The organism is Streptomyces sp. NPDC037401, assembly GCF_055602345.1.
This window is the reverse complement of sequence record NZ_JBVJWO010000007.1, coordinates 1-55,828: the sequence shown is the minus strand read 5'-3', so window position 1 is coordinate 55,828 and position 55,828 is coordinate 1. Positions and strand designations below refer to the sequence as shown.

Genomic DNA, 55,828 nt, shown 5'->3' with positions numbered 1-55,828 from the left:
AGGCCGTCCGGTCCGGCGAGGCCGACGAGTCCGCCGTCGACCAGGCCGTACGCAACGTCCTGCGGCTCGCCGCCCGCGTCGGCGTCCTCGACGGCGCCCCGCCCGCGGTCACCGACCTCCCGGCCCCCGTCGACGGCGAGGCACTGGCCCGCGAGATCGCCCGCCGCTCCTTCGTGCTCGTCCGCAACGAACGCGCCGCCCTGCCGCTGCGCCCGGGCGGCACCGTCGCCCTCAGCGGCGCCGCAGCCCGCGACGCGCGCGTCCTCGGCGGCGGCTCCGCCACCGTCTTCCCCGCCCGCGTCGTCTCCCCGCTCGACGGCCTCACCGCCGCCCTCCCGCCCGGCGCGCTGACCTACACAGTCGGCGCCGACCCCAGCGACGAACTCACCCCCGCCGACAAGGGCTTCGAGCTGCGCGCGACCTGCCGCGACGCCTCCGGGACCGTGCTCGGCGAGGGCACCCTGCCCACGGGGCAGGTGCAGTGGATCGGGGAGGACCTCCCGGCCGGCGCCACGTACGACACGCTGGCGAGCATCGAGGTCACCGGCACCTTCGTGCCCCGCGAGAGCGGCGAGCACGCCTTCGGCACCCGCGGCCTCGGCGCCTTCACCCTCACCGTCGGCGGCGAGCGGCTGTGGGAGGGCGTCCAGGAGATGGGCGACGAAGCCGACCCGTTCGAGGCGTTCTTCGGCGCGCCCAGCGAGCGCGGGCGCATCACCCTGGCCGCGGGCGAGCCCGTCGAGGTCTCCCTGCTCTACCGGGTCCCCGACATGTCCGCCGCCCCGCTCAAGGCGGTCACGTTCTCGCTGCTGCACCTCGGCCCGCGCCTGCCGGCCGGGGAGCTGATCGCGGAAGCCGTCGAGGCCGCCCGCGGCGCCGGCACCGCGGTCGTGGTCGTCGCCACCACCGAGCGCGTCGAGTCCGAGGGCTTCGACCGCAAGGACCTCGCCCTGCCCGGCCGCCAGGACGACCTGGTCCGGGCCGTGGCCGCCGTCAACCCGAACACCGTCGTGGTCGTCAACGCCGGATCCCCGGTGGAACTGCCCTGGCGGGACGAGGTCGCCGCCGTGCTCCTGACGTGGTTCCCCGGGCAGGAGGGCGGCGCCGCCCTCGCCGACGTCCTGCTCGGCGACGCGGAGCCCGGCGGCCGGCTGCCCACCACCTGGCCGGCCCGCCTCGCCGACGCGCCCGTCACCGACGTCACCCCGGCCGCCGGCCGCCTCGACTACCGCGAGGGCATCCACATCGGCTACCGGGCCTACGAGAAGGAGGGCGTGACCCCCGCCTACCCCTTCGGCCACGGCCTCGGCTACACCGACTGGGCCTACGAATCCCTCGAGGTCACCGGCGACGCGGCCCGCGTCCGCGTCCGCAACACCGGCGCGCGGCCCGGCCGCGAGGTGGTGCAGGTCTACCTGGCCCCTGCGGACACCGCGGGGCCCGAGCGCCCGGCCCGCTGGCTCGCGGGCTTCGCCGTGGTCGAGGCCGGGCCCGGCGAGAGCGCCGAGGCCGCGATCACCCTCCCGGCGCGGGCCTTCGAGATCTGGGACGAGGACGCGCGCGCCTGGACGCGGATCGGCGGCGCGTACGAGGTCCAGGCGGGCCGCTCGATCACCGGCACCCGGCTCACCGCCATCCTCGAGGTCTGACCGCCGAAGACCCTTCCGGACCGGACCGGGGGCGGGCCCTGACACCCGCCCCCGGTCCCACGGCGACCGCGCACCGCAGGAGACGTCCTACGCAGGCGGCCCGGCGGCCGTCACCTGCCGGTGCGCCAGCTCCGCGATCCGCGCCTGCCCGTCCTTGCCCGGGTGGAACCAGTCCCACCGGCTCAACTGGGCCGCCGTGAACGGGTACTGGAAGACCGCCCCCCCGTCATAGCGGCACAGCGGGTCCTTCCCGCACACCTCGCGCAGGACCGTGTTGTACGCGACGACCCGCGCCTGCACCGAGGCCCGGCGGGCCGCCGCCGACTTGTCCACCGCCTCCGGATCGGCCAGCATCGACGGGCAGACGCCCAGCTTCCAGATCTGCCGGCCCAGCGGGCTGCCCCGGCCCTGCTCCCACAGCCGCAGCAGGTCCGGCACGCTCGACACGTACACCTGCGTCTTCGGCAGGGCGGCGCGCAGCCGGGCGAGGCCCCGCTCGAAGTCGGCGCGGAAGTCCGCGACCGGGGTCATCGAGGCGGCCGTGGTCCGGCAGGCGTCGTTCGCCCCGGCCATCACCGTCACCAGCTCCGGGCGCTGCTCGGCGGCCTCCTCCAGCTGCGCCGGCAGGTCCGCCATCCGGGCCCCGGTGCGCGCGAAGTTCCAGCTGCGCCCGGCGGCGTTCACATCGCCGAGCAGCCGGCTGGCCAGGCTGCGCACCTGGGGGTCGTTTCCGGTCGCCCAGGAGGCCTCGGGGCAGTCCGCCAGGACCGAACACGCGTCGAATCCACGGGTGATGGAGTCACCCACAGCGGCGATGGAGGAAGGTTTCCTGTTCCATGCCGGGACCGGCTTCGCAGGGGGCCGCGCGCCGCCCTGCGCGCCCTGCTCGGCGGCGTCCACCACGCCCTCCGACGTACAGCCCGTCAGGCCCCCCACCAGGGCGAGTGCGAGTGCCGCCGCCCCGGCAAGGGCGGTGCGCGGACTGCTGTTTCGTGCGGTGCTCCGCATCCGGTGATCCCCTCCCTCGCCGCCCCGCGGTTCTCCGCGGCGTCCTGCTGAGTGAAAGCTCGGTGTTTACGTGGGTCAGGACCGACCGTACGTCACACCTGGGCCCCCGGCGCACGGTAGCTTTTTCCCGGGGCGTTTCGGCCGCCACCGCCCACCGGCACCACCCGCGGCACAATGTCAGATCGGTTCCGGTAAATTACATCACGTCACATACTGTCCGTTTTCAGGAGATTCACTCCCGATGTTGTTTACTATGGGTGACCTCGGGAGCGGCACCGGAACGAGGCCGCTGGGGAAGGCGAACCTCGTCCCACACTGGAGGTCCCGGTGACGACACGTGGAGTTCTGTACGTGCACTCCGCACCGCGCGCGCTCTGCCCGCACGTGGAATGGGCGGTAGCGGGCGTGCTCGGAGTGCGCGTGAATCTCGACTGGATCAGACAGCCCGCCTCGCCGGGCACCTGGCGAGCCGAGTTCTCCTGGCAGGCGGAGGCCGGTACGGCGTCCAAGCTCGCCTCCGCCCTGCGCGGCTGGCACCTGCTCCGCTTCGAGGTGACGGCCGAGCCCTGCGCCACCGCCGAAGGCGAGCGCTACAGCTCCACCCCCGAACTGGGCATCTTCCATGCCGTCACCGGCATGCACGGGGACATCCTGATCCCCGAGGACCGGCTGCGCGCCGCCCTGGCGCGGTCCGCCGGCGGCGAGACCGACCTCGAAGCGGAGATCGCCAAGCTGCTGGGCAAGCCGTGGGACGACGAGCTGGAACCCTTCCGGTACGCCGGGGAGGGCGCCCCCGTGCGCTGGCTGCACCAGGTCGTCTGAGACGCCTCCTTCCCCGTACCGGGTGACACGACGAAAGGGCCCGCCCGGCGGCTGCCGGGCGGGCCCCTCTCGTAGCGGGTGTATCAGGCGGTTCAGACGGTGCGGAACGCCAGCGTGACGTTGTGGCCGCCGAAGCCGAACGAGTTGTTGATCGCGGCGATCGGGCCGTCGGCGGGGAGCTTGCGCGGCTCGCCCACGACGATGTCCGCGTCGATGTCCTCGTCGAGGTTGTCGATGTTGATGGTCGGCGGGGCGAGGCGGTGGTACAGCGCCAGCACGGTCGCGACGCTCTCGATGCCGCCCGCGCCACCCAGCAGGTGACCCGTCATGGACTTGGTGGCGGAGACCGCGACGTGGTCGAGGTCGTCGCCGAGCACCTTGCGCAGCGCCTTGATCTCGGCGCTGTCACCCTGCGGGGTCGAGGTCGCGTGCGCGTTGAGGTGGACCACCTCGGACGGCTTCAGACCCGTGTTGTCGAGCAGGTTCTGCACGGCGGCGGCGACACCGCGGCCGGTCGGCTCGGGCTGCGCGATGTGGTGGCTGTCCGCGGACAGGCCCTGGCCCAGCACCTCGCAGTAGACGCGGGCGCCACGCGCGGCGGCGTGCTCGGCGGACTCGAGGACGACGACGCCCGCGCCCTCGCCGAGGACGAAGCCGTCACGGGCCTTGTCGTACGGACGCGAGGCCTTCTCGGGCTCGTCGTTGTTCTTGGACATCGCCATCATGTTGGCGAAGGCCGCGATCGGCAGCGGGTGGATGGCCGCCTCGGTACCGCCGGCGACGACCACGTCGGCACGGCCGGTACGGATCATCTCGACGGCGTAGCCGATGGCCTCGGCGCCGGACGCGCAGGCGCTGACCGGGGTGTGCACGCCCGCGCGGGCGTTCACCTCGAGGCCGACGTTCGCCGACGGGCTGTTCGGCATGAGCATGGGGACGGTGTGCGGGGAGACCCGGCGCACGCCCTTTTCCTTCAGTACGTCGTACTGGTCGAGCAGCGTGGTCACACCGCCGATGCCGGAGGCGATCACGGTGCCCAGGCGCTCGGGCGTGATGGACGCGTCCTCGCCGGCGGGGGCGGTGTAGCCGGCGTCGGCCCACGCCTCCTTGGCGGCGATCAGCGCGAACTGCGCCGACCGGTCGAGCTTGCGGGCCAGCGGGCGGGGCAGGACCTCGCTGGGGTCCACGGCGGCCTGGGCGGCGATACGGACCGGGAGGTCGGCGAAGCGCTCGCCCTCGAGGGGCCTTACCCCGGAACGGCCCGCGAGCAGGCCTTCCCAGGTCGATGCGCTGTCGCCACCCAGTGGTGTGGTTGCGCCGATACCGGTGACGACCACGGTGCGATTGGTCGGGCTCACAGGAATTCTTTCTCCACGTGTAAGAGGGTGCTGAATTGTCACGGCGCCACCGCCGGGTGGCGACAAACGCTCGTCAGGCTCAGGCCTGGTGCTTCAGGATGTACTCCGCGGCGTCGCCGACGGTCTTGAGGTTCTTGACGTCCTCGTCCGGGATCTTGACCTCGAAGCGCTCTTCGGCGGCGACGACGACCTCGACCATGGACAGCGAGTCGACGTCCAGGTCGTCGGTGAAGGACTTCTCGGTCTGAACGTCCTCGACCGGGATGCCGGCGATCTCGTTCACGATCTCCGCGAGACCTTCGATGATCTCTTCCTGGGTGGCGGCCATGTGGCGCTCCTTCGATAGCTATCTGAAAGGTGGTGCGTGGTGCTGTTCGGTGTCCGGATGATCCGGAGTGCCTAGGGGAGGGTAACGACAGTGGCGGCGTAGACGAGACCCGCCCCGAACCCGATCACGAGTGCGGTGTCGCCGCTCTTCGCCTGCCCGGTCGCCAGGAGCCGCTCCATTGCGAGCGGAATCGAGGCGGCGGAGGTGTTGCCGGTGGTTTCGACGTCCCGGGCGACCGTGACGTGCTCCGGCAGCTTCAGAGTCTTCACCATCGAGTCGATGATCCGCATGTTCGCCTGGTGCGGGATGAAGACGTCCAGGTCGTCGGCCGTGATTCCGGCCGCGTCGAGCGCCTGCTGGGCGATCTTCGCCATCTCGAAGACGGCCCAGCGGAAGACCGCCTGGCCCTCCTGCGTGATGGCCGGGAACTTCTCCGCGCTGTCCTTGCTGCGGTACTCGTCCCACGGCACGGTCTGCTTGATCGTCTCGGACTTGTCGCCCTCGGAGCCCCAGACGGTCGGGCCGATGGCCGGCTCGTCCGACGGGCCGACGATCACGGCGCCCGCGCCGTCACCGAACAGGAAGGCCGTCGCGCGGTCCTCCAGGTCGGTCAGGTCCGAGAGCCGCTCCACGCCGATGACCAGCACGTACTGCGCCGAGCCCTCGACGACCAGGCCCTTGGCCAGCGTCAGCGCGTAGCCGAAGCCCGCACAGCCGGCCGAGATGTCGAAGGCGGCGGGCTTGCCCGCGCCGATCCGGTCCGCGATCTCGGTGGCGACCGCGGGGGTCTGCTTGAAGTGCGAGACCGTCGAGACGATCACGGCCCCGATCTGATCCGCGGAGATCCCCGCGTCCGCGAGGGCCTTGCCGGACGCCTCTACGGACATCGCGGCGACGGTCTCCTCGGGGGAGGCCCAGTGCCGCGTCGCGATGCCGGAGCGCGAGCGGATCCACTCGTCCGACGAGTCGATCGTCTGGAGGATGACGTCGTTGGGCACGACGCGGGTCGGGCGGTAGCCGCCCACACCGAGGATCCGGGCGTACGGGGAACCCTGGGCAGGCTTGATCTTCGACATGCGGTGGGGCTCCTTCTCTCAGGCCGTGTGCTCGGCGACGAGCGCAGCGGCCTTCTCGAGGTCGTCCGGGGTCTTCAGCGCCAGCGTGGCGACGCCCGGCAGGGCGCGCTTGGCCAGACCCGTCAGGGTGCCGCCGGGGCAGACCTCGACGATCGCGGTGACGCCCAGCGCCTTGAAGGTCTCCATGCACAGGTCCCAGCGGACCGGGTTGGCGACCTGTCCCACCAGCCGGGCGACGACGTCGGCGCCCGTGGCGACGGCGTTGCCGTCCTTGTTGGACACGTACGTGAGGGCCGGGTCCGCGGGCTCGAGGGCCGCAGCGGCCGCTTCCAGCTTCGCGACCGCAGGGGCCATGTGGTGGGTGTGGAACGCGCCCGCGACCTTGAGGGCGACGACCTTGCGGACGCCCTCGGGCTTGTCCGCGTCCAGTGCCGCGAGCTGCTCCAGCGTGCCGGCAGCCACGATCTGGCCCGCACCGTTGATGTTCGCCGGGGTCAGCCCCAGCTTCTCCAGGTGGGGGACGGTCACGTCGGGGTCGCCGCCCAGGAGGGCGGCCATCCCGGTCTCGGTGACGGCGGCCGCTTCGGCCATCGCCAGACCGCGGGTCCGCACCAGGCGCAGCGCGTCGACGTCGTCGAGCACGCCCGCATAGGCGGCGGCGGTGAACTCACCGACGCTGTGACCCGCGACCGCGCCGAAGCTCGCCCGCGCGTCCAGCGCGGAGGCGGACAGGAGTCCGGCCGCGACCAGCAGCGGCTGCGCGATGGCGGTGTCGCGGATCTCGTCCGCGTCGGCCTTGGTGCCGTAGTGGGCAAGGTCGAGCCCGATGGCGTCGGACCACGCGGCGATGCGGTCGGCAGCACCGGGGAGGTCGAGCCAGGGAGTCAGGAAGCCGGGCGTCTGAGCGCCTTGGCCGGGAGCGACGAGTACGAGCACCCTCACACTCTCTCTTGTGGACGGTCCGCAGCGCCCGTGGGGACAGGGACGAAGAACCGTCGGGGGAATTGTTGATGTCCGACAAAAGTCTAGGGCTGGAGATCCCCATCGGCCAGACGCCCCAGGATCAGGGCGATCCGCAGCGTGAACGCCGAGCGGACATCAGAGGGTGACCACCCGGTGACGTCTGTCACACGTCGGAGCCGGTAGCGCACCGTATTGGGGTGCACGAACAGCATCCGAGCTGCGCCTTCGAGGCTGCTGGCCTGTTCCAGGTAGACACTCAGCGTTTCCAGCAGCGCAGAGCCCGCTTCTTCCAGCGGTCTGTAGATCTCCTCCACCAGCTGCTCACGTGCCGAGGGGTCTCCGGCGATCGCGCGCTCCGGCAGCAGATCGTCCGCCGAGACCGGGCGGGGCGCGTCCTGCCAGGCGGAACAGGCCTTCAGCCCGGCCGCGGCGGCCTGCGCCGACCGGGTGGCGGTCAGCAGGTCGGGCACCACCGGACCGGCCACGACGGGACCGCTCGCGAACGGCCCGATCAGGGACTTCGCCACCTGAAGCGGCTGGTCGCTGCCGCCCGCGATGACGACCAGCCGGTCGCCGAGCACGCCCGTCAGCACCTGGAGCTTCGCGTGCCGGGCGGCCCGGCGGATCGCCTCCACGGTCAGCTCGCTGTCGCCGTCCGGGGCCGTGCCCAGCACCACGCACACGTGCTCGGGAGAGTTCCAGCCGAGGGCCGCGGCCCGCGACAGGGCGCCCTCGTCGGCCTCGCCCGACAGCACGGCGTTGACCACCAGCGACTCCAGCCGCGCGTCCCAGGCGCCGCGGGCCTCCGCGGCCTGGGCGTACACCTGGGCGGTCGCGAAGGCGATCTCGCGGGCGTAGACGAGCAGCGCCTCACGCAGGATCGACTCGTCGCCGGGAGCGGCTACCTCCTCGATCGCCGCCTCCATCACCTCGATCGTGGTTCGCACCATCTCGACGGTCTGGCGCAGCGTGATGGCCCGGGTCAGCTCCCGCGGCGCCGTCCCGAACACGTCGGTCGAGATCGCCTGCGGGGTCTCGGGGTGCCGGAACCACTCGGTGAACGCGGCGATGCCGGCCTGGGCCACCAGACCGATCCACGACCGGTTCTCCGGGGGCATCGCCCGGTACCACGGCAGCATCTCGTCCATGCGGGCGATGGCGTTCGCGGCGAGGCGGCCGGACGACTTCTCCAGCCGCTTCAGGGTCGCTGCATGGGGATGGGCAGGATGCGCCGGGGCCGCGGGGGACGCCGGGGAGGGCTCACGATCTGGTTGGGGCACGGGACAAGACTGCCTTATCCGCCCGCCCGGACGGAGTGCCGGGGCTACGGTGGCTCCCATGATTGATGTGCGCCGCGGCGAGGACCGGTATCGGGGCGGGGACCGGGAGGCCGGGATCTCCACCCGGCACGCGTTCTCCTTCGGGGCCTTCTACGACCCCGAGAACCTGCGCTTCGGAGCGGTCCTCGCCTGCAACGAGGAATCCCTGGCACCCGGCGCGGGCTTCGACGAGCACCCGCACAGCCACACCGAGATCGTCACCTGGGTCGTCGAGGGCGAACTGACCCACCGCGACAGCGCCGGGCACGCCACCGTGCTGCGCGCCGGCGACGTCCAGTGGCTCAGTTCCGCGGCCGGGGTGCGGCACGCGGAGCGCAACGACGGCGAACTGCCGCTGCGCTTCGTCCAGATGTGGCTGGCGCCCGTGGAGCCCGGCGGGGAGCCGGCGTACGAGGTCGTGCGCGGCATCGCGGACGGCACGCCGTACGCCGTACCGGCCGCGGAGGCCGTGCTGCACGTACGGCGGCCCGCGGCCGGGGAGCGGGTGGCGGTGCCCGACGCCCCGCGGGTGTACGTGCACGTGGTGGGCGGTGACCTGCAGCTGGCCGGCGCACCGGAGGGGCAGCGGCTGTCCCCCGGGGACGCGGTACGGATCTCCGGCGAGCGGGGCCTGGAGATCACGGCGCTGACCCCGGGGGAGCTGCTGCTGTGGGAGCTGTCCTGAAGGGACGGGCCCCTGTTTCGGCCGGGCGGCCCTACTTCAGGTAGGCGATCCCGTCGGTGGTGATCGTCGGGCGGCCGCTGGTGGCCACCACGACGATCTTCAGCTTGTGCGTGCCGCTGGTCGCCCACGTCTTGGTGAAGAGCGCGTCCCGGTACTTGGTGGTCGCCGACTTCAGGTCGACCGTGGACACCTTCACCCCGTCGAGGTAGACGTGCGCCTGGCCGGAGGTCGTCGCCCGGGAGACGACCCACGCCACCGAGCGGCCGGTGAAGGTCCACGTCAGGCTGGCGTTGGCGGAGGCGCTGGAGAGCGAGGTGCCGCCCAGGTAGCTGGTGTTGGACCGGCTCGTCCAGGTGCCCGTCTTCGCCGCGGCGGTCTCCTGGAGGATCACCGGGGTGGCGGAGGTGGAGGCGGTCGCGGTGTTGCCCGCGACGTCCGTGGCGGTCATGGCCCAGACGCCGGCCGCACCGGACTTCGCGGTCTGCGGGCTGCTCGTGGTGGTGGCCGCGAAGGTGCCCGTGGCGGGAGCGGTGAGCCGCACGTCCTTCAGGGCGCCGGTGTCGGCGGCCTTCCACGAGAGGGTGACCGGGACCGCGGCGGTGTTCACGGTGCCGGTGCGCAGCGCCAGCGAGGGCTTGGCGGTGAACGTCGGCGCGGTGGTCTCGGCGACCACGGTCACGGCGGGGGACAGGGCGGTGCGGCCGGACTGGTGCGTGGCCTTCACCTGCACCTGGTGGCTGCCGAGGGCGAGGGTCGTGGCCGCGGAGGTGGCCGTACCGCCGACGGAGGCCACGGACTTGCCGTCGACGATGAGCTCGTTCTTCGTGATCAGCGAGGCGGGCGTGGTGGTGCTCCAGCCGACCGTGACCTTGCCCTTGGTCCAGTACTTCGAGGCCGACAGACCCGCGCCGGTCACGGACTTGACGGCGAGTCCGGCGGCCGGGCCGGCCGCCCACGCGCGGATGGCGGGCAGCTGGCCGTAGAGCAGGGTGCCCGGGCATTCGGTGGCGTAGCCGTCGCGGTGGCCGGAGATCCGGTTGAAGGTCGCGGTCTGGCCGGCCGTGAACTTGCCGTTGTTGATGGCGGCGGTCATGGGCACGGTGCCCAGCGGGTCGTGCTTGTACTGGCCGAGCTTCCACGCGGCGATGCGGGCGACCGCGGTCTTGGCGACGGCGTCGGCGTCCACCTGCGTGTAGCTGCCGATGACCGCGACGCCGGCGGTGTCGGTGTTCCAGCCCATGGTGTGCGCGCCGATGACCGGCAGGTCGATGCCGCCCTTGCGGCCCTCGAAGATCGTGCCGCACTTGTCCACGACGAAGCTGTAGCCGAGGTCCTTCCAGCCGTTCGACTTCACGTGCAGCGTGTGCAGGCCGCGCATGATCGCCGCGGAGTCGGCGCAGTTGTACGTGTTCGACTGCGCCGTGTGGTGGACGAAGACCGCCTTGACCTCCTTGCCGTAGACCGGGGCCTCGTCGTTGAGCTTCTCGTCGGCGCCCCACTGGGCGCGGCTGACGACCGGCGGCTGCGGCACGGTGGAGACCGGCGCGGTGGGCGGCGGGGACGTGGACACGCTGGGGCTGGGCGTGGCGGACGCCGACGCCGAGGCGGAGGCCGAGGCGCTCGCGCTCGGCGTGGCCGGCGGCTCGGTGGTGGCGGCCGGGGTGGGCTCGCCGGTGGCCGGGTCGGTCGCCGGGGCGGAGGCGGAAGGTTCATGCGTGGGCGTGGGCGTGGCCGCGGCGGACGCGCTCGGGTCGGCCGTCTCGGCAGCGTCCACGGAGTAGGCGGCGGGCTCTGCGCTCAGCACCCGGGAGGTGCCCGGGTCGACCATGTCGAGGCGCAGGCCGGCGGGCAGGGTGGCGCCCTTGCCGGCGACCCGGACCTCGACGCCGTCGGAGGGGCCGGTCCAGGCGGGCTCGGAGACGCCGCGCAGGCCGGGCCGGGAGGCGCCGTCGGAGAACGACTCGCCCTCGGAGCCCAGGCTCAGCCAGTCCGACCAGTCGCCGGACTTGGTGGAGCGGGTACGGACCTGGATCTCGCCGTCGACGGTGCGGGCGGGGTCGCGCCACGACACCGCGAGCATGCTGAAGGCCTTGGTGTCCTCGTCCTTGTACTCGGCGCGGTTTCCGGACACGTCCAGCGTGGCGGTGCGCACCTTGGAGACCACGGGCCCGGCGACGACGACGCCGCCGCCCGGCTGCTTGTCGTCGGTGTCGAAGACGTCGGTGCCCGTCACCCCCTGGAAGGTGAGTACCCCGATGATGCCGGCCGTGACGGTTGCGGCCGTCACCCAGATTCTGCGCGTGCGCACCGGTTGTCTCCGTGTCCCCAGAGGTGGATGAGAAACGGAATCTACCGATCGAATTGCGCCAGGCAACCGGGATGAACTGCCGGAATCCGACAGTTCATCAGCAGGTGTGATGTGATCTACATCTCAACGGCGGGCGGCGAGCTCGGCCAGGACCGCGTCCGTGAACAACGGCCAAACTTCCACGGCCCAGGGGCCGAACGCACGGTCCGTCAGCGCGACGCACGCGGCGCCCGCGTCCGGGTCCACCCACAGGAAGGTCCCGGACTGCCCGAAGTGGCCGTAGGTGCGCGGCGAGGAGTGCCGGCCGGTCCAGTGCGGGTTCTTGCCGTCGCGGATCTCCACGCCCAGGCCCCAGTCGTTGGGCGCCTGGTGGCCGTAGCCGGGCAGCACGCCCTTGAGCCCGGGATGGACGACCGAGATCGCCTCGGCGACCGTACGCGGGTCGAGCAGCCGCGGGGCCTGGAGCTCGGCGGCGAACCGCACGAGGTCGGCGACCGTCGAGACGCCGTCCTTGGCGGGCGAGCCCTCCAGGGCGGTGGCGGTCATGCCGAGCGGCTCCAGCACCGCCTGGTGCAGGTAGTCGGCGAAGGGGATGTCGGTGGCCTTGGCGATGTGGTCGCCGAGCACCTCGAAACCGGCGTTCGAGTACAGCCGGCGCTGTCCGGGCGGCGCCATCACCCGGTGCTCGTCGAAGGCGAGCCCGCTGGTGTGGGCGAGCAGGTGGCGCACGGTCGCGCCCTCGGGCCCGGCCGGCTCGTCGAGCTCGATGGCACCTTCCTCGTACGCGACGAGGGCGGCGTACGCGGCGAGCGGCTTGGTGACGGAGGCGAGCGGGAAGCGGTGGTCCACCGGGCCGTGGCTCCCGGCGAGGGTTCCGTCGGCGCGTACGACCGCCGCAGCGGCGGTCGGGGCCGGCCAGTTTTCGATGATCCGCAGGCTCTCCATGGCCCCGAGCCTACTTGCTTGGAGTGCACTCGAAGGTTCTAGCGTGTGGTCATGAGCCTGACGGAGACCCGGTACACGATCAGCGAGGTGGCGGCACGGACCGGTCTGACCCAGCACACCCTGCGCTGGTACGAGCGGATCGGGCTGATGCCCCACGTGGACCGGTCCCACTCCGGGCAGCGGCGGTTCAGCGAGGAGGACCTGGAGTGGCTCGCGTTCGTGGGCAAGCTGCGCGCCACCGGCATGCCGGTGGCGGACATGGTCCGGTACGCGGAGCTGGTCCGGGCCGGGTCGCACACCGTGGACGAGCGCCGCGAGCTGCTGGAGCGGACCCGCCGCGAGGTGCGCGCGCGCATCGACGAGCTCAACGGCACCCTCGCCGTGCTCGACTTCAAGATCGGCATCTACACCGGAAAGGCACAGCCTTGACGAACGGCAAGATCGCACAGGTGGAGCTGGGCAAGGGCGGCCCGATGGCCGGGGTCCAGGGGCTCGGCTGCATGGGCATCAGCGACTTCTACGGGGAGACGGACGAGGCAGCGGCGCGCGACACCCTCGACGCGGCGCTGGAGCTGGGCGTCACCCTCTTCGACACGGCGGACATCTACGGCCGGGGCCGCAACGAGGAATTCCTCGCGCCCTTCCTCGCCGCGCACCGCGACGAGGTCGTGCTGGCCACGAAGTTCGCCATCGAGCGCACGGACGACCCGCAGTACCGCGGCATCCGCAACGACCGCGCGTACATCCGCCAGGCCGTCGAGGGCAGCCTGCGGCGGCTCGGCACCGACACCATCGACCTCTACTACATGCACCGGCGCGACCCCGCGGTGCCGCTGGCCGAGTCGGTCGGCGCGATGGCCGAGCTGGTGGCGGAGGGGAAGGTGCGGCACCTGGGGCTGAGCGAGGTCACCGGGACCGAGCTGCGCGAGGCGCACGCCGTGCACCCGATCGCGGCCCTCCAGTCGGAGTGGTCGCTGTTCAGCCGGGACGTCGAGCTGAGTGCGGCCGGCGCGGCCGCCGAGCTGGGCGTCGCCTTCGTGCCGTACTCGCCGCTCGGGCGCGGCTTCCTGACCGGGGCCTTCGCGGACGCGGGCAAGGAGCTCTCGGCCGGGGACTTCCGGCAGTACCAGCCCCGCTTCACCGGCGACAACGCGCGGGCGAACGCCGCGCTGCTGGAGCCGGTGCGCGCCGTCGCGGCGGCGCGCGGGGCGACCGCGGCGCAGATCGCGCTGGCGTGGGTGCACCAGCGGGCGCAGGTCCACGGCCTGACCGTGGTGCCGATCCCGGGAACCCGCAAGCGCAGCCGCCTCGCCGAGAACGTGGCCGCCGCCGGGATCACGCTGAGCCCGGCGGAACTGGACCTGCTGGAGCCGATCGCCGCCTCGGTGGCCGGCGACCGCTACGCCGACATGAACTACACGTCCGCCGCCCGCGAGGTCTGAGCCTCACAGCTCGGCGAGCAGTTCTGCCTTCTTCGAGGTGAACTCCGCGTCCGTCAGCAGCCCCGCGCCGTGCAGCTCGCCCAGGTGGCGGATGCGCTCCGCGATGTCCGCCGGATCGCGCCGGGCAGTGCGGACCGCGGCCACCGGCAGGGCCGGCCCGCGGCTGCGGACGGCCCGCAGCACGGCGGCGGCGAACGGCAGTGACTCGTGCACCGTGCCGTAGCCCAGGCCGAACACCACGGCCGAGGGGTCCTGGTCCGGCGGTACGGCCCCCGCGGCCGTGCCGCCCGTACCGGGACCCTCGCGGTGCAGCAGGCGCAGGTGCCCGCCCGGGGACTCGGGGGTGCGCCACTCGACCCCGCAGAGCGCGTCGAGCCCGAAGTGCTGGTCGCCGGCCTTCCACTTGGTGCTGGTGGCGCCCGTACGGGACCAGCGCAGGGTCACCGCCGAACCGTCGAAGCAGGCCTTGGCGTCGTATCCCTTGAACTGGAGCGGGGCCTCCGGCGCCGGCTCGGCCACGGGCACCAGGAAGCGGCCCGCCGGCTCGTCGGCGTCCGGGCCCAGCGCGGAGCGCAGCGCGCCGGCGAGCCCCGTGGCGGCCGCGGCCCGGTCGGCCGGCAGCACCAGCCGGTACGGGTCGCAGATCTCCCGGAGCTGTCCGGCGGCCGCCTCCATCAGCGGATCGGCGCCGGGCCGCGGCACGGCACGCAGGACCACGGTGTCCCGTTTCCCCGGGGTGAGCGTCACTGCGGTCAACGCATCGTGCGGGATGCGCCGTTGGCCCAGCGCATTCCACAACCGCGGTGTACGGATCCCCCGTTCGAAACGGATGAGCACCGAATCCGAGTGAAACTCCCACACGGCATGATTTCCGGCCAGCACTTCACCCATGCGGCTCATCGTAAGCGGCCTCCCCGCCCCACGTCCCCCATGCTGTCGGGGGTGATTTTCCTGCATCTACGCGTGTCAGTGCGCTTGTGTGCCGGAAATTCCACGGAGACACGACCCATCCCCCTGGATACAGACGACGGAACCGTACGAACCGGTTCCGATTCGCGCGAAGTTGTCCACAGCGACGGTGCCTGGCTCGAAATAGCCCGTGTGACCGCGGGCACCCTCGGCGGACAGCCTGCGCGCCCCGAATTCCGGGGCCAGCGGGTCCGCGCCGTGCCCGACGCCGCCGACCTCCAGGTGCGGCACGCCGGCGATCCAGTCCCCGGAGTCCCGCATCGCCCAGACCCGGGCCGTGGTGCCCAGCCCCTCGGCAGAGCCGGCCCGCATCCCGGGGCTGCCCGCGACCGCCAGGTCGGTGACCCGCGGGGGCAGCCGGTCCGCGGCCACCCCGCACACCACGGATCCGTAGCTGTGGCAGAACAGCGCCACGGAGGACCGTCCGGGCAGGGCCGCGACCAGTGCGCCGAGCCGGCGGGCGCCCTCCACCGCGAGCCTGCCGGTGGCGGCGTCCATGCCGACCCCGACCGGTGCCGTGTAGTCGGCCCAGGCGATGACCGCGGTGCGCACGCCCGGCGCGGCCGCGCGCTCGGCGCCGTACAGGGATTCGGCCATCCCGACGGGCGCGGTGTAGCGGCGCGCGGTCCGCTCGAACGTCAGGACGTCGGTGTCGACACCGGGGACGATCACCGAGACCCGCTCGGCGCGGTCCAGGTCCCCGAAGACCTCGGCAACGCGGCCGCCGCCGGTCGGGTCGAAGGACAGGATCTGGCGGCCGTCGCGGAGCAGGGACGCGAAGCGGTGGGCGCGGCGGGTGGCCTCGTCGCGGTCCGCGGGGGCCAGCCGGAAGTCGTCGGCGTGGACCAGCTCGACGCTGTGGGCCTGCTCCAGCGCGCGGTGGTTGGCCCGGTAGCGCAGACCGGCAGGGGCTCCGTCGAGATTGCCGACGACCAGCGGGTACCGCTCGGTGAGCCGGGCCCGGCCGCCGGGGTCGAGGCTGCGGAAGAACCGCGCGACCACGTCGGCGGGTGCGTCCGAGGCGGGCAGCGCCCGGCCGTCGATGCGGCCCTGGTCCCAGAGCGCACGGGCCGCGGCCAGCGGGGCGCCCTCGTCCTCGGGGCGGTGCAGCGCGGTCCAGCCCGTGGTCGCGAGCATGACGAACACCACCGCCAGCGCGAGCAGAGCGCGCCAGGCGGCGGGAGCGGAGGAACGGGGCTGCGGGTGGTGCCCGTGGTCGGCGGGCCCCGCGGGATGCGCCAAGGCTGAGAAGTTCACTGGGGTTCAGCGTAGGAGACCCGCGAGCACGTCTGCACACGGGGTGACCAGCGTCACCGCCGAGTGGGGGCGTGCCACGGCGATTCTGGACAATCCACCGAACGTGCCGTCACCCTGCGTGCAGCCGGGGTGTGCGTTCAGCTGCCCGGCCGTGCGTCCGTCCGCGCCTGCCCGGCTGCGCGCCCGGGCGCTTGTGCAGGCTCCCGTGCGGGCGTTCGCCAGTCCCCGGCGAGGGCGGGGGCGAGGTGGTCGAGGTAGTCCTCGGTCAGCTGCCGGATCGCGGCCACGCTGACGTCCTCGCCCTTCCCCCACAGCTTCCCCGTTACGCGCATCACGCCGGAGAACGCCGCCACCGCCACCCGCGGCCGCGGATCGGCGTCCACGTCGAGGCCCTCGCGCTCGGCGACGAGCCGGGCGATCTCCTCCTCCAGCTCGGTGGAGCGGCGCAGGTGGACGGCGAGCAGGGCGGGCGTCGACTCGATGACCTGGTAGGTCCGCATGTGCAGGTCCACCGGGACCACGTCGGAGATGGCCTCCTCGATGGTGTCCCACGCGCCGAGCACGGCGCCGCGCAGCGCGGTGAACGGGTTCTCCTCGGCCGGCCGGGCCCGCAGCGCCGCGACGAAGTGGGACTCCACCAGGTCCTGGACCGTGAACGCGACCTCTTCCTTGTTGGCGAAGTAGCGGAAGAACGTGCGCTGCGACACGTCGACGGCCTCGGTGATCTCGTCGACGGTCGTCTCTTCGTACCCCTTGGTGGTGAACAGCACCAGGGCGGCGCGCAGCAGGGCGTCGCGGGTCCGCCGCTTCTTGCGCTCGCGCAGTCCGTCCGGTGCCGCCGCGGCCCCGGTCCGCTCGTCCGTCATCGCCAACGCAGTACCTCTCTCCGTCCTGCCAGCCCCGTGAGCGGGCTCACCTTACCGGCGCGCTGGATGGCAGCTTCTGTCTCATTGGTCCGTTTGAGAAATGTCAGCGGCTGTCACTAACCTTTCCGCATGACTCGTCAGACGATCGTCGCGGACGACGCGACCCCGAAGACCCCAGGGCCGCCGGCGCCGCCCGCCGGACTGCGCGGCCATCCGTGGTTCACCCTGTTCGCCGTGGCGATCGGCGTCATGGTGGTCACGCTCGACGGCACGATCGTGGCCGTCGCCAACCCCGCCATCCAGAAGGACCTGGGCGCCTCCCTGGCCGAGGTGCAGTGGATCACCAACGGCTACCTGCTCGCCCTCGCGGTCTCCCTGATCACCGCGGGCAAGCTCGGCGACCGCTTCGGGCACCGCCAGACCTTCCTGATCGGCATCGCCGGATTCGCCGCCTCCTCGGCCGCGATCGGCCTGTCGGACAGCGTCGAGTTCGTCATCGGCTTCCGGGTGGCGCAGGGCGTGTTCGGCGCGCTGCTGATGCCGGCCGCGCTCGGCCTGCTGCGGGCCGCCTTCCCGGCCGAGAAGCTGAACATGGCCATCGGCATCTGGGGCATGGTCATCGGCGCCTCCACCGCCGCCGGCCCGATCGTCGGCGGCCTGCTCGTCGAGCGGTTCAGCTGGCAGTCGGTCTTCTTCGTCAACGTTCCCGTCGGCCTCATAGCCCTGGTCCTGGGCGTGGTGATCCTGCTCGACCACCGTGCCGAGAACGCCCCGCGCTCCTTCGACGTGGCGGGCATCGTGCTGCTCTCCGGCGCGATGTTCCTGCTGGTCTGGTCGCTGATCAAGGCCGCCGAGTGGGGCTGGGGCGACAACCGGACCCTGCTCTTCCTCGGCGGGTCCGTGCTCTGCTTCGTGCTCTTCGCCTTCTGGGAGACCCGGGTCGCCGAGCCCCTCATCCCGCTGGGCATGTTCCGCTCGCTGCCGCTGTCCGCGGGCACCGTGCTGATGGTGCTGATGGCCTTCTCGTTCATGGGCGGGCTGTTCTTCGTCACCTTCTACCTCCAGAACGTGCACGGCATGAGCCCCGTCGACAGCGGCCTGCACCTGCTGCCGCTCACCGGCATGATGATCGTCGGCTCACCGCTGGCGGGCGCCGCCATCACCAAGGTCGGACCCCGCATCCCGCTGGTCGCCGGCATGGTCGCGACGGCCGTGGCGTGCTTCGGGATGGCCCGCCTCACCCCGGACACCGGCACGCTCACCATGTCCCTGTGGTTCGCGCTGCTCGGCCTCGGCCTGGCGCCCGTGATGGTCGGCGCCACCGAGGTCATCGTCGGCAACGCACCCCTGGAGCTCTCCGGAGTCGCCGGCGGTCTCCAGCAGGCCGCGATGCAGGTCGGCGGCAGCCTCGGCACCGCCGTGCTCGGCGCCGTCATGGCGGGCAAGGTGGCCGGCACCTTCTCCGGGAAGTGGGAGGAGGCGCAGCTGCCGCCGCTCGCCCCCGGCAACCTCGAACTCGCGGAGAAGGGCGTGCAGGTCGGCCTCGCGCCGGTGCCCGAGGGTGCCCCGGAGCCCGTCGCCCGGGCCATCGCGGGCGTCGCCCACGACACGTTCGTGTCGGGCATGGGCCTCGCCTTCACCGTTTCGGGTGTGGTGGCCGTCCTCGCGGCGGTCGTCGCCTGCTTCACCAAGCGCGGCGCGAACGCCGCCGCGGGAGCGGGCGCCGGCGGTCACATCTGAGCAGCGCCCGGGTGAGCCGCAGGCGTCAACCGCGTACGTACGACAGCCCCGCCGGGACCGCCCGGCGGGGCTGTCCCCTATCAGGGTGGAACCGCCCGGGCCCCCTTCCGCTCGGGCATCGGCGCAGGTCAGCGTGGGGTCATCGGCGATCCGCGCGGGCTCACCGGTCCACCGGACCACCCGCACGGGGCAGTCGCCGGACAAGGAGTTGACCGACATGAGCAGGAATCCCGGGCGCGGGTCCACCACCCTGGCCGCCCTCGCGCTGGCCGCCACCGCCCTCATCCCGTCCGCCGCGCACGCCGCGCCGCCGCCCCTGGGGCCATGCCACGCCGGCCAGCTGTGCCTATGGGGCCGACCGGACTTCAAGGGCGCCCGGCAGGCCCACGAGCTCAGCGGCCTGGACGTCGACAGCTGCACCCCGCTGCCCGCAGGGAAGAGCGCCGAGGCGCTCGCCAACCGCACGGGACGGCCCGTGACCACGTACCAGTCGGCGGAGTGCGCCGAGACGGGGGAGTTCCAGACCTACCCGGGCGACGGGGTCTGGCTGCCCAGGTCCCCGTACCGGATCCGTGCGTTCAAGATCTGGGAGAACTAGCCGGGCCGGCGGGAGCGGAGACGGCGGCGGAGGCCGGGGCGGCGGCGACGGCAGGGGCGTCCGGCTGGGCGGGGAGCGCGGAGGGGGCGTTCCCCGACAGCCGGGCCACCTCCGCCCGCAGCGCCCTGACCTCCCCCGCCAGGGTTTCGATCGCGGCGGTCTGGAGGCGCTCTTCCAGGCTGTCGCGCTCGAACCGGGAGATGAACCAGGCGGCGATATTGGCCGTGACCACACCGAGGAGGGCGATCCCGGAGAGCATCAGGCCCACCGCGAGCACCCGGCCCAGGCCCGTCGTCGGCGCGTGGTCGCCGTACCCGACCGTGGTCATGGTCGTGAACGACCACCACACGGCGTCGCCGAGGTTCTTGATGTTGCCGTCCGGCGCATTGCGCTCCACGCTCAGCACGGCCAGCGAGCCGAACATCAGCAGGCCGACCACCGCGCCGGCCACGTACGTCGTGAGCTTCACCTGCGGAGCCATCCGGGCCCGCCGGCCCACCAGGAGCAGGGTGGAGACCAGCCGCAGCAGCCGCAGCGGCTGGAGCAGCGGCAGCAGCACGGCGAACAGGTCCAGCCAGTGGGTGCGGACGAAGCGCCCGCGCTCCTCCGACAGGAACAGCCGTACGAGGTAGTCCAGCGCGAAGGCACCCCAGACCACCCACTCGACGAGCAGGCAGGCCTCGTTCACGGCGGAGCCCGCGTCGGGAGCGATGATCGGCACGGCGTACGCGACGGCGAAGGCCGTGGCGAAGACGAGCAGGGGGAGCTGGGTGCGCCGCTCCCAGCGGAGCCGCGCGGGCTGTTCCTTCATGCCCGGCATCGTAAAGAACGCGTGAAGGGCGCCGGGAACGAGGTCCCCGGCGCCCTTCACCGACCAGCGTGCTTACGCGTCGCCGCCCGCGGCGCCGGGGTCGGCCGCCGCCACGTCGAGCAGCTGGTACCGGTCGATCGCCTGCTTCAGCACCGAGCGGTCGAGCCGGCCGGCCTTGGCGAGCTCGGTGAGCACGGCCAGCACCACGGACTGCGCGTCGATGTGGAAGAAGCGCCGGGCCGCGCCGCGCGTGTCCGCGAAGCCGAATCCGTCCGCGCCCAGCGAGGTGTACGGACCGGGCACCCAGCGCGAGATCTGGTCCGGAACGGACCGCATCCAGTCCGAGACCGCCACGAACGGGCCCTCGGCATCGGACAGCTTCCGCGTCACGTACGGGACGCGCTGCTCCTCCTCCGGGTGGAGCAGGTTGTGCTCCTCGACCGCGACCGCCTCGCGGCGCAGTTCGTTCCACGAGGTCGCGGACCACACGTCCGCCCTGACGTTCCACTCCTCGGCCAGGATCCGCTGGGCCTCCAGGGCCCACGGCACCGCCACGCCCGACGCCATGATCTGGGCCGGGACGGTGCCCGCCGTGCCCCGGGCGACCCGGTGGATGCCCTTGAGGATGCCGTCCACGTCGACGCCGGCCGGCTCGGCCGGGTGCTGGATCGGCTCGTTGTAGACGGTCAGGTAGTAGAAGACGTCCTCGGCCTCGGGGCCGTACATGCGGCGCAGGCCGTCCTGGACGATGTGCGCGATCTCGTAGCCGTAGGCCGGGTCGTACGCCACGCAGCCGGGGTTGGTGGAGGCCAGCAGCTGCGAGTGGCCGTCCGCGTGCTGGAGCCCCTCGCCGGTCAGCGTCGTGCGGCCGGCGGTCGCACCCAGGACGAAACCGCGCGCGAGCTGGTCGGCCATCTGCCAGAACTGGTCGCCGGTCCGCTGGAAACCGAACATCGAGTAGAAGACGTAGACCGGGATCAGCGGCTCGCCGTGCGTCGCGTACGCCGAACCCGCCGCGATCAGCGACGCCGTGCAGCCCGCCTCCGAGATGCCGTCGTGCAGCATCTGGCCGGACGGGGACTCCTTGTACGCGAGCAACAGGTCCCGGTCGACGGCCTCGTACTGCTGGCCCAGCGGGTTGTAGATCTTGGCGCTCGGGAAGAAGGCGTCCATGCCGAAGGTGCGGTACTCGTCGGGCGCGATCAGCACGAAGCGCTTGCCGATCTCCTTGTCCCGCATCAGGTCCTTCAGGATGCGGACGAAGGCCATCGTCGTGGCGATCGACTGCTGGCCCGAGCCCTTCTTGGCGGCCGCGTACGTCTTGTCGTCCGGCAGCGGGAGCGGCTTCGCGCGCACCACGCGCGTCGGCACGTAGCCGCCCAGCCCGCTGCGGCGGTCGTGCATGTACTGGATCTCTTCCGAGTCGCGGCCCGGGTGGTAGTACGGCGGGGCGCCGTTCTCCAGCTGCGCGTCCGTGATCGGGATGTGCAGGCGGTCGCGGAAGCGCTTGAGGTCGTCGACCGTCAGCTTCTTCATCTGGTGGGTGGCGTTGCGGCCCTCGAAGTTCGGGCCGAGCGTCCAGCCCTTGATCGTCTTCGCCAGGATCACCGTCGGCTGGCCCTTGTGGGCGCGGGCGGCGGCGTACGCCGCGAAGATCTTCTTGTGGTCGTGGCCGCCGCGGCCCAGGTGCAGGATCTGGTCGTCGGACATGTTCTCGACCATCTGGCGCAGCCGGTGGTCGTCGCCGAAGAAGTGGTCGCGGATGTACGCGCCGGTCTCGGTGGCGTACGTCTGGAACTGCCCGTCCGGGGTCGAGTTCATCTTGTTGACGAGGATGCCGTCGCGGTCCTGCGCCAGCAGCGGGTCCCACGACCGGTCCCAGATCAGCTTGATGACGTTCCAGCCGGCGCCGCGGAACTGCGACTCCAGCTCCTGGATGATCTTGCCGTTGCCGCGGACCGGGCCGTCGAGCCGCTGGAGGTTGCAGTTGACCACGAAGGTCAGGTTGTCCAGGCCCTCGCGGGCCGCCAGCGACAGCTGGCCGAGCGACTCCGGCTCGTCCATCTCGCCGTCGCCGAGATACGCCCACACGTGTGACTTGGAGGTGTCCGCGATTCCGCGCGCCTCCATGTAGCGGTTCATGCGGGCCTGGTAGATCGCGCCGATCGGGCCGAGGCCCATCGAGACCGTCGGAAACTCCCAGAAGTCCGGCATCAGCCGCGGGTGCGGGTACGAGGACAGGCCGTACGGTGCCTTCGACTTCTCCTGCCGGAACGCGTCGAGCTGCTGCTCGGAGAGCCGGTCCAGGAGGTAGGCGCGGGCGTAGACACCGGGCGAGGCGTGGCCCTGGAAGAAGATCTGGTCGCCGCCGTCGCCCTCGTCCTTCCCCCGGAAGAAGTGGTTGAAGCCCACGTCGTAGAGCGAGGCGGAGGAGGCGAACGTCGCGATGTGACCGCCGACGCCGATGCCCGGCCGCTGGGCGCGCGAGACCATCACGGCGGCGTTCCAGCGGGTGGCGTTGAGGACCTTGCGCTCGATTTCCTCGTTGCCCGGGAAGAACGGCTCGTCCTTGGTGGCGATGGTGTTGACGTAGTCCGTGCTGCGCATCTCGGGCACGGCCACGCGCTTCTCGCGCGCCCGCTCGATCAGCCTGAGCATCAGATAGCGGGCCCGCTCGCGGCCCCGCTCGTCGACGGCGGCGTCCAGGGAGTCGAGCCACTCCCGGGTCTCCTCCGGATCGAAGTCCGGGACCTGGCTCGGCAGGCCGCCAATGATGATCGGATTACGATCGGATGCGGAAGCCACGCTGTTCCTTCGCTGTCGGGGGAGTCGTGCCTTGGGTCACACCGCCTCCCATCGTGTACCGCTGGGCCGGAATCGTCATCTTTACCGCTAGGTAACCCCTTGAAGGAAGCAGAAGGATCAGCAGAGGGGTGGAATAACACGGAAGAAGCGGGATGATCCGGACGGATCGCAACCTTACGCCCAAGGGGTCTACCGGGTCCGTAAGGCCGTTCGTCCCTCAAAGAGGTGTGAAAGTCCCCAAGCGCTGCCGATTGCGCTGGAATGGTGTGGCATGAATCACCACGGGCGACCACAGGGGTGCCAGGAGTTGCGGCGAGACGGCCGCAATCGTCACCGTTTCGACGGTCTCGGCCGTCGGGCTACTTGCGCGATCCGCCGCGCCCGTGTGGACTACGCCCAAAGCTGCGCGTACGCGCGCTGCCGAAGACATCACCGAACACGAGCAGGAGGCAACCCGTGAGCGCGACCGCGGACCACGCGGAAACCAGCCTGGCCGCCCGGCTGGGCTTCCAGTCCGACCAGGTGGTCCAGGAGATCGGCTACGACGACGACGCCGATCAGGACTTCCGTGAGGCCATCGAGGAGCACATCGGCAACGACCTCGTCGACGAGGAGTACGACGATGTTGCCGACGCAGTGCTCCTTTGGTTCCGGGAGGACGACGGCGATCTGACGGATGCGCTGGTCGACGCCGCCGAGCTGGTTGAGGACAATGCGCTGATCCTGCTGCTGACGCCCAAGACCGGCCGAGCGGGCTACGTCGAGGCCAGCGACATCAACGAGGCAGCCCAGACTGCGGGCCTCTCGACGAGCAAGCCGCTCAGCGTCAGCAAGGACTGGACGGCCAACAAGCTGGTCACTCCCAAGACCGCCAAGTCCGGCAAGCGCTGATCCGCGCAACCGAGCCAGACGGACGACAGCCCCCGCCGACCTCCCGGTCGGCGGGGGCTGCGCGTGCTGCGGGGCCGCGCTCGCCTAGGCTGGCCCCACCCGAACAGCCCAACGAAGGGATGCGAGAGATGGCGATCGAGGTCGGCGGCAAGGCTCCGGACTTCGAGCTGAAGGACAACCACGGCGCGACCGTGCGGCTCTCCGACTTCCGCGGGGAGAAGAACGTCGTCCTGCTCTTCTACCCGTTCGCGTTCACCGGCGTCTGCACCGGCGAGCTCTGCGAGCTGCGCGACCAGCTGCCGCGGTTCCAGAACGACGACGTGCAGCTGCTGGCCGTCTCCAACGACTCCGTGCCCACCCTGCGCGTCTTCGCCGAGCAGGAGGGCCTGGACTACCCGCTGCTGTCGGACTTCTGGCCGCACGGCGAGACCTCGCGGGCCTACGGCGTCTTCGACGAGGACAAGGGCTGCGCCGTGCGCGGCACGTTCGTCATCGACAAGGACGGCACCGTCCGCTGGAGCATCGTCAACGGCCTGCCCGACGCGCGGGACCTGAACGAGTACATCAAGGCCCTCGACAGCCTCTGAGGCGGCACGGCAGCCTGGGAAATACCGGTACGGACCGGGAACCCGTCACTAGGATCGGACCGTTGATCCGGTAGCAACCGCACGACGGGGCCCCCGCCCCACACAACCAATGGAGGACCCGTGGGAGTCAGCCTCAGCAAGGGCGGCAACGTTTCGCTGACCAAGGCCGCCCCCAACCTGACGGCGGTCATCGTCGGCCTGGGCTGGGACGCTCGCACCACCACCGGGGTTGACTTCGACCTCGACGCCAGCGCGCTGCTCACGAACGACCAGAGCAAGGTCACCAGCGACGGCAACTTCGTCTTCTTCAACAACCTGAAGAGCCCCGACGGCTCCGTCGAGCACACCGGCGACAACCTCACCGGCGAGGGCGAGGGCGACGACGAGCAGATCAAGGTGAACCTGGCCGGCGTGCCCGGTGACGTGCACAAGATCGTCTTCCCGGTCTCGATCTACGAGGCCGAGAGCCGCCAGCAGAGCTTCGGCCAGGTGCGCAACGCCTACATCCGCGTGGTGAACCAGGCCGACAACGTGGAACTCGCCCGCTACGACCTCAGCGAGGACGCCTCGACCGAGACCGCGATGGTCTTCGGCGAGCTGTACCGCAACGGCGCCGAGTGGAAGTTCCGCGCCATCGGCCAGGGCTACGCCTCGGGCCTGCGCGGCATCGCGCAGGACTTCGGCGTCAACGTCTGAGGGCCGCCACCGCAGTAACACCGTCCGGCGCCGTGCACCCCGTGTGTGCGGCGCCGGACCGGTTTGCCACCACACAGTCGTCCGGGGAGGACCACGAACATGGGCGTCACACTCGCCAAGGGGGGCAATGTCTCCCTCTCCAAGGCCGCACCGAACCTGACCCGGGTGCTGATCGGGCTCGGCTGGGACGCGCGCTCCACGACGGGGGCGGACTTCGACCTCGATGCCAGTGCCCTGCTGTGCCAGAACGGCCGGGTGCTCGGCGACAGCTACTTCGTCTTCTACAACAACCTCACCAGCCCCGAGGGCTCCGTCGAACACACGGGTGACAACCTCACCGGTGAGGGCGACGGCGACGACGAGTCGATCATCATCGACCTGAGCCTCGTGCCGGCCGAGGTCGACAAGATCGTCTTCCCGGTCTCGATCCACGACGCCGACGCCCGCCGCCAGACGTTCGGCCAGGTCACCAACGCCTTCATCCGCGTCGTGAACCAGGCGGACGGCCAGGAACTCGCCCGGTACGACCTCTCCGAGGACGCCTCCAGCGAGACCGCGATGATCTTCGGTGAGGTTTACCGGTACGGCGGTGAATGGAAGTTCCGTGCCGTGGGGCAGGGGTACGCGTCGGGCCTGAGGGGCATCGCTCTAGACTTCGGGGTCAACGTTTCGTAAAGCCCCGCTCGGCGCGGGGGGACCCGGACACAACGATGGGATGCCAGTGGTTCTGAAAACCTTCGGCTGGTCGTTCGCCATTACGGCGCTCGGCCTTGCCTTCGCCGCGTGGCAGTGGGGGTGGGAGGCGTTCGGGGTCGTCCTGATCCTGTCGATCCTCGAAATCTCGCTGTCCTTCGACAACGCGGTGGTCAACGCCGGAATCCTGAAGAAGATGAATGCCTTCTGGCAGAAGATCTTCCTCACCATCGGCATCCTGATCGCCGTCTTCGGCATGCGCCTGGTGTTCCCCGTGGCGATCGTCGCGATCAGCGCCAAGGTCGGGCCCATCGAGGCCATCCAGCTCGCGATGGACCACCCCGACCAGTACGAGGCGCTGGTCACCGACGCGCACCCGGCCATCGCCGCCTTCGGTGGCATGTTCCTGCTGATGATCTTCCTCGACTTCATCTTCGAGGACCGGGACATCAAGTGGCTCGCCTGGCTCGAGCGGCCGCTGGCCAAGCTCGGCAAGGTCGACATGCTGTCGGTCTGCATCGCGCTGATCGCCCTGCTGGCGACGGCGATGACCTTCGCGACGCACGCGCACACCAGCACCGGTTACCAGGACAAGTCGGCGACCGTGCTCCTCGCGGGCGTCGCCGGTCTGATCACGTACCTCATCGTCGGCGGGCTCTCCTCGTACTTCGAGGACAAGCTCGAGGAAGAGGAGGAGCGCGAGCACGAGGAGGAGGAGAAGGCCAAGGCCGAGGGCAAGCAGGTCTCCGCGGTCGGCCTGGCCGGCAAGGCGGCCTTCTTCCTGTTCCTCTACCTCGAGGTCCTCGACGCGTCGTTCTCCTTCGACGGCGTCATCGGCGCCTTCGCCATCACGAACCACATCTTCTGGATGGCGCTCGGCCTCGGCATCGGCGCCATGTACGTCCGGTCGCTCACGGTCTACCTGGTCCGCCAGGGCACCCTGGACGACTACGTCTACCTGGAGCACGGCGCGCACTACGCCATCGGCGCGCTCGCCGTCATCCTGCTCATCACCATCGAGCACGAGATCAGCGAGATCATCACCGGCCTCGTCGGCGTCGTGCTGATCGCCTGGTCCTTCTACTCCTCCGTCGCCCGCAACAAGCGGATCGCGGCCGAGGAGGCCAAGGCCGGGGTGTGATCCGGCCGCGAATGCGGAACGCTTTCCCCGAGGGGCGGCCGGACGGGTCCACGGACCTGCCGGCCGCCCCTCGGCCTTGGGGGGCACCGAGGGCGTGCACCCCTCCACACGATCCTTGGGGGGCAGGGATGGGGTTCTTCGACGGCCTGCGGGGCGCCCGCGCGGCGCAGTTCCAGTCGGGCAGCGCGTCGTCCAACGCGATCGAGCTGACCAAGAGGCAGCCTTCGGTCTCGCTCACCAAGCAGGGGGCGGTGACCGGCAACCTGCGGGTCAACCTCTCCTGGCGGATGCGCACCTCCGACTTCGGCGGCCGGTCGGGCCAGAGCGGCCAGCTGTTCCGGCACCCGTTCAAGCTCTTCAAGCCGGACATCGTGCAGGCGCACACCCAGGGCATGGTCAACGTCGACCTCGACATCGGCTGCCTGTACGAGCTGATGGACGGCACCCGGGGCGTCGTACAGCCCCTCGGGAACTTCCTGGGCGACCTGAACAGCCCGCCGTACGTGAAGCTCAGCGGCGACGACCGGTTCGGAGCGCCGTCCGGCGAGACGATCTTCGTCAACCTCGACCACGCCGACAAGATCAAGCGGCTGCTGGTCTTCGTCTACATCTACGACCAGACGCCCGCCTTCGACCGGACGCACGCGCTGGTCACCCTCTACCCGAGCACCGGGCCGCGCATCGAGATCTCCCTCGACGAACGTCATCCGCAGGCCCGCTCGTGCGCGGTCGTCCTGCTGGAGAACGTGAAAGACGAGCTGGTCGTCCGGCGCGAGGTGAAGTTCGTCTACGGCTTCCAGGCCGAGCTGGACCGGCTCTACGGCTGGGGACTCCAGTGGGGGCGCGGGTACAAGACCACCAAGGCATGACCGGGAGCCGGTCCGCCCCGGGCCGGCGCCGCGCGGGCCGCGGTCGGCGCCGGACGGACGGCGGTCGGTGCCGGATGGACCCCGCTCAGCGCCGGATGAACTGCGGACCCTGCGGCGGCAGCCGGAAGGCCGCGCCGGGACCCGGCGCCGGTGCCGAGGCCACGGGCTGCGGGTAGCCGTACGCCGGCTGCATGGCCGGCGGGGCCTGGGTCTGCGGGGCGTGGGGCGGCAGCGCCTGCGTCTGAGGCTGCGCCGCCGTGCCGTCTGCGGATCCGGCCTCGGCGGACCGGGCCGGGCCTGCCGCACCGCCCGCCTCGGGGGCGTTCTCGTCCACGGAGATGCCGTGGTCGGTGGCCAGTCCGACCAGTCCGTCCGAATAGCCCTCGCCCAGGGCGCGGAACTTCCACCCCTCGCCGCGCCGGTACAGCTCGCCGCAGATCAGGGCCGTCTCGGCGCCCGTCTCGGGCCGCACGTCGAAGTAGGCCAGCGGCTCGCCGCCGCCCCCGGCCGTGGCGTCGTACAGCAGGATGCGCAGGTCGCGCACGCGCTCGAACGGCACGTCCTCCGCGGAGGCGACGACCAGTACCCGGTCGACCACGGCCGGTACGGCTCCCAGGTCCGCCTGGATCGCGTCCGTGACCTCCTCGCCCAGGAGCTTCTTGCCGAGGCGCCACACCGACCCCGACGGGTGCCGGGGCTGGTTGTAGAAGACGAAGTCCTCGTCGGAGCGCACGCGCCCGTCCCGGCCCAGGACCAGGGCCGAGGCGTCCACGTCCGGGACCTCGGGTCCGGTGGTCCAGCGCAGCACCGCCCGCACCGCCGTCGGCGTCACGGGGATGTTGGAACCCTTCTGCATCGCGTGCGTCATGCCCGTCATCCTGCCCTCCCGGGGCGGAGCGGGACAATGCGGCCCCCCTTGCCGTACCACTTGTCCTTGGAGCGGGTCGTGGGCATGGTGCAAGAGGGTTACCTGAATTTCATGAGTTTGGGGAACTCTTGACACTCATTCGTACGTACTATTACCGGCCATGCCAGTTGGGCCGCCTAGGCAGTACGGGGGAAGCACATGCGTCATTTCGGGCACATATCGCCCGCGGTTCGCAAGGACCTCTTCCACCAGGAGCCTTGCGAATTCACGGCGGACTCCCCGGCCCGCATCCTGGCGGCGGCCCTCGGCGCCACGCTCTACAGCCCCGCGACCCGCCCCCGCCTCGCCGACGACGTCCGCAAGCAGGCCGCCCGCGGGGTCGTCTCCATGGTGCTCTGCCTGGAGGATTCCATCGGCGACGCCGAGGTGGCCGAAGCCGAGGAGAACCTCGTCCGGCAGTTCGCGGACCTCGACGAGGGCGGCGGCGAGCTCCCGCTGCTCTTCATCCGGGTGCGCCGTCCCGAGCAGATCGGCGATCTCGTCGAGCGCCTCGGCACGTCCGTCCATCATTTGGCCGGATTCGTACTTCCGAAGTTCACGGAAGAGCGTGGAGAGCCCTTCCTGGACGCCGTGGCCAAGGCCGAGGCCGCCTGCCGGCGGCGGCTCTTCGCCATGCCCGTGCTCGAATCCCCCGAGCTACTCCATCTGGAGACCCGGGCCGGCGCGCTCGCCGGGATCTTCCGCACCGTCGACCGGCACCGCGACCGCGTGCTCGCGCTGCGCCTCGGCGTCACCGACTTCTGCTCGGCGTACGGCCTGCGCCGCACCCCCGACATGACGGCGTACGACGTCCAGATCGTGGCCGGGGTGATCGCGGACGTGGTGAACGTCCTCAGCCGCGCCGACGGAACCGGGTTCACGGTCACCGGCCCGGTCTGGGAGTACTTCCGCCACCAGGAGCGGCTCTTCAAGCCCCAGCTGCGCCGCAGCCCCTTCCTCGACGGCGAGGCCGAGGAGCTGCGCACCGCGCTGATCGAGCACGACCTCGACGGCCTGCTCCGCGAGATCGAGCTCGACCGGGCCAACGGACTCCTCGGCAAGACCTGCATCCACCCGGCGCACGTCACCCCCGTGCACGCCCTGTCCGTGGTCTCGCACGAAGAATTCAGCGACGCGCAGGACATTCTTCGGCCGGAGCGCGGCGGTGGTGGGGTGCTCCGATCGGTTTATACGAACAAAATGAACGAAGTGAAGCCCCACCGGGCCTGGGCCGAGCGCACGCTGCTGCGGGCCGAGGTCTTCGGTGTGGCGAAGGAGCAGGTCGGCTTCGTGGACCTGCTCACGGCCGGGCTCTCGGTCTGAGCCCGGGGACGACGACGGAAGAGACGGTCATCAACGACGTGGTGTGGTCGGGAACGTGGGTCGCCCAGCGGCTCGGTGTCAGCCTGGAAGAGGGCGAGGTCCCCGGTCCGCCGCTGGCGGACCTGCTGGGCCTGGCCCTGCGGCGCAACCCCAAGCGGGCCCATCTGCTGGTCTCCCAGGTGCTCGGAAAGCACGTGCCGCAGTCCCCGGAGACGGTCTACCGGGCCGGCTTCGGTCTCGGTGAGCGGGTCCGGGAGCTGCTCGGCCCGGCGGAGGCGGAGCGTGCGGTCGTCCTCGGCTACGCGGAGACCGCGACCGGCCTCGGGCACTGCGTGGCCGACGGCCTCGGCGGGCCCGCCGCCTGCCTGCACTCGACCCGGCGCCCGGTGGCCGGGATCGCGGCGGCCGGAGGCTTCGAGGAGTCGCACTCCCACGCCACCTCCCACCTGCTGCTCCCCGAGGACCCGCAGCTGCTGGCCGGGACCGGTCCGCTGGTGCTCGTCGACGACGAGTTCTCCACCGGCAACACGGTGCTGAACACCATCCGCGACCTGCACGCGCGGTATCCGCGCGAGCACTACGTGGTCGTGGCCCTCGTGGACATGCGCTCGGCCGCCGACCGGGCGCGCCTCGACGCCTTCGCCGCGGAGCTCGGCGCCCGCATCGACCTGATCGCCCTGGCCACGGGCACGGTGACCCTCCCGGAGGGCGTGCTCGCGAAGGGGCAGGCCCTGGTGGAGCAGTACGAGGCGGCAGGGGCACCGGCCGGAGCCGCTGCCGGGGCCGTCGTGCCGCCCGTCCGGGTGGACCTGCGGTGGCCCGCCGGGCTGCCCGACGGCGGCCGGCACGGCTTCAGCGCCGCGCACCGCGACGCCCTGGACAAGGAGCTGCCCGAGCTGGCCGGGCGGATATCCGGCGCGCTCGGCCCGCAGCCCGGCCGGGTGCTCGTCCTCGGCAACGAGGAACTGATGTACGCGCCGCTGCGGCTCGCGCGCGAGCTGGAGCGCTCCGGCGCGGCCGCGGAGGTCCGCTTCTCCACCACGACCCGCTCGCCCGTGCTGGCCGTGGACGACCCCGGCTACGCCATCCGCACCCGGCTGGTCTTCCCGGCCCACGACGACCCCGCGGACGGCCCCGGCGACCGGTACGCGTACAACGTCGCCGGAGCGGGCTTCGACGCCGTCGTGGCCGTCGTCGACTCCGTGGGCGACACGGAGCTGCTGCACGCCCCGGACGGGCTGCTCGCCAGGCTGGCCCCGCACACCGGGCGGGTCCTGCTGGCCGTCGTCCCGTCGTACGTCCCGTCGCGGCCCGCCGTATCCACTGCACCGGCCGCATCCGCCGCCGTACCCGACGCACTCGACCGGCAGGAGCCGACGATGCCCGAGCCTCTCCGAGGCCCCGACTTCTCCTCCTACGCCGCCGAGGACGTCGGCTGGCTCCTCCAGGACCTCTCCGGCGTCGAGCTGGAGGCCCCCACGGAGGAGCGCGAGGAGGCCATCCAGGCCGGCGGCGCCCACTACGCCGAGTCCCTGCCCGTCGAGTACCAGCCCACCCCGCAGTACCAGGAGCTGTACCAGGCGGCCCTCAGCGCCTCCGCGAGCCGTATCGCCCGCGCCGTCGGCACCGTCACCGAGACCGTCCTCGCCGAGCGCTCGCCCTCCCCGGTCCTGGTCTCCCTGGCCCGCGCCGGCACGCCCGTCGGCGTACTGATGCGCCGCTGGGCGCAGTACCGGCACGGCCTCGACCTCCCGCACTACGCCGTCTCCATCGTGCGCGGCCGCGGCATCGACGCGAACGCCCTGCGCTGGCTGGCCGCCCACCACGACCCCGCCGACGTCGTGTTCGTCGACGGCTGGACCGGCAAGGGTGCCATCACCCGCGAACTGGCCGCCGCGCTGGAGGAGTTCGAGGGCTTCAACCCGGACATCGTGGTGCTGGCCGACCCCGGCGGCTGCGTGGCCACGTACGGCACCCGCGAGGACTTCCTCATCCCCTCCGCCTGCCTCAACTCCACGGTCTCCGGGCTCATATCGCGTACCGTGCTGCGGGCGGACCTGGTCGGCCCGCAGGACTTCCACGGTGCGAAGTTCTATCGCGAGCTGGCCGGTGCGGACGTGTCCGTGGACTTCGTGGAGACGGTGGCGGCCCGCTTCGGCGAGGTCACCGAAGCCGTCGCCTCGGAAGTCAAGGAACTGCTCGCCGCGGACCGTTCCCCCACCTGGGAGGGGTGGGCCGCGGTCGAGCGCATCAGCGAGGAGTACGGCATCCACGATGTGAACCTGGTCAAGCCCGGGGTCGGCGAGACCACCCGGGTACTGCTGCGCCGCGTCCCCTGGAAGATCCTGGCCCGCCGGGGTGCGGGCGCCGACCTGGGCCACGTACGCCTGCTCGCCGAGCAGCGCGGGGTCCCGGTCGAGGAGGTCGACGGCCTTCCCTACACCTGTGTCGGACTGATCCACCCCCGGTACACGCGCGGCGCCACGGGCGCCGACGGAAAGGCGGTGGCCTCGAAGTGACCGTCCTGATCGCAAGCGACCTCGACCGTACGCTCATCTACTCGTCGGCTGCCCTCGCGCTGGCCATGCCCGACGCGGAGGCGCCCCGGCTGCTCTGCGTCGAGGTGCACGAGAGCAAGCCGCTGTCCTACATGACCGAGACGGCCGCGGCCCTGCTGGCGGAGCTCACTTCGGCGCCCGGCGTGGTCTTCGTGCCGACCACCACCCGCACCCGCAAGCAGTACCAGCGGATCAGCTTCCCCGGCCGTCCGGCCCGGTACGCGATCTGTGCCAACGGCGGCCAGCTGCTGGTCGACGGGGTCCCGGACCGCGACTGGCGGCGCGCCGTGGCGGGGAAGCTCGCGCAGGAGTGCGCGCCGCTGGAGGACGTACGGGCCCACCTGATCGCCACCGCGGACCCGGCGTGGCTGCGCAAGGAGCGGGTGGCCGAGGACCTCTTCGCCTACCTGGTCGTCGAACGCCCGCTGCTGCCGACGGACTGGGTCAAGGACCTGTCCGAGTGGGCCGAGGCCCGGGGCTGGGGCGTCTCGCTCCAGGGCCGCAAGATCTACGCCGTCCCGAAGCCGCTGACCAAGAGCGCGGCGATGGCGGAGGTGGCCCGGCGCACCGGGGCCGACCACACCCTCGCCGCCGGCGACTCGCTGCTCGACGCCGACCTGCTGGTGGCGGCGGACCGGGCGTGGCGGCCGGGCCACGGAGAACTGGCCGACGCCGGCTGGAAAGCGCCGGGAGTCACCGCCCTCGACCAGCTGGGCGTGCTCGCCGGAGAGGAAATCGTGCGCCAGTTCGCCCGAGCCTCCGGTGGATCGGGCGTCTTGTCGGCAGACTGAGGCCCATGACCAAGGGCAACTCAACCAAGATCACCGACGAGCTCTATGCCTACGTGCTCGCACACAACCCCCCGCTGGACGCGATCCAGCGGGGGGTCGTCGCGACGACCTACGAAAAGTTCCCGGACTCGGCCGGCATGCAGTCGGCCGAGGAGCAGGGCCCGCTGCTCGCGTTCCTGGTCCGGCTGACCGGCGCCCGCACCATCGTGGAGGTCGGCACCTTCACCGGCTTCTCCACCCTCTCCATGGCCCAGGCCCTCCCCGCCGACGGCACGCTGATCGCCTGCGACATCTCGGAGGAGTGGACCGCGTACGGCCGCGAGGCGTGGGAGGCCGCAGGCGTGGCGGACCTCATCGACCTGCGCATCGCCCCGGCCCTCGACACCCTGCGGGCGCTGCCGGCCGAGCCGCACATCGACATGGCGTACCTGGACGCGGACAAGCAGAACCAGATCGCCTACTGGGAGGAGATCGTGCCGAGGCTGCGGCCCGGCGGCCTGATCGTCACCGACAACACGCTCTTCCACGGCAGGGTCCTGGACAAGGACCCGTCCGAGGCGGCCGCGGGAGTCCAGGCCTTCAACGACCACGTGGCCGCGGACCCGCGCATGGAGAGCGTCATGACCATCATCTCGGACGGCCTGACCTTCTCGCGCAAGCGCTGACCACCCGCCGGCCGCTCCGTCAGCCGCAGCCGCCGCCCCCGCAGCACCCGCCGCCGCTGGGTGCGGGGGCGGCAGCCGTACCGCCCACGGCGACGGCGGACAGCAGCTTGACGGTGTCGCCGTGCCCCTGCGGGCAGTCGGCGGGCGCGGAGGACTCCGCCATCGGCCGGTTCAGCTCGAAGGTGTCGTCGCAGGTCCGGCAGCGGTATTCGTATCGAGGCATGCGCACAGGCTACGCACTCGTGTCGGCCGGGCGAAGCCCTCCCCGCAGGATCAGGCCTGCGGCTGCGGGCGGCCGCCACTGCCTGCCGGGGACCGGGTACCGGCCCGCGCCCGCTGCTCCCGGGCCGCCTGCTCGGGGTGGCGGGCCTGCCAGTACGGGTTGTCGTGCGGCAGCGCGCTGCCGACACGCCCGTACATTCCGAACCACATCAGCATCACGCCGACGACAAAGCTGAACAGCACGTTCTCGATCTGGAAGGCCAGGAAGTTGTAGTTGCTGTCGAGCAGCGCGAGGTTCACGAAGCCGCTGGCGATGAAGGCCACGCCGAGCACGATGTTGAGCGTCGAGGCGAACGTCCCGCCGATCACCATGCCGACGAACAGCAGCAGGCCGACCAGGATCGACAGCACGCTCAGCGCGCCGTTGGTGTTCATGCCCAGGACGCGGTCGCCGCCGGTGTCGAAGAAGCCGATGTTGTCGGTCAGGCCGAGGATCCCGAAGACGACGAGCAGCAGACCGGTCAGCCCGGCCCCGACCCGGTAGACCTTGCTGAGCTTGTGGTCGGTGGGCAGGTGCTCGTCGAGCGTGGCATTGACGGGATGCAGGAGGCGCTGCACCACGTGGGACTTCTCCGGCGGGCCGGTCTCGTAGGGCTCGTGCGGTACGTACGGCGCGTAGTGCTCGTGGGGCTCGTGGCACCCGTACGCCGCATGAGGTGCGTATTCCTGGGGTGCGTGCGGTGTCCGGGGTGCACTGGGCCTCTGGGACGTGTGGGCAGCCATACCGCGCTCCTCTGGTCCGTTGCGTGCACCTCCCAGCATCCGCCGATGCCGCCCCCCGGACAACTCCGAACAGATCGGAAAAACCTGGACGGCTCGCGCCCTACCCGACGGCGCGCCTGCCCCGCAGATCCGTCACGACCCGGCCCACCGCCTCCCGGATCTCCTTCATCTCCTGGAGGAAACGCCAGTAGTCGGGATGCCGTTCCTCCAGCCCTGCGCGCGCCCGCTCCACCCGGGCGACCGCGTCGTCCAGCGGCCGCGCGTGCCGCGCGTCGGGCACACTGCGGCCCTCCATCGCCAGCCGCTGGGCATCGCGGATCGCGAACCGCGTCCGGTCGATCTCCTGCTGCGGATCCTCGGCCACGGCGTTCAGGAGCCGCAGCCGGTCCCCGGCCGCCGACACCGCCCCGTCCGTCGCGTCGAGCAGCGCCCGTACGGTCCCCAGCATGGCCGTCGCGTCCGCCCAGTGCTGGGTGCTGCGCGCCGCGGCCGCCTCGCGCAGCTTCTCCTCTGCCTGCGCCACGGAAGCGGCGGCATGGTCCGGAACCTGCTGCAGGTCCTGCCAGCACTCCGCGCTGAACCGGCGGCGCAGCTCGCTCAGGATCGGATCCACCTGGCCGGCCCGCGTCTGCAGCGCCTGCGCCCGGGTCCGCAGGCTCACCAGCCGGCGGTCCATCTCGGCGGCCCGCTCCGGCAGCCGCTCGGCCTCGGCCCGTATCCCCTCGGCCTCGCGCAGCAGCCTGTCCGCACGCTGGATGGTCTCCTGCACCCCGTGCTGCCCTGCGCCCTGGTTGAGCTTGGTCAGCTCGGGCGCGAGCGCGGCGAGCCGGGCGGCCAGCTCGTCGGCCCGCATCCCCGACGCCCGCACCTCGTCGAGGGCGTTGCTCGCCGCCAGCAGCGCGGCCTTCGCCCGCTCCCGCGCCGGCGCGAGCCGCGCCAGCTGCGTCTCGGCCTTGTCCAGCAGCGGCCGCAGGCTCTGCTCGAACCGGTCGAGCTCGCCCCTGACGCGGACCAGCTCGTCCTTGGCGCGCGTCAACTCGTCCCGGGCCCGGACGGCGACCCCGGCGTCCAACTCCGCCCGGTCGAGGTCGTACCGGTCGACCGTCTCGATGTACTGGTGGCTGACCTGGTCGATGCGCTGCCCCAGCGCCGTGAACCCGTCGGCGGCCTGCCGCGCCCCGGGCGACCCGTCCGCCGCGGCGATGGTCTCGATCGAGATCCGCAGGTCCCGCTGTGCCGTGTCGAGCTCGTAGAACGCGTCGGCCGCGGCATCCTTCGCCGCCTGCGCCTCGGCCCGCCGACTCTCGTCCCGCCCACCGAACCACCGCCGGGAAGTCGCCGTCACAATCCCTCTCCCGTACCCCGTCCGCCCGTGTCCCGCCTTGCCTTGCTCCATTCTCTCCCACCGTGCACTCCTGGGTGGTGGGAGAGCTTGTGATAGTTTCTTCCCACTCCGGATGGGGCTGGTTCGGGCTGGACCACAACTCTAGGGTTGGAAGCTGCCTGCTTCGGCAGTCGGCGGAGTCACGTAGGCTGTCCACTCATAGAGGCAGCGATCATGTGCCGGTCTCCAGGCCGGCGGGGGTGCGTAGCTCAGGGGTAGAGCGCTGCTCTTACAAAGCAGATGTCGGCGGTTCGAAACCGTCCGCGCCCACCAGTACGAAGGCCCCCGACCGGTCACGGTCGGGGGCCTTCGTCGTGGGTCGTCACGGGTTCCCGACGGCAGTCCGGCTCTCAACTGCCGTACGAGGGCCCCCGGTTCGGCTAGGCGATGCTGTTGAACTTGTTTCCCTCGCCCGCGTACAGGTTCGTCGCCTGCCGGATGAACGGGGTCGTCGGCGAGCCGGTCGAGCGGTAGACGTACGTGCCGTTCGGGCCGTGGGCGATCAGGTCGGGGCGGCCGTCGCCGGTGGCGTCGCCGGCGCCGACGAGGTGGGGGAAGGCGTTCCAGCCGGCGCCGATCCTGACGCGGGCGGTGAAGCCGCCCTTGCCGTTGCCCTGGTGGAGCCAGAGGACGCCGGAGGTGTCGCGGGCGACGAGGTCGCCGGCAGCGGTGCCCGCGATGTTGCCGACGGCAGTGATCTGGTTGTAGATCTGCCAGCCGCCGCCGACCCGGGCGCGGGGGGCGAAGGGGGCCGACGGGCTGCCGGTGCCCTTGTAGAGCCACAGCACGCCTGCGGTGTCGGTGGCGAGGAGGTCGGGGCGCCCGTCGCCCGTGAGGTCGCTGCCGCCGGTGGTCTTGTTGTAGACCTGCCAGCCGCCGCCGACCTTGGTACGGGGTGCGAAGGTGCCCTTGCCGGTGCCCTGGTGGAGCCACAGGACGCCCGAGGTGTCGCGCGTGACGAGGTCGCCCGCCGCGGTGCCGGCGAGGTTCCCGGCGGCCTCGATCTGGTTGTACACCTGCCAGCCGGTGGCGACCTTCGTCCGCTTGGCGGTGGTGATCCGGCTGCCGGACTGCCAGTCGAAGAGGTCGTCCCGTTGCAGGACGCCCGAGGCGTCGCGCGAGAGGACGTCCGTCGAGCCGTTGTCGTTGAAGTCGTGCGGGTTGGCCTGACGCGAGACCTGGAGGCCGCCCGAGGCGGTCGCCGGGCCGCCGACGCCGTCGGCCGGAGTGGCGGTGATCTGCCAGGTGTACGCGCCGTTCGGGGCGCTGATGCCGTCCAGGAGGCCGTCCCACACGAAGGCGAAACGGCTGTCGGCGACCGGCTGGGGCAGGTGCTTGGTGAGCTTCCTGCCGGTGGCCGTGTGCGTGAGCGTGAGGTCCACGGTGGCGTTCGGCCGGGACAGGGTCCACTCCATCGGGACTGCGGTGCCCGGCTTCTCCAGGTTGACCGCGGTCGGGACCGCAGACCCGGCCACCTTGACGGCCAGGACACGGCCCGTCTCCGCCACGAGCGTGACGCGCGGAATGCCGTCCGTCTCGTCGAAGATCCGGAACAGCCCGTCGGCGTCGGCCGTGGCGCCGCGCACGAGCAGGCTGCCGTCCGGGGCGTGGGCCACGCTGGAGAAGTGCTCCAGGAGCTTGTACGGCGCGGCGTCGGCGGTGGTGACCCTCCGCGCGTACAGCGGGCGCAGCGTCTCGTCGGCGGCCTTCCCCGGCACGCCGTAGAGCAGCGAGTGGCCGGCGATGCCGGCGATGACCGCGCTGCTCATGGAGCTGTCCATTTCGTACCGCCGCGTCATGCTGCGCCCGCTCACGACGAGCCTGGTGACGCCGCCCGCGTACTCGCTCCACGCCCTGTAGTCGGCGGTGTACGCGCCCGTGGAGGCCGGTCCCCACGCGCCGGTGACCTCCCTGGTGCCGGAGGGGCCGGTGAGGCCGAGGAGCTCGCTCCAGAAATCGGTCCGGAAAGTCGCCGGCGAGGGGAACACCCGGTTGCTGCTGAGGATGAGCGCGTGGCTGGCCGTGGAGGCGACGACCTTGAAGTTCTGGCTGTAGGGGCCGCTCGCGCGCTGCGTCTTCTGTGTGACCCCGCCGACCTGGGTGAGCTGCCACAGCTCGTGGTAGTCCGCCGTGGTCGGAACGGTCACGAAGAGGTACCGGCCGACCACGCCGACGAGCTTGGCCCCGGCCTTGAACTCGGATACGAGGTCGAAGGACGCGGACCAGTCGGCGCCGGGCGTCATGTCCCGCAGGGACACCGCGCCGGCGCCGTTGCTGGTGACGACGACGTCGGAGTTGCTGTCGTGACCGGTGGCGTCCGTACCGACCGGCACCACCGAGCCGTCGGCGAACCCGTGCCACTCCAGGACCGTGGTGCCGGCGCCGTCCTTCCGGGACGTGAGGTAGCCGGTGTCGCCGGTGCTGACGATCTCGGCGTCGAGGGGCAGATTCGCCTCGGCGGTGGCGGTGGCGGTGATGCCGGCGACGGCACCGCTCGCGGAGACCGGAGCGGCCGCGGCCCCGGGCGAGACCAGTACGCCGGCACCGACCGACACGGCGAGAACGGTGGCGATAGAGGCGCCGAGACGGTGTCGGGTGCTGCGTGCGGAATGCAAGGAAGTCCCCCTGAGGAGCCGATCGGCCCGCACGTCTGTGCGTACCGCTCGATCAGACTCGCCAGGAGGGGAGGTGGTTGTACGCGTGGGCCCGGGTTTTACGGGGGTGACGCGTACACCGGACAGGAGGCCGGGTGCAGGGGGATACTCGGAGCATGTGCCGGAGTATCAAGACGCTGCGTCCGCCCGCCCTGCCCGAGAAGGCCACGGAGGACGAGATGAGGGCCGCGGCGCTGCAGTACGTACGGAAGGTGTCCGGGTTCCGGGCGCCCGCTGCGCACAACCGGGAGGTTTTCGACGCCGCCGTCGAGGCGGTGGCCGAGGCGACCCGGGCGCTGCTCGACGGGATAGAGGTGCGCGGCGGCCACCGCCACGCGCACGCCGAGGCCTAGGCCGAGGGGCCGCGCGCAGGTCAGCGGCCCGTACGGGGGCGGCGGCGCAGGACCCAGATGCCGGCACCCAGCGCGCCGGTGGCCAGGGTCGCGCCCAGGGCGATCTCGGCCGGGCTCATCGCGCCGATGCTGCCGCCGAGGCCGCCGCGGGCCGCACCAGGGGTGACCTGCAGGGAGACCGTGACCCGGCGGCCGCCGCACTCGAAGGTGACCGAGTGCGAGCCCGGGGTGGCGTTCCGGAGGACCTGCGCGGTGCCGAACAGGTTGGAGGCCTGCAGGTTGCCGGCCGTCAGGTGGACGTCGCGGAAGGCGGTGGAGGTGGCCCGGCCGGTGCGCGTGTTGCAGCCCTCGATGTTCAGCGAGACCCGGCCGCCGGGGGCGACGGTGCTCGGGGAGACCGCGGCGATCGGCCCGGCCGCGGCGGCAGCCGGGACCGCGGCGGTCAGGGTGGCGGGCAGGACGGCGGCGGCGGTCAGTGCGGTCGCGGCCGCGACGCTCGTGAGTCGCATGGGTAACTCCTCGGCTCCTCGGAAACGGCGCGGCCAGGGCACGGATGTGACGCGGAATCGGATGCGCACCGTGCTGTGGACGTTAGGAGCCGTGGGCGAGCCAGGCGATCGGGGCCGGGTGAACGGGTGAGCGCGCTGAGCCGCCCGGGGGAGCGGGCTCAGCCCGCGGGCGCCGGGACCGGCCGGCGCACGAGGTACGCCGCCAGCCCGCCTGCGGCGAAGAGCGCGACCACCGACACGGCGGTGCCCAGCCAGGTCGCCCCGAGCCACTGGGCGCCGAAGTACCCCAGCCCCACGCTGTAGCCCGCCCAGGCCATGCCCGCCAGGGCCGACCACGGCAGGAAGTCCTTGATCCGGCGGTGCGCCGCGCCCGCGCCCAGCGAGACGACGGACCGGCCGGCCGGGGCGAAGCGCGCGATGACGACGAGGGCCCCGCCGCCCCGGCTCAGTGCCTGTCCGAGGCGTTCCTGGGCGCGGGTGAGCCGCCGCGACCGGGCGATCGCCCGGTTCAGCCGGGGCCCGCCGCGGCGGGCCAGCCGGTACGCGGCCAGATCGCCCACGACGGAGGCGGTGGTGGCGCACACCAGGAGCCCGAAGATGTCGGGAACCGGCTCGGGTACGGGCGGGCCGGCGCCGACGGCACCGGCGGCTTCCGCGGCACCGGCCGCGGCGGCCGCGGCAGCCGCGGTGATCACCAGTACTCCGCTGGGCAGTACGGGCAGGAAGACGTCGAGGATGACGGAAACCGCCACCACCGCGTAGATCCAGGGGCTCGTGGTCAGCGACCCCACAGTCTCAAGCAAAACGGGACTCCCCAGTCCGGTTGACGTGCATCGGCGTAACGCGCCGCGACGTCGCGGGGGAGCGGCAGGGGCGGCCTGACAGCCATACAGCGTACGCATGGGGTTCACGTGGCCTGCGGGCGGGGCCTGCGCTGTGTCAACCCCCCGGACCCGTCCCTTTGGCGCGCCCGCCCGAGGGCCCGCCAAAAAGGGAGGGTCCGGCCCGCGACCGCCCCCTGCGTCCTGCCCCCGCCGTGCCCCGGCGGCTACCCGTCCGCCGTCAGGTCCCGGTCCAGCGTCGTGACCAGTCGCGCGCCGGCCCGCTCGCCCCGGCCGCCCTTGCGGGCCTGTTCCAGCCGCAGCCGTGCGGTACGGCCCTCCAGGGCCAGGGTCATGAGCTGGTTCGCGAACCACGGTCCGCCCGAGCGCCGCCACACCAGCGGTGGCCGCCCGGTCCGGCCGTGCCCGCTCAGCACCCGGCCGAGCCACCGGCCCGCCCGGCTCCAGGCGAACCGGAAGCCGACCTTCACCGCCACGTGGATGGAGTTGTGCACCGGGGAGCACGTCAGCTGGAAGATCCGCGAGGTGGTCGCGGTCCGCGGCTCGGCGACGTACGCGTGGTGCACGTCGCCGGACAGCACGCACACGGTGGCGGGGGCCCGCGGGCCGGTCCCGACCTCCTCGATCAGATCGGTGAGCGCCGCGAACGACGGCGGGAAGGCCGCCCAGTGCTCCAGGTCGCTGCGCCGCCGCAGGTCCTCCCCGATCCGCGCCCAGCGCTCCCCGCGCTCGCCGCGGCACAGGGCGGCGTTCCACCCCTCCGCGTCGTGTATCAGCGGCGGGAGCAGCCACGGCAGCGAGGCGCCGATCAGCAGGTGGTCGTAGCCGCCGTGGCCCTCCAGGGCGTTGTCCCGGAGCCACTGCTGCTCCTCCGGGTCGAGCATGGCGCGCCGCTCCTCGTCGAGGACGCGCGCGGCCCGGGTGTCGACCATCAGTAGCCGGGTCCCGCCGAAGTCGCGGCGGTAGCTCCAGCGGACGGAGGCGGGGTCGGCGTCGGCTCCGGCGGCGAAGCGGCGCAGCGCGTCGGTCCCGTCCGGCGTCGTGCGCACGGCCGTGTACAGCGGGTCGGCGGCCAGATCGGCGGGGGAGAGATTGCCCAGGTGCTGGTGGACCCAGTACGACATCAGCCCGCCGAGCACCCGCTCCTGCCACCAGGGCAGGGCGCGCCGCTCGGCCACCCACGCGGCGCTGGTGTTCCAGTCGTCGGACAGGTCGTGGTCGTCGAAGATCATGCAGCTGGGCACCGTCGACAGCAGCCAGCGGATCTCCGGGTCGAGCCAGGATTCGTAGTAGAGCCAGGTGAATTCCTCGTAGTCCGCGACCTGGGCACCGGGGGCCTCGCCCAGCCCGCGCCGGGAGGCGACCCGGCGCCGGGTCTCGCGGGACAGCTGGTCGGCGTAGACCTGGTCGCCGAGGAGGAGCAGTACGTCGGGCCGGACGGACTCGGGGGCCGCCGCCAGCCGGGCGGCGAGCGTGTCGAGGGCGTCGGGGCCGTGCGGACCGCGGCCTTCCGCGGGCGGGGCGGCCTGCCGGCAGGAGCCGAAGGTGACCCGGAGCGGGGCCGGGGCCCGGCCGGGGGCCTTCGCGGCCGGGGTGGTGATCGTGCTGGCCGGGAAGCGGCTGTCGGGCAGCGGCCAGACCGTACGGCCGTCGAGCAGGACCTCGTACGCGGTGGTGCTCCCCGGGGTCAGACCGGTGACGGGGATCAGGGCGTAGTGGTGGCCCGCTATCTGGAAGGTGCGTACGGAACCGCCGGCCCCGTCGGCGCAGCGGACCTCTGCCGTGCAGGGCCGGTCGGCCTCGACCCAGACGGTGGCGGTGTCACCGGTGTCCCAGTCCACGTACCGCAGCAGTGGCCCGAGGCGCAGTACGCCCATCCAACTCCCCCTCTTCCGTCGCCCCTTGTCTCAAGGTACGACGGAGAGGGGGTCGATGGTTCCTGATCGGCGGCGAAGATCAGCAGCCGTTCAGCACGTTCTGGAGGGCGGTCTTCTCGGCGGAGTCGATGGTCAGGCCCCAGTACTGCTTCACGTGGACCCACGCGCGGGCGTAGGTGCAGCGGTACGAGGTCCGGGAGGGCAGCCACTCGGCGGGGTCGAGGTCGCCCTTGGCCTGGTTCACGTTGTCGGTCACGGCGATGAGCTGCGGCCGGGTGAGGTCGTTGGCGAACTGCTGGCGCTTGGCCGTGGTCCAGGAGTTGGCGCCCGAGCGCCAGGCCTCGGAGAGGGCGACGACGTGGTCGATGTCGAGGTCGGAGGCGGCGGTCCAGGTGGCGCCGTCGTACTCGGAGAACCAGCTGCCGCTGACGGACGCGCAGGCGGAGTCGGTGACGACGTTCACGCCGTCGCGCTTGAGGACGGTCTCGCGGGTGTTACAGGAGCCGGAGACGGTGCTCCAGTGCGGGAAGAGGTCACGGCTGTAGCCGCTGGAGGAACCTTCCGCCTTGGCGGTGACCGAGGCCAGGTAGGAGCGGGCCGCGGCGGCGCTCATGGGCGTGGGCATGGCGGCCTGGGCGGCGGGTGCGTTCACGAGCGCGGTGGCCGCGAAAGTGGCCGCTGCTGCCGCGAGCATGCCAAATCGACGCGCGTAGACACCGGACATGAGGACTCCTAGGTGCGGGGGGTTGCGTGGCGGTGCGGACCCCGGCGGGGCCCGGCCATCGTGGCGGCGCCGGGTGTCACGGGGATGGGCGCCAGGTAACAGGGTGGCGACATGGTCACGTCAGATCAAGCCGTCCAACCAACCCCGTTCAAGCGGAAGTTGAGATTCCGGTGTGGCGGGCGGCTCCGCCGGTGCGCGCGGCCGGCCGGCGGCGAGGGGGAGGCTCGGCATCGAGGTCCATTCCTGGGCGCCCCGGAGGTGCCGTAATCTGTACGGAGCAGAAGGGGAGTAGCTCTTCGCCGGACCGTCGACATACTGCTGGGTCACCCAGCCGGCGCCCGGAGGCAGGCCGCGGTCAGCGGTCGGCCAGCGAGACCTTCGGCCGCAGTGTCCTCGTACCTTCAGGGCGCCGCTGTGCCGAAGCGACCCCTGAAACAGCGCAGGTCTCTCGGTGCGGCAGCCTCCTGCCCGACCGATTGAGGTTTCCACCCCGTGATCAGCTTCAGCATCCTGGCGATCGCCTTCGGCGTCGTCTTCCTCGCCGAGCTGCCCGACAAGACCGCCCTCGCCGGGCTCATGCTCGGCACCCGCTACCGCGCCTCGTACGTCTTCGCCGGGGTCGCGGCGGCCTTCGCCGTGCACGTGGCGCTCGCCATCGCGGCGGGCAGCGTGCTGACGTTGCTGCCGCACCGGCTCGTCCAGGCGGTGGTCGGCGTCCTCTTCCTGGCCGGCGCGGCGGTCCTGCTGTTCCGCAAGAGCGACGATGAGGAAGAGGTCAAGGCGCCCGCGGACCAGTCCTTCTGGAAGGTCTCCGGGGCGGGCTTCATGCTGATCCTGGTCGCCGAGTTCGGCGACCTGACCCAGATCATGACCGCGAACCTCGCCGCCCGCTACGACGATCCCGTCTCGGTCGGCCTGGGCGCGGTACTGGCCCTGTGGGCCGTCGCGGGCATCGGCATCCTGGGCGGCCGCACGCTGATGAAGTACGTACCGCTGCGCCTGATCACGAAGATCGCGGCGGCCGTGATGGCGGCGCTGGCGGTCTTCAGCCTCTACGAGGCGATCGCGGGCTGAGCTGAGCCGAGCGGGCCGGGGTGCACCCGGACCCGGGCATGCGGAGGGGCTCGTACCGGTGGCATCCGCCGGTGCGAGCCCCTCCGTCGCGTGTGTCCGTGTCCGTGTCCGAGTCCGCGTGCGTCGTGCAGGTCAGGCTGCGGCGGCCACGGTCAGCCGGATCGAGCCGTCCGGGGCCGGCTCCACGCGTACGGACCTCAGGTCGGCGACGTGCACGGTCGGGCCGTGCTCGCCCGCGCGCGGTCCGACGCCCACGACGCGCATGCCGGCGGCCCGCCCGGCGGCGATCCCGGCTCCGGAGTCCTCGAAGACGATGCAGTCCGCCGGGTCGACGCCCAGTTCGGCGGCGCCCTTGAGGAAGCCCTCCGGGTGCGGCTTGCTGGCCTCGACGTTCTCGGCCGTGACGCGCACCTCGGGCATGGGCAGGGCGGACGCCGTCATCCGGGCCGTGGCCAGGGCCTCGTCGGCGGAGGTGACGAGCGCGTGCGGCAGCCCGCCGATGGCCGCCATGAACGCCGGTGCGCCCTCGATCGGCACGACGCCGTCGGTGTCGGCCGTCTCGCGGGCGAGCATCACGGCGTTCTCGGCGTGGTTGAGCGCCATGGGGCGGTCCGGGAGCAGCAGGGCCATGGTCGCGTAACCCTGGCGGCCGTGGACCACCTTGAGGGCCTCGTGCGGGTCGAGGCCGTGCTCGACCGCCCACTCGCGCCAGCAGCGCTCGACCACCGCGTCCGAGTTGACCAGGGTGCCGTCCATGTCCAGGAGCAGGGCCTTGGCGGTCAGGACGAGGGGGGTGGGGGCGGTGCTGGCCGGCATCGGCGGGGCTCCAGACGGGCGGGAGAAGAGAAACAAGTGGTTCCGTCCACCGGTCAGGGAGTGAGGACGGAACCACTTTGTTTCTTCACGATACAAAATACATGGCGGTCTACGCCAGTGGCGCGCGGAGGTCGTCGAAAATCCGCGGGGCGGCGCCGGGGCCCGGCCCTGCCCGTCGGCCCAGGTCCCCGTAGGGGAGGGGAGTGGCGCGACCCCTGCCGACTCCTACGGCGAAGTGGCACACGTCACGACCACCCCGGGCGGTCGGCGGGGAAGGGGGGCGCGTACGGCCGGCCCGGTCGTCCCTGTGCCGGGGCGGCGGCCGGCTGAATGCCAGGGGTGGTGGGCGTGCTCGGCCGGCTGAATGCCCGGGTGGTCAGGGCGTCGGTCGCCGAGGGATCGGCGCGCAGACCGTCCGGGGTGGGGCCGGTCGGCCCGGCGCTCTGGGCGGTGGGCGGAGCGGGTCCCGGTGTGAAGGACTACGGCTCGTGGCTCTGGGCTTCCAGGGCGCGGCGGGTTGCCCAGCCGTAGACGCCTTCCTCGTCGCCGATGATGTTCGCCCACCGCTGGTAGTCGGCCACCGCGCTTTCCACGTAGCGGCCGTACTTGCCGTTCGCCGGGCCCCAGTAGAAGTCCATCTCCTGGAGCCGGAGCTGGAGCTCCCGGACCTCCGCGCCGCTGTCTCCCCGCTGCAGCGTCCGCACCTGCGGAGTGGATGCGGACGGGCTCGGGGAGCGGGTCGTGGCGGAGGCCGAGGGGGTCGGCGCGGTCGTGGCCGGGCGGGTCGCGCCCGCCGACGGGGACGCGGAGGCCGCGCCCGACGGGGACGCCGAGGCGGAGGGCGACTCCGAAGCCTCGGCGGAGGAGGAGGGCTTCGGGGTGCCGGTCGTGCCCTCGGGTGCCTCGGGGGCTCCGGTGTCCGGCGCCAGGCTCACCGCGGGCAGGGAGAGCTTCGGGTCGGGCAGGAGCCGGTCGCTCTCCTCGCCGCCGGACAGCAGGCTCGCGGCCAGCACCCCGGCGCCGACCACGGCCACGGCCGCGCCCACGGCCAGCGGGAGTCCCTTGCGCCCCGCCCGGCCGCGGCCCCGTCCGCCGCGCGGACCGTCCCCGCCGGGCACCGCCTGCAGCTGCACCGTCTCGTCGACGATCTGGCCGCCGGGGCCGTACGCGCCGTACGGCGCGTCGTCCCAGCCGCCCTGCCCGGGTATGCCGTACTCCGGAGCCCCGGCGGGCACCGGGGGCAGCACCTCGGTGCGGCCCTGGGACGGGTGCCCGGCCGGGTGCCCCGCACCCGCAGCGACACCCGATCCCGCGCCCGCACCCGCGCCCCAGATCTCGGCGCCCGGGGTCCGGCTCTCCGGAGCCTGTACGACCCCCAGGAGCCTCGGGGGCGACACCGGGCCGCCCGCGCCCGGTGTGTCGGGGCGGGTCATGTAGGGACGGATCCGCAGATGGTCGAAACCGGCTGCGGCGCCACAGCCGCAGCCGCCCTCGGCATCGCATTCCGGACAGCGCTGAGCGCTCACTGATGGATCCCCTCCCTGGCAGCTGCCTGCGATTATGCAGACCTCCCGGGGTCTGCCCAACCCTCCCAACAGGCCATAACCAGACACACCGCTCAGGATGGAACCGTGTACCGGCCCTGAGGAGGAGTTCATGGCTCAGGAAGTGACCGCCGCAGCCGTGGACCCGGGTCCCGGACCCGGTGCGGAACACACCCGGCGCAGCGTGCTCGTCGCCATCGGTGCCCTGCTGCTCGGCCTGCTGATCGCCGCTCTCGACCAGACCATCGTCTCCACTGCGCTGCCGACGATCGTCAGCGACCTCGGCGGAATGGACCACCTCTCCTGGGTCGTCACCGCCTACATGCTCGCCTCGACCGCCGCCACTCCGCTGTGGGGCAAGCTCGGCGACCAGTACGGCCGCAAGAAGCTCTACCAGACGGCCATCGTCATCTTCCTCATCGGCTCGGCCCTCTGCGGCCTCGCCCAGAACATGCCGCAGCTCATCGGCTTCCGCGCCCTGCAAGGTCTGGGCGGCGGCGGTCTGATCGTGCTGTCCATGGCCATCGTCGGCGACATCGTCCCGCCGCGGGAGCGCGGCAAGTACCAGGGGCTGTTCGGCGCCGTCTTCGGAGCGACCAGCGTCCTCGGACCGCTGCTCGGCGGCGTGTTCGTGGACCACCTCAGCTGGCGCTGGGTCTTCTACGTCAACATCCCCATCGGCATCGTCGCCCTCCTGGTCATCGCAGCCGTGCTGCACATCCCGGTGCGCTCCTCGCAGCACACCATCGACTACCTCGGCACCTTCCTCATCGCGTCCGTCGCCACCTGCCTCGTGCTCGTCGCCTCCCTCGGCGGAACGACCTGGGCCTGGGGCTCGGCCCAGATCATCGGGCTCGCCGTCCTGGGCGCGGTCCTGCTCGTCGCCTTCGTCCTCGTCGAGAGGCGCGCCGCCGAACCCGTGCTGCCGCTCAAGCTGTTCCGCATCCGCACTTTCACCCTCTGCTCGGTGATCAGCTTCATCGTCGGCTTCGCGATGTTCGGCGCGATGGTCTACCTGCCCACCTTCCTCCAGGTCGTCCAGGGCGTCTCGCCCACCATGTCCGGCGTCCACATGCTGCCGATGGTCCTGGGCATGCTGATCTCGTCCACGGCCTCGGGCCAGATCGTCAGCCGCACCGGGCGATGGAAGGTCTTCCCCATCGCCGGCACCGCCGTCACCGCCCTCGGCCTGCTGCTCCTGCACCAGCTCCACCGCACCAGCTCCACCTGGGAGATGAGCGTCTACTTCTTCGTCTTCGGCGCCGGCCTCGGCCTCGTGATGCAAGTGCTCGTGCTGGTCGTGCAGAACGCCGTCAGCTACGCCGACCTCGGTGTCGCCACCTCCGGTGCCACCTTCTTCCGCTCCATCGGCGCCTCCTTCGGCGTCGCCCTCTTCGGAACCGTCTTCACCAACCGCCTCGACGACAAGCTCAACGAGGTCCTTGCCGGCCGGCAGCTGCCTCCCGGGGCCGGCCCCCGGCAGCTGGAAGCCGACCCGCGGGCCGTCGAACTGCTGCCGCCCGCCCTGCGCCCGCCCGTCCTCGACGCCTACGCCACCGCCATCACCGACGTCTTCCTCTACGCCGTACCGATCGTGCTGGTCGCCTTCGTGGTCGCCTGGTTCCTCAAGGAGGACAAGCTGCGGGCGTCGGTGACCGCGCCCGACGTCACCGAGACCCTCGCCTCCAACCCGGTCCAGCGCACCTCCCACGAGGAGGTGGCCCGCGCCCTGTCGGTGCTGGGCACCCGGGAGGGCCGCCGGCACATCTACGAGAAGATCACCGCGAAGGCCGGCTACGACCTGCTGCCCGCGTCCAGCTGGATGCTGCTGCGGATCAACAAGTACGGCTCGACCGAGCCCGCCATGCTCGCCGAGCGCACCTCCGTCCCGATCAAGGTGATCACGGATGCCGCCCGGCAGGTCGAGGAGCGCGGGCTGGCCGAACGCGACGGTCTGGCCCTGGTGCTCACCGAACCCGGGCGGGCGGCGGCGCGCCGGCTCGCCGCGGCCCGCCAGGAGTCCCTGGCGGAGCTGCTGGGCGACTGGTGGGGCCCCGACCGGCCGACGGACCTGGTCAAGCTGGTCGAGGAGCTGAACAGCGAGCTCTGCGGCTCCGACGCGGAGGAGCCGTACGACACGCTGCCGCGCCGCGACCACGCCGCGCACTGAGGCCCCGGACCCCCGTCAGCCGAGCGGCTGGAGCTTCTTCTCGAACCAGTGCTGGGCGTACGGGCCGGAGTTGTAGGCGGGTATTTCCTCGTACCCGTGCTTCGCGTACAGCCCGCGCGCCTCGACCAGGTCCGTGCGCGTGTCCAGGCGTATCCGCTCCGCGCCCAGGTCCCGGGCCGCTTCCTCCAGGGCCGCCAGCAGCGCCCCGCCCCCGCCGGTACCGCGCAGCTCCGGCCGCACGAACACCCGGGTCAGCTCGGCCGTCGCCGGGTCCAGCAGCCGCACCCCGGCGCAGGCCGCGGCCTCGCCGCCGTACCTCCCCACGACGAAGGCGCCGGTCGGAGCCGTGAGCGCGTCGGCGGGGTCGTCCGCGAGCCCTGTGTCCACCTCGGCCTCGGTCGCCGGCCGCCCCCAGTAGCGGCTCGCGACCTCGGCGTAGTACCTCCGCCGCAAGGCGGTGGCCTCAGGCGTGCCGAAGTGCTCCCGGGCCACGCTCCAGCCGCCGTGCTCCCGGGCCACGCTCCAGCTGCCGTTTTCCCTCGTCATCGCTGCTCCGCTCCCCGTCGTTCCGCCATCTGGTCCATGCGGCCATTGTGGCGACCCCCGCCCCCGCCCCGCGTGGAATATCCACAGGCGCGGACGGATGATGAGAAAAAGTGCAATTCATACTCATGAAGGGTGTGAGGCGTGATGTCGCAGCATCCGGACGCGGTTCTTGTGCGCAAGGGCTACGAGGCATTCGGCAAGGGGGACATGGAGGCGCTCGGCGCCCTGATGACGGCCGACGTCATCCACCACGTGCCGGGAAGCAGTCCGCTGTCGGGTCACCACAAGGGACGCGAGAACGTCCTCGACCTGTACCGGCGGCTCGGCGAGGAGACCGGCGGCACCCTCCAGGTCCAGCTGGAGTCGGTGCTCGTGGACGGCCGCGGGCACGCGATGAGCCTCCACACCTTCAGGGGAGACCGCGGAGACAGGGGGATCGAGATCCAGCAGGGCCTGTTCTTCACCATCGTCGGAGGCAAGATCACCGACATCGACGAGTGCACGGCGGACATCGACGAGGAGAACGCCTTCTGGAACTGAGGGGCCGGGACCCGCAGCGCCCGGGCACACCGTGCCCCGGGCGCGTGCAGGCCGTACGCCGTCCGCGGCCGGGCTCAGCCCTGCTTCGGCGCCGCCTGCTGGACGACCTCGAACGACCACAGCGTCGACCCGGAGGCAGCCGGCTTCGGGCGCTCGCCGCCGCCCGCACCGCCCTGGTGGGCCGCCTTCATCGGGCCCTCCATCCACGCCTGGAACGCCTGCTCGTCACGCCAACGGGTGTAAACCAGGTACGTGTCGGTGCCCTCGATCGGGCGCAGCAGCTCGAACCACTCGAAGCCGTCGGAGTTCTCCACGGAACCGGCGCGCGCGGAGAAGCGCTTCTCCAGCTCCTCGCGCTGCTCGGCCGGTACGGTCAGTGCATTGATCTTCACGATGCTCATGCCGCCATCCTGCCAAACCCGTGATGTGACCGGGTTCGAACCGACGGTTACGACTCCTCGCACTATCGTCGTCGCCTGATCCGGATCTGCCGCAGCGCAGACGGGGCAATACGGCAGGAGGCCGTCGGCGCGTGGCGGATGCGGCAGAACACAGCGGGGCGAAGGGGCACGCCGGCGTCACGGACCAGGGCGGCGGCATACTGCCCGCGGCCCGCGGCGCCCTGTGGCTGCTGGCAGGCCTCCTGGTGGCCCGTCAGGCCGTCGGCGCCCTGCGCCTGCCGCCCGGCGACCGGCCCGCCGGCCGGGAGACCTGGACCGGCCCCGGGGGCGTCCTGCACGCCCCCGGCGGACTCTACGAAGGCGGCGGAGTCCGGTTCGGCGGGACGCCGTTCGCCGGTCTCGTCCTCGAACCCCTCACCGGCTCGGCGCAACAAGCACTCGGCGCCGCCCGGACCTTCGGCACGCTGCTGCTCGTCGTCGCCGTCGGCATCGTCGCCGCGCGCGCCCTGCCCGGCCCGGTCGCCCGGCGCACCGCCCTGCTCGCCGCTCCCGTCGCGATCGCCCTGCTGATGCTCTCGCTGCCCGTCCGCGGCACCTTCTCGCCCGGCCTGCCCGGCATCCTCCCGGTCCTCCCGGTCCTCCCGGTCCTCCTCGTCCTGCTCGGCACGCTCGCCGTGCCGACCGTGCCCGCCGGGCGCGGCGGCGGGGTCCTCGTCGGCCTGGGCGCGGCCCTCCAGCCCGCCCTGCTGCTCTTCGTACCGCTGCTCTGGCTGACCGACCGCCGCCCCGCCGCCCGCGCCACGGCCGCCACCTTCGCCGGCTGCTCGGCCCTCGCGTGGGCCGCGATGCCGCACGACTCGTGGGCGTACTGGGTCCACCACCTCGCCGGCACCGGCCTCGGCGGACCCGCCGGCGCCCCGGCCGACCACTCCCTGCACGGCGCCCTGCTCCGCCTAGGCCTCGGCGGACCCGCCGGGATGGCGCTCTGCCTCCTCCTCGCCGCGGCCGTCTGCTGGTTCGGGCTGCGCCGCGCCGTCCGGTACGCCCGCGACGGCCAGCTCCTCCTCGCCGTGGCGGTCGCCGGATGCGCCGCCGTCGCCGTCTCGCCCGCCGGCCGCCAGCACCAGCTGCTGTGGGTGCTCCTCGCGATCGCCGGAAGGGCCGGCACCCGGGGCGCGGACCGGCCCGTCTGGCCCGTGACCGTGGTCCTGGTCATGACCCTGCCCAGCGACGTGCTGCTGCCGAACCTGGCCGCGCTGGCGCCCGTACGGGAGAACGTGCTGCTCCTGACCGCACTGGCGGCAGCCTGTGCGGTGCCGTTCCTGCCGCGCAGCTCGCCGCACTGGGCCCGTCCGGTGCCCGCCGGCCGCGCCCGCCCGGCCCCGGCCCGGTGGCCGCGGATCCCGCTGCTCCCCCTCTGGCGCCGGGGCCTCAGCCGGCCCAACCTGCTGCTGGAACTGCTGCTGATCCGGGTCGGCTACTCGCTCTACTCCCACATCCGGGCCGCGGCCCCCGACAGCCGCGCCCTCGCCGAGGGGCACGCGCGCCGGATCGCGTCCGCCGAGCAGCGGCTCGGCATCGACATCGAACACGCCGTCAACCACGCGGTCGTGGAAGCCCCCTGGCTGGAGGCGTTCTTCAACTTCTACTACACGTCGTTCCACTTCGTGGTGCCGCTGGCGATCCTCGGGGTGCTGTACCGGAGCAGCCCCGGCGACTACCGCTGGGCGCGGGCCTCCCTGGGCCTCGCGACGCTCATCGCCCTCCTCGGCTTCTGGCTCTTCCCGCTGGCGCCGCCGCGCCTGATGCCCGGCCTCGGCTTCATCGACACCGTGCACGGCCCGCAGGACCTGGCGAATCCGCAGTACGGGGCGATGACCGCGATCTCCAACCAGTACGCGGCCATGCCCTCGCTGCACTTCGGCTGGTCGCTGTGGTGCGGGATCGTCATCGCCGTCGTCGCGGCGCGGCGCCGGCACAAGCTCCTCGGGCTGCTGCACCCTCTCGTCACGGTCTGCGCGATCGTCGCGACGGCCAATCACTGGGTCCTCGACGCCGTCGGCGGCGCGGCGGTGGTCCTCGCCGGCTTCGGGCTCGTCCACGTCCTGTCCGGCCCCCGCGGCGGGGGGCGGGGGGCCGGGCCGGCCGGGGTGCAGCTGCCCGTCCAGCAGCGCCGGGACCTGCCGGACCACGTCCTCACGAGGTGACCGGGCAGGCCGCCGCAGGCCGAAGGGGTTGCAGGGCAGCGCTGCCCTGCAACCCCTTCGGCTGGATCGTCGCTGTCAGACAGGATCGCCCCGTCGCGGCCGGTGCGCCACCCGGACGGGTGCGGGCCGGACGGGCGGGGGCCGGGCCCGGGGAACGGGGCCGGGCCCGGGGGCGGTGCGGAGAGGGGACGGCAGGGGCCTGGGCGTGGGAGGGAGCGGCCCCTGCCGCCGGGGTCCGGGTCAGCCGTGGCTGACCTGGAGTTCCTTGATGCCGTTGAGCCAGGCCGCGCGCAGCCGGCGCGGCGCGTCGCCGGTCAGCCGCAGGTCCGGCAGGGCATCGGCGAGTGCGTTGAAGATCAGGTCGATCTCCATGACGGCCAGCGACTTGCCGAGGCAGAAGTGCGGGCCGCCGCCCCCGAATCCCAGGTGCGGGTTGGGGTCGCGGGTGATGTCGAAGACGTCCGGGTTCTCGAAGACCTCGGGGTCGTGGTTGGCGGAGGAGTAGAACATCCCCACCCGGTCGCCCCTGCTGATCTTCTGGCCGCCCAGCTCGGTGTCCTGGGTGGCCGTGCGCTGGAAGGAGATGACCGGGGTGGCCCAGCGGACGATCTCCTCCGCGGTCGTCGCCGGCCGCTTTTCCTTGTACAGCTCCCACTGCTCGGGATGGGTGAGGAAGGCGTGCATCCCGTGGCTGATGGCGTTGCGCGTGGTTTCGTTGCCGGCCACGGCCAGCAGCAGGACGAAGAAGCCGAACTCGTCCGAGCCGAGGTTGCCCTGACCCTCCGCCGCGACGAGCTGGGTGACGATGTCCTTGGCCGGGCACTCCTTGCGCGCGGCGGAGAGGTTCATGGCGTAGCCGATGAGCTCCATCGCCGCGTTGGCGCCGACCTCCTCGGTGATCGCGTATTCCGGGTCGTCGTACGCGATCATCTTGTTCGACCAGTCGAAGATCCGGGACCGGTCCTCCTGCGGGACGCCGATCAGTTCGGCGATGGCCTGGAGCGGGAGTTCGCAGGCCACCTGCGTCACGAAGTCGAAACTGCCCTTGGCCGAGGCCGCCTTGGCCTCCTCGACGATCCGGCGGGCCCGGTCGCGCAGCGCCTGCTCCAGGCCGCGGATGGCCCGCGGGGTGAAGCCGCGCTGGACGATCTGGCGGACCCGGCTGTGCTCGGGCGGGTCCATGTTCAGCATGATCAGACGCTGGGCATCTATCTGTTCGCGCTGGATGTGTTCGTTGAAGCGGATGATCGCGGTGTTGGTGGTGGAGGAGAAGAGCTCCGGGTGCGTCGAGACGTACTTGACGTCCGCGTGCCGGGTGACGGCCCAGTAGCCCTCGTCGTCGAAGCCGGTGATGCCGCGGGGCTGCGGGCACCACCAGACCGGGGCGGTCTGCCTCAGCCGAGCGAACTCCGGGAACGGGACGCGGGCTTGGAGGAGGTCGGGGTCGGTGGCGTCGAACCCCTCGGGCAGCGCTGGGCAGGGCATCGGCAACTCCAAAGTCTGACGGCCCATCAGAAGTTGTTTTTGAAGGTAGTAACGAGTTCTAGAAGTGGCAAGGGTCGCGGCACCACTCCGACCTGGCGTTCCCGGCTGCGACGGCGAGGTGGCCCCTGCGTGCGGGAATCGTGCAAGGCCGTGCAAGACCCTTGCGTAGCGAGGGTTCCGGTCATAAGACTGCGGGGAGAACTAGAACGCGTACTAGTTCGGGGGCTGGGCACCTGGGTACCCCCACACGTGGACACACCCCTGCCGCGGGCCGCCGGGACGGACCGCCGCTGTGGAGGAGAGGACGAGCTCATGGCCGCGGAACCCGTCATCGTCGAAGCCGTACGCACCCCCATCGGCAAGCGCGGAGGCGCGCTCGCCAACCTCCACCCCGCCTACCTCCTGGGCGAGACCTACCGCGAGCTCCTCGCCCGTACGGGCATCCGGCCCGACTGTGTCGAGCAGATCGTCGGCGGCACCGTCACGCACGCGGGCGAGCAGTCCATGAACCCCGCGCGCAACGCCTGGCTGGCCATGGGCCTGCCGTACGAGACCGCCGCGACGACCGTCGACTGCCAGTGCGGCTCCTCGCAGCAGGCCAACCACATGGTCGCCAACATGATCGCCGGCGGGGTCATGGACATCGGCATCGCCTGCGGCGTCGAGGCCATGAGCCGCGTTCCGCTCGGTTCCGGTTCCAAGCACGGCCCCGGCAAGCCCTTCCCGGACGAGTGGAACGTCGACCTCCCGAACCAGTTCGAGGCCGCCGAGCGCATCGCCCGCAACCGCGGCCTGACCCGCGAGGACGTGGACCGCCTCGGCGTCCGCTCCCAGGAGCGGGCGGCCGTCGCCTGGGCCGAGGAGCGCTTCAAGCGCGAGACCTTCGCCGTCCAGGTGCCGACGACGGAGGAGGAGCAGGCCGCCGGGCAGGGCATGTGGCGGCTGGTCGACCGGGACGAGGGTCTGCGCGACACGTCCATGGAGGCGCTGGCCCGGCTCAAGCCGGTCATGCCGACCGCCGTGCACACGGCCGGGAACTCCTCCCAGATATCCGACGGCGCGGCCGCCGTGATGTGGGCCTCGCGCAAGATGGCCCGCGCGCTCAAGCTCAGGCCGCGGGCCCGGATCGTCGCCCAGACGCTGGTCGGCGCCGACCCGCACTACCACCTCGACGGGCCGATCGACGCGACGCGGGCGGTGCTCGGCAAGGCCGGGATGTCGCTCAAGGACATCGACCTGGTCGAGATCAACGAGGCCTTCGCCTCCGTCGTGCTCAGCTGGGCCAAGGTCTTCGACCAGGACCTGGAGAAGGTCAACGTCAACGGCGGGGCCATCGCGCTCGGCCACCCGGTCGGCGCCACCGGTGCCCGGCTGATCACCACCGCGCTGCACGAGCTGGAGCGGCGGGACAAGGAATTCGCGCTGATCACGATGTGTGCGGGCGGCGCGCTGGCCACCGGCACGATCATCCAGCGCCTCTGAACACTGCTGCGACCGAGCCCTGGGGATGGGGGAAGGCCCCGGGGGGGGGGGGGGGGGGGGGGGGGGGGGGGGGGGGGGGGGGGGGGGGGGGGGGGTGCGGGGGGGGGGGGGGGGGGGGGTGTGGCTGCAAGGGGTCGGGGGGGGA

Annotated in this window: 50 protein-coding genes and 1 tRNA gene (1 of these 51 cut by a window edge); 24 read left to right on the top strand and 27 right to left on the bottom strand. The window is 72.1% G+C overall.

What is annotated here, in order from left to right:
* Positions 1-1,649, top strand: partial view of a glycoside hydrolase family 3 protein gene (locus tag ACZ7H1_RS08580; protein ID WP_470784857.1) — the 3' portion only. 847 nt of this gene lie to the left of the window's left edge; the window shows 1,649 of its 2,496 coding nt (coding positions 848-2,496); the start codon falls outside the window, past its left edge; its stop codon occupies positions 1,647-1,649.
* Between the two features lie 87 nt (positions 1,650-1,736).
* On the opposite strand, the gene ACZ7H1_RS08575 is transcribed toward ACZ7H1_RS08580, so the two are convergent.
* The gene (locus ACZ7H1_RS08575) at positions 1,737-2,657 is read right to left on the bottom strand and encodes an SGNH/GDSL hydrolase family protein (protein WP_470784856.1); all 921 of its coding nucleotides are present in this window, start codon (positions 2,655-2,657) and stop codon (positions 1,737-1,739) included.
* A gap of 327 nt (positions 2,658-2,984) precedes the next feature.
* On the opposite strand from ACZ7H1_RS08575, the gene ACZ7H1_RS08570 reads away from it, so the two are divergent.
* On the top strand, positions 2,985-3,479 hold the full coding sequence (locus ACZ7H1_RS08570; RefSeq protein ID WP_470784855.1) for a DUF3145 domain-containing protein: 495 nt from the start codon (positions 2,985-2,987) through the stop codon (positions 3,477-3,479).
* 92 nt (positions 3,480-3,571) lie between these two features.
* On the opposite strand, the gene fabF is transcribed toward ACZ7H1_RS08570, so the two are convergent.
* From fabF to ACZ7H1_RS08545, 5 genes are all read right to left on the bottom strand, one after another.
* Entirely contained in the window at positions 3,572-4,837 is a 1,266-nt protein-coding gene (gene fabF / locus ACZ7H1_RS08565) for a beta-ketoacyl-ACP synthase II (protein ID WP_470784853.1), read from the bottom strand.
* A gap of 79 nt (positions 4,838-4,916) precedes the next feature.
* Entirely contained in the window at positions 4,917-5,165 is a 249-nt protein-coding gene (locus tag ACZ7H1_RS08560) for an acyl carrier protein (protein ID WP_470784851.1), read from the bottom strand.
* 71 nt (positions 5,166-5,236) lie between these two features.
* Positions 5,237-6,241 carry a beta-ketoacyl-ACP synthase 3 gene (locus tag ACZ7H1_RS08555; RefSeq protein ID WP_470784850.1) on the bottom strand — a complete coding sequence of 335 codons (1,005 nt, stop codon included), beginning with the start codon at positions 6,239-6,241 and terminating at the stop codon, positions 5,237-5,239.
* Positions 6,242-6,259: 18 nt separating this feature from the next.
* The gene (locus tag ACZ7H1_RS08550; RefSeq protein WP_470784849.1) at positions 6,260-7,177 is read right to left on the bottom strand and encodes an ACP S-malonyltransferase; all 918 of its coding nucleotides are present in this window, start codon (positions 7,175-7,177) and stop codon (positions 6,260-6,262) included.
* Between the two features lie 89 nt (positions 7,178-7,266).
* A complete protein-coding gene (locus ACZ7H1_RS08545) occupies positions 7,267-8,484 on the bottom strand; it encodes a PucR family transcriptional regulator (protein WP_470784848.1) in 1,218 nt (405 codons plus the stop codon).
* Positions 8,485-8,542: 58 nt separating this feature from the next.
* Here ACZ7H1_RS08545 and ACZ7H1_RS08540 point away from each other — a divergent pair, with 58 nt between their 5' ends.
* Complete coding sequence (locus ACZ7H1_RS08540) at positions 8,543-9,208, top strand: pirin family protein (RefSeq protein ID WP_470784846.1); 666 nt, start codon at positions 8,543-8,545, stop codon at positions 9,206-9,208.
* Between the two features lie 31 nt (positions 9,209-9,239).
* Here the strand turns inward: ACZ7H1_RS08540 and ACZ7H1_RS08535 are convergent, their stop codons facing one another.
* The gene (locus ACZ7H1_RS08535; RefSeq protein WP_470784844.1) at positions 9,240-11,516 is read right to left on the bottom strand and encodes a peptidoglycan recognition protein family protein; all 2,277 of its coding nucleotides are present in this window, start codon (positions 11,514-11,516) and stop codon (positions 9,240-9,242) included.
* A gap of 123 nt (positions 11,517-11,639) precedes the next feature.
* A complete protein-coding gene (locus ACZ7H1_RS08530; protein ID WP_470784842.1) occupies positions 11,640-12,461 on the bottom strand; it encodes a serine hydrolase domain-containing protein in 822 nt (273 codons plus the stop codon).
* Positions 12,462-12,512: 51 nt separating this feature from the next.
* On the opposite strand from ACZ7H1_RS08530, the gene ACZ7H1_RS08525 reads away from it, so the two are divergent.
* Complete coding sequence (locus ACZ7H1_RS08525) at positions 12,513-12,890, top strand: MerR family transcriptional regulator (protein WP_470784840.1); 378 nt, start codon at positions 12,513-12,515, stop codon at positions 12,888-12,890.
* 44 nt (positions 12,891-12,934) lie between these two features.
* The gene (locus ACZ7H1_RS08520; RefSeq protein ID WP_470785150.1) at positions 12,935-13,903 is read left to right on the top strand and encodes an aldo/keto reductase; all 969 of its coding nucleotides are present in this window, start codon (positions 12,935-12,937) and stop codon (positions 13,901-13,903) included.
* Between the two features lie 3 nt (positions 13,904-13,906).
* On the opposite strand, the gene ACZ7H1_RS08515 is transcribed toward ACZ7H1_RS08520, so the two are convergent.
* The 3 genes from ACZ7H1_RS08515 to ACZ7H1_RS08505 form a co-directional block, all read right to left on the bottom strand.
* Positions 13,907-14,794, bottom strand: a complete 888-nt coding sequence (locus ACZ7H1_RS08515) for a DUF4429 domain-containing protein (protein WP_470784839.1) — start codon at positions 14,792-14,794, stop codon at positions 13,907-13,909.
* A gap of 75 nt (positions 14,795-14,869) precedes the next feature.
* Positions 14,870-16,009, bottom strand: a complete 1,140-nt coding sequence (locus ACZ7H1_RS08510; protein WP_470785149.1) for an alpha/beta hydrolase — start codon at positions 16,007-16,009, stop codon at positions 14,870-14,872.
* Positions 16,010-16,266: 257 nt separating this feature from the next.
* Positions 16,267-16,995, bottom strand: a complete 729-nt coding sequence (locus ACZ7H1_RS08505; RefSeq protein WP_470784837.1) for a TetR family transcriptional regulator — start codon at positions 16,993-16,995, stop codon at positions 16,267-16,269.
* Between the two features lie 129 nt (positions 16,996-17,124).
* Here ACZ7H1_RS08505 and ACZ7H1_RS08500 point away from each other — a divergent pair, with 129 nt between their 5' ends.
* Complete coding sequence (locus ACZ7H1_RS08500; protein ID WP_470784835.1) at positions 17,125-18,735, top strand: MFS transporter; 1,611 nt, start codon at positions 17,125-17,127, stop codon at positions 18,733-18,735.
* Positions 18,736-18,952: 217 nt separating this feature from the next.
* Positions 18,953-19,333, top strand: coding sequence for a peptidase inhibitor family I36 protein (locus tag ACZ7H1_RS08495; RefSeq protein ID WP_470784834.1), 381 nt, complete (start codon positions 18,953-18,955; stop codon positions 19,331-19,333).
* Here the strand turns inward: ACZ7H1_RS08495 and ACZ7H1_RS08490 are convergent.
* Positions 19,314-20,144, bottom strand: a complete 831-nt coding sequence (locus ACZ7H1_RS08490) for a potassium channel family protein (RefSeq protein WP_470784832.1) — start codon at positions 20,142-20,144, stop codon at positions 19,314-19,316. The two genes, ACZ7H1_RS08495 and ACZ7H1_RS08490, sit on opposite strands and share 20 nt — an antisense overlap.
* Before the next feature lie 72 nt (positions 20,145-20,216).
* On the bottom strand, positions 20,217-22,949 hold the full coding sequence (gene aceE, locus ACZ7H1_RS08485; RefSeq protein ID WP_470784831.1) for a pyruvate dehydrogenase (acetyl-transferring), homodimeric type: 2,733 nt from the start codon (positions 22,947-22,949) through the stop codon (positions 20,217-20,219).
* A gap of 456 nt (positions 22,950-23,405) precedes the next feature.
* Between aceE and ACZ7H1_RS08480 the strand changes: the two genes are divergently transcribed.
* From ACZ7H1_RS08480 to ACZ7H1_RS08455, 6 genes are all read left to right on the top strand, one after another.
* Positions 23,406-23,840 (top strand): DUF3052 domain-containing protein, encoded by a 435-nt coding sequence (locus ACZ7H1_RS08480; RefSeq protein WP_470784830.1) that lies wholly within the window; start codon positions 23,406-23,408, stop codon positions 23,838-23,840.
* Between the two features lie 128 nt (positions 23,841-23,968).
* A complete protein-coding gene (locus tag ACZ7H1_RS08475; protein WP_470784829.1) occupies positions 23,969-24,427 on the top strand; it encodes a peroxiredoxin in 459 nt (152 codons plus the stop codon).
* A gap of 120 nt (positions 24,428-24,547) precedes the next feature.
* Positions 24,548-25,123, top strand: a complete 576-nt coding sequence (locus tag ACZ7H1_RS08470) for a TerD family protein (RefSeq protein WP_470784828.1) — start codon at positions 24,548-24,550, stop codon at positions 25,121-25,123.
* 99 nt (positions 25,124-25,222) lie between these two features.
* Entirely contained in the window at positions 25,223-25,798 is a 576-nt protein-coding gene (locus ACZ7H1_RS08465; protein WP_470784827.1) for a TerD family protein, read from the top strand.
* A 46-nt stretch (positions 25,799-25,844) separates the two neighbouring features.
* On the top strand, positions 25,845-26,957 hold the full coding sequence (locus tag ACZ7H1_RS08460; RefSeq protein WP_470785147.1) for a DUF475 domain-containing protein: 1,113 nt from the start codon (positions 25,845-25,847) through the stop codon (positions 26,955-26,957).
* A gap of 128 nt (positions 26,958-27,085) precedes the next feature.
* Positions 27,086-27,826 carry a TerD family protein gene (locus ACZ7H1_RS08455; protein ID WP_470784826.1) on the top strand — a complete coding sequence of 247 codons (741 nt, stop codon included), beginning with the start codon at positions 27,086-27,088 and terminating at the stop codon, positions 27,824-27,826.
* A gap of 85 nt (positions 27,827-27,911) precedes the next feature.
* On the opposite strand, the gene ACZ7H1_RS08450 is transcribed toward ACZ7H1_RS08455, so the two are convergent.
* Positions 27,912-28,694 carry a TerD family protein gene (locus ACZ7H1_RS08450; protein WP_470784825.1) on the bottom strand — a complete coding sequence of 261 codons (783 nt, stop codon included), beginning with the start codon at positions 28,692-28,694 and terminating at the stop codon, positions 27,912-27,914.
* Between the two features lie 198 nt (positions 28,695-28,892).
* Between ACZ7H1_RS08450 and ACZ7H1_RS08445 the strand changes: the two genes are divergently transcribed.
* From ACZ7H1_RS08445 to ACZ7H1_RS08430, 4 genes are read left to right on the top strand one after another with little or no spacing between them, the layout of a single operon-like run.
* On the top strand, positions 28,893-30,056 hold the full coding sequence (locus tag ACZ7H1_RS08445; RefSeq protein ID WP_470784824.1) for an HpcH/HpaI aldolase/citrate lyase family protein: 1,164 nt from the start codon (positions 28,893-28,895) through the stop codon (positions 30,054-30,056).
* Positions 30,053-32,575, top strand: coding sequence for a phosphoribosyltransferase (locus ACZ7H1_RS08440; RefSeq protein WP_470785146.1), 2,523 nt, complete (start codon positions 30,053-30,055; stop codon positions 32,573-32,575). Before ACZ7H1_RS08445 ends, ACZ7H1_RS08440 begins: the two co-directional genes overlap by 4 nt.
* Positions 32,572-33,405, top strand: a complete 834-nt coding sequence (locus tag ACZ7H1_RS08435) for an HAD family hydrolase (protein WP_470784823.1) — start codon at positions 32,572-32,574, stop codon at positions 33,403-33,405. Before ACZ7H1_RS08440 ends, ACZ7H1_RS08435 begins: the two co-directional genes overlap by 4 nt.
* 5 nt (positions 33,406-33,410) lie before the next feature.
* On the top strand, positions 33,411-34,070 hold the full coding sequence (locus ACZ7H1_RS08430; RefSeq protein WP_470784822.1) for an O-methyltransferase: 660 nt from the start codon (positions 33,411-33,413) through the stop codon (positions 34,068-34,070).
* A gap of 19 nt (positions 34,071-34,089) precedes the next feature.
* Here the strand turns inward: ACZ7H1_RS08430 and ACZ7H1_RS08425 are convergent, their stop codons facing one another.
* The 3 genes from ACZ7H1_RS08425 to ACZ7H1_RS08415 all read right to left on the bottom strand — a co-directional run bounded on the left by ACZ7H1_RS08425 (position 34,090) and on the right by ACZ7H1_RS08415 (position 36,471).
* Positions 34,090-34,293 (bottom strand): FmdB family zinc ribbon protein, encoded by a 204-nt coding sequence (locus tag ACZ7H1_RS08425; RefSeq protein ID WP_470784820.1) that lies wholly within the window; start codon positions 34,291-34,293, stop codon positions 34,090-34,092.
* Between the two features lie 50 nt (positions 34,294-34,343).
* Positions 34,344-35,075, bottom strand: coding sequence for a DUF4383 domain-containing protein (locus ACZ7H1_RS08420; RefSeq protein ID WP_470784819.1), 732 nt, complete (start codon positions 35,073-35,075; stop codon positions 34,344-34,346).
* Positions 35,076-35,175: 100 nt separating this feature from the next.
* The gene (locus ACZ7H1_RS08415) at positions 35,176-36,471 is read right to left on the bottom strand and encodes a hypothetical protein (protein ID WP_470784818.1); all 1,296 of its coding nucleotides are present in this window, start codon (positions 36,469-36,471) and stop codon (positions 35,176-35,178) included.
* Between the two features lie 186 nt (positions 36,472-36,657).
* Between ACZ7H1_RS08415 and ACZ7H1_RS08410 the strand changes: the two genes are divergently transcribed.
* Positions 36,658-36,732, top strand: a tRNA-Val gene (locus tag ACZ7H1_RS08410).
* A 107-nt stretch (positions 36,733-36,839) separates the two neighbouring features.
* On the opposite strand, the gene ACZ7H1_RS08405 is transcribed toward ACZ7H1_RS08410, so the two are convergent.
* Positions 36,840-39,014, bottom strand: coding sequence for an FG-GAP repeat domain-containing protein (locus tag ACZ7H1_RS08405; protein WP_470784816.1), 2,175 nt, complete (start codon positions 39,012-39,014; stop codon positions 36,840-36,842).
* Positions 39,015-39,229: 215 nt separating this feature from the next.
* Here ACZ7H1_RS08405 and ACZ7H1_RS08400 point away from each other — a divergent pair, with 215 nt between their 5' ends.
* Entirely contained in the window at positions 39,230-39,466 is a 237-nt protein-coding gene (locus tag ACZ7H1_RS08400; protein ID WP_470784815.1) for a DUF2277 domain-containing protein, read from the top strand.
* 20 nt (positions 39,467-39,486) lie between these two features.
* Here the strand turns inward: ACZ7H1_RS08400 and ACZ7H1_RS08395 are convergent, their stop codons facing one another.
* The 4 genes from ACZ7H1_RS08395 to ACZ7H1_RS08380 form a co-directional block, all read right to left on the bottom strand.
* Positions 39,487-39,975, bottom strand: a complete 489-nt coding sequence (locus ACZ7H1_RS08395) for a hypothetical protein (RefSeq protein ID WP_470784813.1) — start codon at positions 39,973-39,975, stop codon at positions 39,487-39,489.
* A gap of 158 nt (positions 39,976-40,133) precedes the next feature.
* On the bottom strand, positions 40,134-40,778 hold the full coding sequence (locus tag ACZ7H1_RS08390) for a DedA family protein (RefSeq protein ID WP_470784812.1): 645 nt from the start codon (positions 40,776-40,778) through the stop codon (positions 40,134-40,136).
* 245 nt (positions 40,779-41,023) lie between these two features.
* On the bottom strand, positions 41,024-42,694 hold the full coding sequence (locus tag ACZ7H1_RS08385) for an alkaline phosphatase D family protein (protein ID WP_470784811.1): 1,671 nt from the start codon (positions 42,692-42,694) through the stop codon (positions 41,024-41,026).
* A gap of 79 nt (positions 42,695-42,773) precedes the next feature.
* Entirely contained in the window at positions 42,774-43,418 is a 645-nt protein-coding gene (locus tag ACZ7H1_RS08380; protein WP_470784809.1) for an HNH endonuclease family protein, read from the bottom strand.
* A 492-nt stretch (positions 43,419-43,910) separates the two neighbouring features.
* Here ACZ7H1_RS08380 and ACZ7H1_RS08375 point away from each other — a divergent pair, with 492 nt between their 5' ends.
* Entirely contained in the window at positions 43,911-44,492 is a 582-nt protein-coding gene (locus tag ACZ7H1_RS08375) for a TMEM165/GDT1 family protein (protein WP_470784808.1), read from the top strand.
* A 132-nt stretch (positions 44,493-44,624) separates the two neighbouring features.
* Here ACZ7H1_RS08375 and ACZ7H1_RS08370 read toward each other — a convergent pair whose 3' ends face one another.
* Positions 44,625-45,308, bottom strand: coding sequence for an HAD-IA family hydrolase (locus tag ACZ7H1_RS08370; protein ID WP_470784807.1), 684 nt, complete (start codon positions 45,306-45,308; stop codon positions 44,625-44,627).
* Positions 45,309-45,787: 479 nt separating this feature from the next.
* Positions 45,788-46,834, bottom strand: coding sequence for a peptidoglycan-binding domain-containing protein (locus tag ACZ7H1_RS08365; protein ID WP_470784806.1), 1,047 nt, complete (start codon positions 46,832-46,834; stop codon positions 45,788-45,790).
* A gap of 130 nt (positions 46,835-46,964) precedes the next feature.
* Here ACZ7H1_RS08365 and ACZ7H1_RS08360 point away from each other — a divergent pair, with 130 nt between their 5' ends.
* Positions 46,965-49,022, top strand: coding sequence for an MDR family MFS transporter (locus ACZ7H1_RS08360; RefSeq protein WP_470784805.1), 2,058 nt, complete (start codon positions 46,965-46,967; stop codon positions 49,020-49,022).
* Positions 49,023-49,037: 15 nt separating this feature from the next.
* On the opposite strand, the gene ACZ7H1_RS08355 is transcribed toward ACZ7H1_RS08360, so the two are convergent.
* Positions 49,038-49,568 carry a GNAT family N-acetyltransferase gene (locus ACZ7H1_RS08355; protein WP_470784804.1) on the bottom strand — a complete coding sequence of 177 codons (531 nt, stop codon included), beginning with the start codon at positions 49,566-49,568 and terminating at the stop codon, positions 49,038-49,040.
* Positions 49,569-49,712: 144 nt separating this feature from the next.
* On the opposite strand from ACZ7H1_RS08355, the gene ACZ7H1_RS08350 reads away from it, so the two are divergent.
* Complete coding sequence (locus ACZ7H1_RS08350) at positions 49,713-50,108, top strand: nuclear transport factor 2 family protein (protein WP_470784802.1); 396 nt, start codon at positions 49,713-49,715, stop codon at positions 50,106-50,108.
* Positions 50,109-50,182: 74 nt separating this feature from the next.
* Here the strand turns inward: ACZ7H1_RS08350 and ACZ7H1_RS08345 are convergent, their stop codons facing one another.
* Positions 50,183-50,509 carry an antibiotic biosynthesis monooxygenase family protein gene (locus ACZ7H1_RS08345; RefSeq protein WP_470784801.1) on the bottom strand — a complete coding sequence of 109 codons (327 nt, stop codon included), beginning with the start codon at positions 50,507-50,509 and terminating at the stop codon, positions 50,183-50,185.
* Positions 50,510-50,640: 131 nt separating this feature from the next.
* Here ACZ7H1_RS08345 and ACZ7H1_RS08340 point away from each other — a divergent pair, with 131 nt between their 5' ends.
* On the top strand, positions 50,641-52,716 hold the full coding sequence (locus ACZ7H1_RS08340) for a phosphatase PAP2 family protein (RefSeq protein WP_470784799.1): 2,076 nt from the start codon (positions 50,641-50,643) through the stop codon (positions 52,714-52,716).
* Between the two features lie 240 nt (positions 52,717-52,956).
* Here ACZ7H1_RS08340 and ACZ7H1_RS08335 read toward each other — a convergent pair whose 3' ends face one another.
* Complete coding sequence (locus tag ACZ7H1_RS08335) at positions 52,957-54,201, bottom strand: cytochrome P450 (RefSeq protein ID WP_470784797.1); 1,245 nt, start codon at positions 54,199-54,201, stop codon at positions 52,957-52,959.
* Between the two features lie 312 nt (positions 54,202-54,513).
* Here ACZ7H1_RS08335 and ACZ7H1_RS08330 point away from each other — a divergent pair, with 312 nt between their 5' ends.
* Positions 54,514-55,683, top strand: coding sequence for a steroid 3-ketoacyl-CoA thiolase (locus ACZ7H1_RS08330; protein ID WP_470784795.1), 1,170 nt, complete (start codon positions 54,514-54,516; stop codon positions 55,681-55,683).
* The last annotated feature ends 145 nt before the right edge of the window (positions 55,684-55,828 follow it).

Bases quoted from the DNA above. Each gene is read 5' to 3' on its own strand.
- ACZ7H1_RS08575 (WP_470784856.1), bottom strand. From the start codon at position 2,657: ATGCGGAGCACCGCACGAAACAGCAGTCCGCGCACCGCCCTTGCCGGG.
- ACZ7H1_RS08370 (WP_470784807.1), bottom strand. From the start codon at position 45,308: ATGCCGGCCAGCACCGCCCCCACCCCCCTCGTCCTGACCGCCAAGGCC.
- ACZ7H1_RS08450 (WP_470784825.1), bottom strand. From the start codon at position 28,694: ATGACGCACGCGATGCAGAAGGGTTCCAACATCCCCGTGACGCCGACG.
- ACZ7H1_RS08360 (WP_470784805.1), top strand. From the start codon at position 46,965: ATGGCTCAGGAAGTGACCGCCGCAGCCGTGGACCCGGGTCCCGGACCC.
- ACZ7H1_RS08520 (WP_470785150.1), top strand. From the start codon at position 12,935: ATGGCCGGGGTCCAGGGGCTCGGCTGCATGGGCATCAGCGACTTCTAC.
- ACZ7H1_RS08425 (WP_470784820.1), bottom strand. From the start codon at position 34,293: ATGCCTCGATACGAATACCGCTGCCGGACCTGCGACGACACCTTCGAG.
- ACZ7H1_RS08445 (WP_470784824.1), top strand. From the start codon at position 28,893: ATGCGTCATTTCGGGCACATATCGCCCGCGGTTCGCAAGGACCTCTTC.
- ACZ7H1_RS08455 (WP_470784826.1), top strand. From the start codon at position 27,086: ATGGGGTTCTTCGACGGCCTGCGGGGCGCCCGCGCGGCGCAGTTCCAG.
- ACZ7H1_RS08355 (WP_470784804.1), bottom strand. From the start codon at position 49,568: ATGACGAGGGAAAACGGCAGCTGGAGCGTGGCCCGGGAGCACGGCGGC.
- ACZ7H1_RS08515 (WP_470784839.1), bottom strand. From the start codon at position 14,794: ATGGGTGAAGTGCTGGCCGGAAATCATGCCGTGTGGGAGTTTCACTCG.
- ACZ7H1_RS08540 (WP_470784846.1), top strand. From the start codon at position 8,543: ATGATTGATGTGCGCCGCGGCGAGGACCGGTATCGGGGCGGGGACCGG.
- ACZ7H1_RS08350 (WP_470784802.1), top strand. From the start codon at position 49,713: ATGTCGCAGCATCCGGACGCGGTTCTTGTGCGCAAGGGCTACGAGGCA.
- ACZ7H1_RS08380 (WP_470784809.1), bottom strand. From the start codon at position 43,418: ATGTCCGGTGTCTACGCGCGTCGATTTGGCATGCTCGCGGCAGCAGCG.
- ACZ7H1_RS08430 (WP_470784822.1), top strand. From the start codon at position 33,411: ATGACCAAGGGCAACTCAACCAAGATCACCGACGAGCTCTATGCCTAC.
- ACZ7H1_RS08530 (WP_470784842.1), bottom strand. From the start codon at position 12,461: ATGGAGAGCCTGCGGATCATCGAAAACTGGCCGGCCCCGACCGCCGCT.
- ACZ7H1_RS08525 (WP_470784840.1), top strand. From the start codon at position 12,513: ATGAGCCTGACGGAGACCCGGTACACGATCAGCGAGGTGGCGGCACGG.
- ACZ7H1_RS08510 (WP_470785149.1), bottom strand. From the start codon at position 16,009: ATGCTCGCGACCACGGGCTGGACCGCGCTGCACCGCCCCGAGGACGAG.
- ACZ7H1_RS08400 (WP_470784815.1), top strand. From the start codon at position 39,230: ATGTGCCGGAGTATCAAGACGCTGCGTCCGCCCGCCCTGCCCGAGAAG.
- ACZ7H1_RS08490 (WP_470784832.1), bottom strand. From the start codon at position 20,144: ATGAAGGAACAGCCCGCGCGGCTCCGCTGGGAGCGGCGCACCCAGCTC.
- ACZ7H1_RS08335 (WP_470784797.1), bottom strand. From the start codon at position 54,201: ATGCCCTGCCCAGCGCTGCCCGAGGGGTTCGACGCCACCGACCCCGAC.
- ACZ7H1_RS08465 (WP_470784827.1), top strand. From the start codon at position 25,223: ATGGGCGTCACACTCGCCAAGGGGGGCAATGTCTCCCTCTCCAAGGCC.
- ACZ7H1_RS08345 (WP_470784801.1), bottom strand. From the start codon at position 50,509: ATGAGCATCGTGAAGATCAATGCACTGACCGTACCGGCCGAGCAGCGC.
- ACZ7H1_RS08395 (WP_470784813.1), bottom strand. From the start codon at position 39,975: ATGCGACTCACGAGCGTCGCGGCCGCGACCGCACTGACCGCCGCCGCC.
- ACZ7H1_RS08415 (WP_470784818.1), bottom strand. From the start codon at position 36,471: ATGGAGCAAGGCAAGGCGGGACACGGGCGGACGGGGTACGGGAGAGGG.
- ACZ7H1_RS08420 (WP_470784819.1), bottom strand. From the start codon at position 35,075: ATGGCTGCCCACACGTCCCAGAGGCCCAGTGCACCCCGGACACCGCAC.
- ACZ7H1_RS08475 (WP_470784829.1), top strand. From the start codon at position 23,969: ATGGCGATCGAGGTCGGCGGCAAGGCTCCGGACTTCGAGCTGAAGGAC.
- ACZ7H1_RS08505 (WP_470784837.1), bottom strand. From the start codon at position 16,995: ATGACGGACGAGCGGACCGGGGCCGCGGCGGCACCGGACGGACTGCGC.
- ACZ7H1_RS08500 (WP_470784835.1), top strand. From the start codon at position 17,125: ATGACTCGTCAGACGATCGTCGCGGACGACGCGACCCCGAAGACCCCA.
- ACZ7H1_RS08560 (WP_470784851.1), bottom strand. From the start codon at position 5,165: ATGGCCGCCACCCAGGAAGAGATCATCGAAGGTCTCGCGGAGATCGTG.
- ACZ7H1_RS08330 (WP_470784795.1), top strand. From the start codon at position 54,514: ATGGCCGCGGAACCCGTCATCGTCGAAGCCGTACGCACCCCCATCGGC.
- ACZ7H1_RS08385 (WP_470784811.1), bottom strand. From the start codon at position 42,694: ATGGGCGTACTGCGCCTCGGGCCACTGCTGCGGTACGTGGACTGGGAC.
- ACZ7H1_RS08555 (WP_470784850.1), bottom strand. From the start codon at position 6,241: ATGTCGAAGATCAAGCCTGCCCAGGGTTCCCCGTACGCCCGGATCCTC.
- ACZ7H1_RS08495 (WP_470784834.1), top strand. From the start codon at position 18,953: ATGAGCAGGAATCCCGGGCGCGGGTCCACCACCCTGGCCGCCCTCGCG.